This is a genomic window from Citrobacter sp. Ce006 (assembly GCF_030336535.1).
Classification (GTDB): Bacteria; Pseudomonadota; Gammaproteobacteria; order Enterobacterales; family Enterobacteriaceae; genus Citrobacter; species Citrobacter europaeus.
This window is the reverse complement of record NZ_JAOWDO010000065.1, coordinates 54,547-111,098: the sequence shown is the minus strand read 5'-3', so window position 1 is coordinate 111,098 and position 56,552 is coordinate 54,547. Positions and strand designations below refer to the sequence as shown.

General features: G+C 51.5%; 61 protein-coding genes, 3 tRNA genes and 1 pseudogene (2 of these 65 only partly in view). 45 read left to right on the top strand and 20 right to left on the bottom strand.

Annotated elements, in window-relative coordinates; genetic code table 11:
* The 3 genes in view from fliH to fliF are tightly spaced (each overlapping or abutting the next) and all read right to left on the bottom strand, a layout consistent with a single transcriptional unit that may run on beyond the window.
* On the bottom strand, positions 1 to 464 hold the 5' portion of the coding sequence (gene fliH / locus OGV94_RS07565) for a flagellar assembly protein FliH (RefSeq protein WP_043016784.1). The gene continues 244 nt to the left of window position 1, outside the view; 464 of the gene's 708 nt are visible here — the first part of the coding sequence; its start codon is at positions 462 to 464; its stop codon lies beyond the left edge, outside the window.
* Positions 457 to 1,455 (bottom strand): flagellar motor switch protein FliG, encoded by a 999-nt coding sequence (fliG, locus tag OGV94_RS07560; RefSeq protein WP_003030443.1) that lies wholly within the window; start codon positions 1,453 to 1,455, stop codon positions 457 to 459. Before fliG ends, fliH begins: the two co-directional genes overlap by 8 nt.
* Positions 1,448 to 3,130, bottom strand: coding sequence for a flagellar basal-body MS-ring/collar protein FliF (gene fliF, locus OGV94_RS07555; protein WP_047410437.1), 1,683 nt, complete (start codon positions 3,128 to 3,130; stop codon positions 1,448 to 1,450). The genes fliG and fliF overlap by 8 nt, the downstream gene beginning before the upstream one ends.
* A gap of 216 nt (positions 3,131 to 3,346) precedes the next feature.
* On the opposite strand from fliF, the gene fliE reads away from it, so the two are divergent.
* Positions 3,347 to 3,661: a flagellar hook-basal body complex protein FliE gene (fliE, locus tag OGV94_RS07550; RefSeq protein WP_043016782.1), complete on the top strand. Its 315-nt coding sequence runs from the start codon at positions 3,347 to 3,349 to the stop codon at positions 3,659 to 3,661.
* A 54-nt stretch (positions 3,662 to 3,715) separates the two neighbouring features.
* On the opposite strand, the gene yedF is transcribed toward fliE, so the two are convergent.
* Positions 3,716 to 3,949: a sulfurtransferase-like selenium metabolism protein YedF gene (gene yedF / locus OGV94_RS07545; protein ID WP_000790504.1), complete on the bottom strand. Its 234-nt coding sequence runs from the start codon at positions 3,947 to 3,949 to the stop codon at positions 3,716 to 3,718.
* Positions 3,946 to 5,172 carry a selenium metabolism membrane protein YedE/FdhT gene (yedE, locus tag OGV94_RS07540; protein WP_370867271.1) on the bottom strand — a complete coding sequence of 409 codons (1,227 nt, stop codon included), beginning with the start codon at positions 5,170 to 5,172 and terminating at the stop codon, positions 3,946 to 3,948. The genes yedF and yedE overlap by 4 nt, the downstream gene beginning before the upstream one ends.
* Positions 5,173 to 5,336: 164 nt before the next feature.
* Here yedE and yedD point away from each other — a divergent pair, with 164 nt between their 5' ends.
* Positions 5,337 to 5,750: a lipoprotein YedD gene (yedD, locus tag OGV94_RS07535; protein WP_043016780.1), complete on the top strand. Its 414-nt coding sequence runs from the start codon at positions 5,337 to 5,339 to the stop codon at positions 5,748 to 5,750.
* Between the two features lie 40 nt (positions 5,751 to 5,790).
* Here the strand turns inward: yedD and amyA are convergent, their stop codons facing one another.
* The 4 genes from amyA to fliD all read right to left on the bottom strand — a co-directional run bounded on the left by amyA (position 5,791) and on the right by fliD (position 9,544).
* Entirely contained in the window at positions 5,791 to 7,278 is a 1,488-nt protein-coding gene (gene amyA, locus OGV94_RS07530) for an alpha-amylase (RefSeq protein ID WP_221922752.1), read from the bottom strand.
* A 68-nt stretch (positions 7,279 to 7,346) separates the two neighbouring features.
* A complete protein-coding gene (fliT, locus tag OGV94_RS07525) occupies positions 7,347 to 7,718 on the bottom strand; it encodes a flagella biosynthesis regulatory protein FliT (RefSeq protein ID WP_003030458.1) in 372 nt (123 codons plus the stop codon).
* On the bottom strand, positions 7,718 to 8,125 hold the full coding sequence (fliS, locus tag OGV94_RS07520; protein WP_043016778.1) for a flagellar export chaperone FliS: 408 nt from the start codon (positions 8,123 to 8,125) through the stop codon (positions 7,718 to 7,720). Before fliS ends, fliT begins: the two co-directional genes overlap by 1 nt.
* Before the next feature lie 15 nt (positions 8,126 to 8,140).
* Positions 8,141 to 9,544, bottom strand: a complete 1,404-nt coding sequence (gene fliD / locus OGV94_RS07515) for a flagellar filament capping protein FliD (protein WP_043016777.1) — start codon at positions 9,542 to 9,544, stop codon at positions 8,141 to 8,143.
* A 255-nt stretch (positions 9,545 to 9,799) separates the two neighbouring features.
* Between fliD and OGV94_RS07510 the strand changes: the two genes are divergently transcribed.
* The 8 genes from OGV94_RS07510 to sdiA all read left to right on the top strand — a co-directional run bounded on the left by OGV94_RS07510 (position 9,800) and on the right by sdiA (position 17,288).
* A complete protein-coding gene (locus OGV94_RS07510; RefSeq protein WP_181231305.1) occupies positions 9,800 to 11,284 on the top strand; it encodes a FliC/FljB family flagellin in 1,485 nt (494 codons plus the stop codon).
* A gap of 162 nt (positions 11,285 to 11,446) precedes the next feature.
* Positions 11,447 to 12,166: an RNA polymerase sigma factor FliA gene (fliA, locus tag OGV94_RS07505; protein ID WP_016153479.1), complete on the top strand. Its 720-nt coding sequence runs from the start codon at positions 11,447 to 11,449 to the stop codon at positions 12,164 to 12,166.
* A 57-nt stretch (positions 12,167 to 12,223) separates the two neighbouring features.
* Positions 12,224 to 12,775, top strand: a complete 552-nt coding sequence (fliZ, locus tag OGV94_RS07500) for a flagella biosynthesis regulatory protein FliZ (protein WP_043016774.1) — start codon at positions 12,224 to 12,226, stop codon at positions 12,773 to 12,775.
* Between the two features lie 225 nt (positions 12,776 to 13,000).
* On the top strand, positions 13,001 to 13,801 hold the full coding sequence (gene tcyJ, locus OGV94_RS07495; protein WP_043016773.1) for a cystine ABC transporter substrate-binding protein: 801 nt from the start codon (positions 13,001 to 13,003) through the stop codon (positions 13,799 to 13,801).
* Between the two features lie 107 nt (positions 13,802 to 13,908).
* The gene (dcyD, locus tag OGV94_RS07490; RefSeq protein ID WP_032943823.1) at positions 13,909 to 14,895 is read left to right on the top strand and encodes a D-cysteine desulfhydrase; all 987 of its coding nucleotides are present in this window, start codon (positions 13,909 to 13,911) and stop codon (positions 14,893 to 14,895) included.
* 21 nt (positions 14,896 to 14,916) lie between these two features.
* Positions 14,917 to 15,585: a cystine ABC transporter permease gene (gene tcyL / locus OGV94_RS07485; RefSeq protein WP_003030474.1), complete on the top strand. Its 669-nt coding sequence runs from the start codon at positions 14,917 to 14,919 to the stop codon at positions 15,583 to 15,585.
* On the top strand, positions 15,582 to 16,334 hold the full coding sequence (tcyN, locus tag OGV94_RS07480) for an L-cystine ABC transporter ATP-binding protein TcyN (protein WP_003030477.1): 753 nt from the start codon (positions 15,582 to 15,584) through the stop codon (positions 16,332 to 16,334). Before tcyL ends, tcyN begins: the two co-directional genes overlap by 4 nt.
* 231 nt (positions 16,335 to 16,565) lie before the next feature.
* On the top strand, positions 16,566 to 17,288 hold the full coding sequence (gene sdiA, locus OGV94_RS07475) for a quorum-sensing transcriptional regulator SdiA (RefSeq protein WP_043016771.1): 723 nt from the start codon (positions 16,566 to 16,568) through the stop codon (positions 17,286 to 17,288).
* Between the two features lie 66 nt (positions 17,289 to 17,354).
* Here sdiA and OGV94_RS07470 read toward each other — a convergent pair whose 3' ends face one another.
* The 3 genes and pseudogenes from OGV94_RS07470 to OGV94_RS25200 form a co-directional block, all read right to left on the bottom strand.
* A complete protein-coding gene (locus tag OGV94_RS07470; protein ID WP_043016770.1) occupies positions 17,355 to 17,579 on the bottom strand; it encodes a DUF2594 family protein in 225 nt (74 codons plus the stop codon).
* On the bottom strand, positions 17,576 to 17,689 hold the full coding sequence (locus tag OGV94_RS07465) for a hypothetical protein (protein WP_227093317.1): 114 nt from the start codon (positions 17,687 to 17,689) through the stop codon (positions 17,576 to 17,578). Before OGV94_RS07465 ends, OGV94_RS07470 begins: the two co-directional genes overlap by 4 nt.
* Positions 17,662 to 17,724, bottom strand: a pseudogene (locus OGV94_RS25200) (hypothetical protein); the annotation flags it as partial. The pseudogene OGV94_RS25200 and the gene OGV94_RS07465, both read right to left, overlap by 28 nt.
* 314 nt (positions 17,725 to 18,038) lie before the next feature.
* On the opposite strand from OGV94_RS25200, the gene uvrY reads away from it, so the two are divergent.
* From uvrY to OGV94_RS07435, 6 genes are all read left to right on the top strand, one after another.
* The gene (gene uvrY / locus OGV94_RS07460; protein ID WP_003834023.1) at positions 18,039 to 18,695 is read left to right on the top strand and encodes a UvrY/SirA/GacA family response regulator transcription factor; all 657 of its coding nucleotides are present in this window, start codon (positions 18,039 to 18,041) and stop codon (positions 18,693 to 18,695) included.
* Positions 18,692 to 20,524, top strand: coding sequence for an excinuclease ABC subunit UvrC (gene uvrC, locus OGV94_RS07455; RefSeq protein WP_043016769.1), 1,833 nt, complete (start codon positions 18,692 to 18,694; stop codon positions 20,522 to 20,524). Before uvrY ends, uvrC begins: the two co-directional genes overlap by 4 nt.
* Before the next feature lie 55 nt (positions 20,525 to 20,579).
* Entirely contained in the window at positions 20,580 to 21,128 is a 549-nt protein-coding gene (gene pgsA / locus OGV94_RS07450; protein WP_043016768.1) for a CDP-diacylglycerol--glycerol-3-phosphate 3-phosphatidyltransferase, read from the top strand.
* A gap of 151 nt (positions 21,129 to 21,279) precedes the next feature.
* Positions 21,280 to 21,355: transfer RNA gene (locus tag OGV94_RS07445), tRNA-Gly, on the top strand.
* A gap of 51 nt (positions 21,356 to 21,406) precedes the next feature.
* A tRNA-Cys gene (locus OGV94_RS07440) sits at positions 21,407 to 21,480 on the top strand.
* Between the two features lie 12 nt (positions 21,481 to 21,492).
* Positions 21,493 to 21,579 (top strand) — tRNA-Leu (locus OGV94_RS07435).
* Between the two features lie 157 nt (positions 21,580 to 21,736).
* Here OGV94_RS07435 and OGV94_RS07430 read toward each other — a convergent pair.
* Positions 21,737 to 22,081, bottom strand: coding sequence for a hypothetical protein (locus OGV94_RS07430; protein ID WP_072033925.1), 345 nt, complete (start codon positions 22,079 to 22,081; stop codon positions 21,737 to 21,739).
* Between the two features lie 202 nt (positions 22,082 to 22,283).
* On the opposite strand from OGV94_RS07430, the gene OGV94_RS07425 reads away from it, so the two are divergent.
* The 6 genes from OGV94_RS07425 (at position 22,284) to OGV94_RS07400 (ending at position 26,295) form a co-directional block, all read left to right on the top strand.
* A complete protein-coding gene (locus OGV94_RS07425; RefSeq protein WP_080624999.1) occupies positions 22,284 to 22,973 on the top strand; it encodes a LolA-like protein in 690 nt (229 codons plus the stop codon).
* Positions 22,974 to 22,986: 13 nt separating this feature from the next.
* The gene (locus OGV94_RS07420) at positions 22,987 to 23,457 is read left to right on the top strand and encodes an SRPBCC family protein (RefSeq protein ID WP_043016765.1); all 471 of its coding nucleotides are present in this window, start codon (positions 22,987 to 22,989) and stop codon (positions 23,455 to 23,457) included.
* 209 nt (positions 23,458 to 23,666) lie between these two features.
* Positions 23,667 to 24,809 (top strand): transglutaminase-like domain-containing protein, encoded by a 1,143-nt coding sequence (locus OGV94_RS07415; RefSeq protein ID WP_075146007.1) that lies wholly within the window; start codon positions 23,667 to 23,669, stop codon positions 24,807 to 24,809.
* Entirely contained in the window at positions 24,787 to 25,143 is a 357-nt protein-coding gene (locus OGV94_RS07410; RefSeq protein WP_043016763.1) for a mercuric transporter MerT family protein, read from the top strand. Before OGV94_RS07415 ends, OGV94_RS07410 begins: the two co-directional genes overlap by 23 nt.
* On the top strand, positions 25,140 to 25,421 hold the full coding sequence (locus OGV94_RS07405) for a heavy-metal-associated domain-containing protein (RefSeq protein ID WP_043016762.1): 282 nt from the start codon (positions 25,140 to 25,142) through the stop codon (positions 25,419 to 25,421). The genes OGV94_RS07410 and OGV94_RS07405 overlap by 4 nt, the downstream gene beginning before the upstream one ends.
* 208 nt (positions 25,422 to 25,629) lie before the next feature.
* Positions 25,630 to 26,295, top strand: a complete 666-nt coding sequence (locus OGV94_RS07400; protein WP_003034581.1) for a YecA/YgfB family protein — start codon at positions 25,630 to 25,632, stop codon at positions 26,293 to 26,295.
* A 27-nt stretch (positions 26,296 to 26,322) separates the two neighbouring features.
* On the opposite strand, the gene tyrP is transcribed toward OGV94_RS07400, so the two are convergent.
* Entirely contained in the window at positions 26,323 to 27,534 is a 1,212-nt protein-coding gene (gene tyrP / locus OGV94_RS07395) for a tyrosine transporter TyrP (RefSeq protein WP_043016761.1), read from the bottom strand.
* A 225-nt stretch (positions 27,535 to 27,759) separates the two neighbouring features.
* Here tyrP and OGV94_RS07390 point away from each other — a divergent pair, with 225 nt between their 5' ends.
* Complete coding sequence (locus OGV94_RS07390) at positions 27,760 to 27,999, top strand: YecH family metal-binding protein (protein WP_043016760.1); 240 nt, start codon at positions 27,760 to 27,762, stop codon at positions 27,997 to 27,999.
* A gap of 45 nt (positions 28,000 to 28,044) precedes the next feature.
* Here OGV94_RS07390 and ftnA read toward each other — a convergent pair whose 3' ends face one another.
* Complete coding sequence (gene ftnA / locus OGV94_RS07385) at positions 28,045 to 28,542, bottom strand: non-heme ferritin (RefSeq protein ID WP_043016759.1); 498 nt, start codon at positions 28,540 to 28,542, stop codon at positions 28,045 to 28,047.
* 192 nt (positions 28,543 to 28,734) lie between these two features.
* Positions 28,735 to 29,070, bottom strand: coding sequence for a YecR family lipoprotein (gene yecR / locus OGV94_RS07380; RefSeq protein ID WP_047410479.1), 336 nt, complete (start codon positions 29,068 to 29,070; stop codon positions 28,735 to 28,737).
* A gap of 268 nt (positions 29,071 to 29,338) precedes the next feature.
* Here yecR and OGV94_RS07375 point away from each other — a divergent pair, with 268 nt between their 5' ends.
* Positions 29,339 to 29,977: an RpiB/LacA/LacB family sugar-phosphate isomerase gene (locus OGV94_RS07375; protein WP_043016757.1), complete on the top strand. Its 639-nt coding sequence runs from the start codon at positions 29,339 to 29,341 to the stop codon at positions 29,975 to 29,977.
* Between the two features lie 32 nt (positions 29,978 to 30,009).
* On the opposite strand, the gene OGV94_RS07370 is transcribed toward OGV94_RS07375, so the two are convergent.
* Positions 30,010 to 31,431 (bottom strand): MFS transporter, encoded by a 1,422-nt coding sequence (locus OGV94_RS07370; RefSeq protein WP_043016756.1) that lies wholly within the window; start codon positions 31,429 to 31,431, stop codon positions 30,010 to 30,012.
* 129 nt (positions 31,432 to 31,560) lie between these two features.
* Here OGV94_RS07370 and OGV94_RS07365 point away from each other — a divergent pair, with 129 nt between their 5' ends.
* Positions 31,561 to 31,812 (top strand): DUF2766 family protein, encoded by a 252-nt coding sequence (locus OGV94_RS07365; RefSeq protein ID WP_003034595.1) that lies wholly within the window; start codon positions 31,561 to 31,563, stop codon positions 31,810 to 31,812.
* A gap of 138 nt (positions 31,813 to 31,950) precedes the next feature.
* On the opposite strand, the gene OGV94_RS07360 is transcribed toward OGV94_RS07365, so the two are convergent.
* Positions 31,951 to 32,454 (bottom strand): non-heme ferritin-like protein, encoded by a 504-nt coding sequence (locus OGV94_RS07360; protein WP_043016755.1) that lies wholly within the window; start codon positions 32,452 to 32,454, stop codon positions 31,951 to 31,953.
* 554 nt (positions 32,455 to 33,008) lie between these two features.
* Between OGV94_RS07360 and OGV94_RS07355 the strand changes: the two genes are divergently transcribed.
* The 6 genes from OGV94_RS07355 (at position 33,009) to otsA (ending at position 39,877) form a co-directional block, all read left to right on the top strand.
* Entirely contained in the window at positions 33,009 to 33,566 is a 558-nt protein-coding gene (locus OGV94_RS07355; RefSeq protein ID WP_080625002.1) for a DJ-1/PfpI family protein, read from the top strand.
* Between the two features lie 315 nt (positions 33,567 to 33,881).
* Positions 33,882 to 34,871, top strand: coding sequence for an arabinose ABC transporter substrate-binding protein (locus tag OGV94_RS07350; protein WP_043016753.1), 990 nt, complete (start codon positions 33,882 to 33,884; stop codon positions 34,869 to 34,871).
* A 115-nt stretch (positions 34,872 to 34,986) separates the two neighbouring features.
* Positions 34,987 to 36,501: an arabinose ABC transporter ATP-binding protein AraG gene (araG, locus tag OGV94_RS07345; protein ID WP_087051726.1), complete on the top strand. Its 1,515-nt coding sequence runs from the start codon at positions 34,987 to 34,989 to the stop codon at positions 36,499 to 36,501.
* A gap of 14 nt (positions 36,502 to 36,515) precedes the next feature.
* Positions 36,516 to 37,502, top strand: a complete 987-nt coding sequence (gene araH / locus OGV94_RS07340) for an L-arabinose ABC transporter permease AraH (protein WP_003034609.1) — start codon at positions 36,516 to 36,518, stop codon at positions 37,500 to 37,502.
* A 175-nt stretch (positions 37,503 to 37,677) separates the two neighbouring features.
* Entirely contained in the window at positions 37,678 to 38,481 is an 804-nt protein-coding gene (gene otsB, locus OGV94_RS07335; RefSeq protein WP_043016751.1) for a trehalose-phosphatase, read from the top strand.
* Positions 38,456 to 39,877, top strand: coding sequence for an alpha,alpha-trehalose-phosphate synthase (otsA, locus tag OGV94_RS07330; RefSeq protein WP_043016750.1), 1,422 nt, complete (start codon positions 38,456 to 38,458; stop codon positions 39,875 to 39,877). Before otsB ends, otsA begins: the two co-directional genes overlap by 26 nt.
* A gap of 17 nt (positions 39,878 to 39,894) precedes the next feature.
* Here the strand turns inward: otsA and uspC are convergent, their stop codons facing one another.
* A complete protein-coding gene (gene uspC, locus OGV94_RS07325) occupies positions 39,895 to 40,323 on the bottom strand; it encodes a universal stress protein UspC (RefSeq protein ID WP_043016749.1) in 429 nt (142 codons plus the stop codon).
* A gap of 794 nt (positions 40,324 to 41,117) precedes the next feature.
* On the opposite strand from uspC, the gene flhD reads away from it, so the two are divergent.
* The 6 genes from flhD to cheW all read left to right on the top strand — a co-directional run bounded on the left by flhD (position 41,118) and on the right by cheW (position 46,567).
* Positions 41,118 to 41,459, top strand: coding sequence for a flagellar transcriptional regulator FlhD (gene flhD, locus OGV94_RS07320; RefSeq protein WP_003034622.1), 342 nt, complete (start codon positions 41,118 to 41,120; stop codon positions 41,457 to 41,459).
* Entirely contained in the window at positions 41,456 to 42,040 is a 585-nt protein-coding gene (flhC, locus tag OGV94_RS07315; RefSeq protein WP_008785071.1) for a flagellar transcriptional regulator FlhC, read from the top strand. Before flhD ends, flhC begins: the two co-directional genes overlap by 4 nt.
* A gap of 124 nt (positions 42,041 to 42,164) precedes the next feature.
* Positions 42,165 to 43,052: a flagellar motor stator protein MotA gene (gene motA / locus OGV94_RS07310; RefSeq protein WP_016153442.1), complete on the top strand. Its 888-nt coding sequence runs from the start codon at positions 42,165 to 42,167 to the stop codon at positions 43,050 to 43,052.
* On the top strand, positions 43,049 to 43,978 hold the full coding sequence (motB, locus tag OGV94_RS07305; RefSeq protein ID WP_016153441.1) for a flagellar motor protein MotB: 930 nt from the start codon (positions 43,049 to 43,051) through the stop codon (positions 43,976 to 43,978). The genes motA and motB overlap by 4 nt, the downstream gene beginning before the upstream one ends.
* Before the next feature lie 4 nt (positions 43,979 to 43,982).
* Positions 43,983 to 46,043, top strand: coding sequence for a chemotaxis protein CheA (cheA, locus tag OGV94_RS07300; RefSeq protein WP_286522987.1), 2,061 nt, complete (start codon positions 43,983 to 43,985; stop codon positions 46,041 to 46,043).
* A 20-nt stretch (positions 46,044 to 46,063) separates the two neighbouring features.
* Entirely contained in the window at positions 46,064 to 46,567 is a 504-nt protein-coding gene (gene cheW, locus OGV94_RS07295; RefSeq protein WP_003034638.1) for a chemotaxis protein CheW, read from the top strand.
* 78 nt (positions 46,568 to 46,645) lie between these two features.
* Here cheW and OGV94_RS07290 read toward each other — a convergent pair whose 3' ends face one another.
* On the bottom strand, positions 46,646 to 47,905 hold the full coding sequence (locus tag OGV94_RS07290; protein WP_043016747.1) for a dicarboxylate/amino acid:cation symporter: 1,260 nt from the start codon (positions 47,903 to 47,905) through the stop codon (positions 46,646 to 46,648).
* Positions 47,906 to 48,311: 406 nt separating this feature from the next.
* Between OGV94_RS07290 and tar the strand changes: the two genes are divergently transcribed.
* The 8 genes from tar to flhA all read left to right on the top strand — a co-directional run.
* Complete coding sequence (tar, locus tag OGV94_RS07285; RefSeq protein WP_043016746.1) at positions 48,312 to 49,967, top strand: methyl-accepting chemotaxis protein II; 1,656 nt, start codon at positions 48,312 to 48,314, stop codon at positions 49,965 to 49,967.
* Positions 49,968 to 50,010: 43 nt separating this feature from the next.
* A complete protein-coding gene (gene tap / locus OGV94_RS07280) occupies positions 50,011 to 51,612 on the top strand; it encodes a methyl-accepting chemotaxis protein IV (RefSeq protein WP_286522985.1) in 1,602 nt (533 codons plus the stop codon).
* Between the two features lie 19 nt (positions 51,613 to 51,631).
* Positions 51,632 to 52,504, top strand: a complete 873-nt coding sequence (gene cheR / locus OGV94_RS07275; protein ID WP_043016744.1) for a protein-glutamate O-methyltransferase CheR — start codon at positions 51,632 to 51,634, stop codon at positions 52,502 to 52,504.
* Positions 52,501 to 53,550 carry a protein-glutamate methylesterase/protein-glutamine glutaminase gene (locus tag OGV94_RS07270; protein WP_043016743.1) on the top strand — a complete coding sequence of 350 codons (1,050 nt, stop codon included), beginning with the start codon at positions 52,501 to 52,503 and terminating at the stop codon, positions 53,548 to 53,550. The genes cheR and OGV94_RS07270 overlap by 4 nt, the downstream gene beginning before the upstream one ends.
* An 18-nt stretch (positions 53,551 to 53,568) precedes the next feature.
* Positions 53,569 to 53,958, top strand: a complete 390-nt coding sequence (gene cheY / locus OGV94_RS07265) for a chemotaxis response regulator CheY (RefSeq protein ID WP_043016742.1) — start codon at positions 53,569 to 53,571, stop codon at positions 53,956 to 53,958.
* Positions 53,959 to 53,971: 13 nt separating this feature from the next.
* Positions 53,972 to 54,616: a protein phosphatase CheZ gene (gene cheZ / locus OGV94_RS07260; protein WP_029139578.1), complete on the top strand. Its 645-nt coding sequence runs from the start codon at positions 53,972 to 53,974 to the stop codon at positions 54,614 to 54,616.
* 157 nt (positions 54,617 to 54,773) lie between these two features.
* Positions 54,774 to 55,925: a flagellar biosynthesis protein FlhB gene (gene flhB, locus OGV94_RS07255; RefSeq protein WP_043016741.1), complete on the top strand. Its 1,152-nt coding sequence runs from the start codon at positions 54,774 to 54,776 to the stop codon at positions 55,923 to 55,925.
* Positions 55,918 to 56,552 carry the beginning of a flagellar biosynthesis protein FlhA gene (gene flhA / locus OGV94_RS07250; protein ID WP_213733674.1) on the top strand. The gene runs 1,444 nt beyond the window's last position, so only the first 635 of its 2,079 coding nucleotides appear in the window; its start codon is at positions 55,918 to 55,920; its stop codon lies off the right edge, out of view. The genes flhB and flhA overlap by 8 nt, the downstream gene beginning before the upstream one ends.

The window sequence follows — 56,552 nt, the reverse complement described above, 5'->3', positions numbered from 1 at the left end:
TGGATTTGCTTAATCAACGCCGCGTTATCCACGATTGGCGTCTGACCAATCACCTGACGCGCGGCTTCCAGCGCCATTTGCATCAGGCGTGAGGCGATAACGCTGTCCAGTGCGTCCAGCGTATTCTGAAATTCGCTCACCAACTGCTGCATGCGGGCATGAATCGGCGCATGCTGAGCGCGCGCCTGGCTCTGACCTTGCTCCAGTCCCTGGTTCAGACCTTCCTGATAACCTTGTTCGTGGCCCTTTTGTCGACCTTCCGCCAGGCCCGCGTTATAGCCTTGCTCATGGGCTTGCATTTGCAACTGTGCGAGCTGCTGCTCAAGCTGTTGCTCTGCAGAGAGTTCCGGCTCGTCGGACTCTTCTGACAGCGGCGTTTCGCTGTGGTCGGCCAGTATGAACTCCGCCATTGGTGGGGCGAGATCGTCCGGGGTCCAGACTTTCCATGGCAGTTCGTTAGACATAGGTATCCTCGCCGCTGCCTATCACCATCTCGCCGGTTTCCGCCAGACGACGCACAATAAGCAGAATGGCTTTCTGTTCGTTTTCCACTTGCGACAAACGCACCGGACCGCGGTTGGCGAGGTCGTCGCGCAGAATATCGGCAGCACGTTGCGACATGTTGCGCAGGAACTTCTCGCGCAGCGGCTGTTCGGCACCTTTCAGGGCAATCAGCAGCGATTCGGAATCCACTTCCTGCAGCAGGCGCTGGATGCTGCGATCGTCGACGTCCACCAGGTTTTCGAACAGGAACATCTCGTCGATAATTTTCTGTGCCAGTTCGCCGTCGAATTCGCGTACGGCGGTAATAACGGCTTCTTCCTGCTGGGTTTTCATCAGGTTGATAATTTCTGCCGCCGTTCTCACGCCGCCCATTTTGCTGCGCTTGAGGTTCTGGCCATCGAGCAGACCGTTGAGTACCTCGGTCAGTTCTGCCAGCGCGGCAGGCTGTACGCCACCGAATGTGGCGATACGCAGCATGACGTCATGACGTAAACGTTCGTCAAACAGCGCCAGAATATCGGCAGCCTGACCTCGTTTGAGGTGCACCAGAATGGTGGCGATAATCTGCGGATGCTCGTCGCGGATAAGGTCGGCGGCGCTTTGCGGCTCCATAAAGTTGAGCGTTTCAATGCCGCTGGTGGTATCGCGGGTTTCCAGAATATCTTCCAGCAGGCTGGAGGCACGTTCCTCGCCAAGCGCTTTCACCAGCACGGAGCGTAGATATTCGTTGGCGTTGATATTCAGTGCGGCAAACTGTTCTGCTTCTTGCTCAAACTCGGCCAGCACTTCCGTCAACTGTTTGTTGGAGATCTGGCGTACGTTCGCCATCGCTGTACTGAGCGCCTGAACTTCGCGCGTGGAAAGGTGCTTAAACACCTCCGCCGCGCGATCTTCGCCAATGGTCATCAGCAGGATGACGCTTTTATCGGTACCGGTAAGGGCATTACTCATGATCGTTACTCATCCACTGGCGAATGACCAGCGCCACGACGCGCGGATCGTTATCTGACATTTCACGAATACGCTGACTCATGACTTCTGCACCCAGACGCTGATTAGTTCGACGCTGCTGGGTTTGTTCGTCTTTGCTAAGTCGAACTTCAACCGCTTCTTCGGTTTCCTGACGGATACGCGTTTTCTCTTGAACGGCTTTTGCTTCTTCGCTGCGACGAACCAACTGCGGGCGAACAGCTTTTCGCCACAGGATCCAGGCGACTAACAGAACCAGTAACCAACGACCTGCGGACATTAACTGATCAATAAAGGACTGCTGTTTCCAGAACGGTAGCTCGCCAATGGAATCGTCGGTCGCCGTGAAGGGAGAGTTCACCACGTTCAGGGTATCGCCACGCTTGTCGGAGAAGCCCATCGCTTCGCGGGTCAGATCCTCAATCTGTTTCATCTGCTCGGCGGTTAACGGCAACGGTTTGCCGTCTGGCAAGGTTTTATAGTTGACGACTACTGCCACCGAGAGACGCTGTACATCGCCAACGTTCATTTTGGTGTGGCGAATGGTACGGTCGACTTCATAGTTGCTGGTTTCATTGCGCTGCGTACTGCGCGGGCCGGCATTATTGCTGTTATTCGCCGTTTGCGGGTTTTGCGTATTTTGCGCGTTTTGCTGATTAGCTGGTGGGTTGGCGATTGGCGCGGTATTTGCCGGAGCAGGCTGATTAGACAATGCGCCCGGGACGCCGCCTGGCGCTCCGCTACCAACCTGTTCGCTGACGTTCAACTGACGTGAACGCAGCACGGCCTGGGACTCATCACCGTTTGGACGATACTGCTCTTCGGTTTGCTCTTTGTTGGCAAAATCCAGCTGTGCGGTGACCTGCGCGTGTACATTACCGTTGCCGACAATCGGCGACAGGATCGATTCGATACGACGCTGAACGCGGCCCTCAACATCGCTGGCGTATTTCAGTTGCGCATCGTTAAGATCGCGGCTGCTGGTGTTCGACTGAGTTAACAGGTGACCCGCCTGGTCGACCAGCGTAACGTTGCCCGGAGGTAAGCCTGCAACAGCGCTGGAGACCAAATGCGTGACCGCACTGATCTGACCTTCATCGAGGGCGCGGCCCGGCTCGAGATTGACGGTGACGGAGGCTGAAGGCGCTTTTTGTTCACGCACAAACAGCGACGGTTTCGGCATTGCCAGATGCACGCGGGCGCGTTTTACCGGTCCCAGCGTTTCAATGGTACGGGCTAATTCACCTTCCAGCGCACGCTGGTAGTTGACCTGCTCGCTAAACTGGCTGATACCAAACTTTTCCTGATCCAGCAGTTCAAAGCCCACCGCACCGCCTTTCGGCAGGCCTTGTTGCGCCAGACGTAAGCGCAGTTCGTGGACTTTATCGGCAGGAACTTCAATGGCGCCGCTTCCCTCAGTAAAACGGTAGGGAACGTTCATCTGCGTCAGTTGGGTGACAATCGCGCCACCATCCTGATCGGAAAGATTGCTGAACAGCGTGCGGTAGTCAGGCGCTTTGGCCCACAGGACCATCGCCACGATGATAGCGACGGCAGCGGCTCCCGCCACAATCAGAGGAATTCTGGGATTCGCGCGCAGGCGGTTTAACCACTCGAGAGGTTTAAGCTGGGTTGCAGTCGATGCTGTCGCACTCATCTCGCACCTCGTGGCTTATCGTGGACGGCGTTTTTTGCAAAGTGGAACAAGACTCACTCCCGGGTCAGCAAACTCGAAAAATTGACGGTCTCATTATTTGCGGTTTCGAATTTTTCTATGCGTTAAAAACCGTGGTTTTTTATCGTTATTTAACGCCTTTATCTTATTGACTAACTGGTAATCTCAACTACGTAAAAAATCATCCAGGGGATCAGAATGTCGGCAATACAGGGGATTGAAGGGGTCATCAGCCAGCTACAGACCACGGCGATGTCAGCAAAAATGCAGGATTTGCAGCCACAACCGACCGTGAGTTTTGCCGGTCAACTGCATGCAGCGTTAGACAGGATCAGCGATGTGCAAACCGCATCCCGTGTGCAGGCTGAGAAATTTACCCTCGGTGAACCGGGTATTGCGCTGAATGATGTGATGACCGATATGCAAAAAGCGTCGGTATCGATGCAGATGGGTATTCAGGTGCGTAATAAACTGGTGTCGGCGTATCAGGAAGTGATGTCGATGCAGGTGTAGAGACTGCGTGCAGAGAATGTTTGCCGGATAAGCGCAGCGCCATCCGGCAACGAGTTATTTCTGAATCAAATAGCGGATCGTTGGGCCATCCTGCTGAATATCCAGCACCGTATAACCGTGATTACGCGCATCCAGTGGAATATTGTTGATTGACTGCGGGCAATCGCTCACCACTTCCAGAATTTCACCTTTCTTCAATTGCGGCATCGCTTCCAGCGTGGCTACAGCCGGGTACGGGCACGGTTCGCCGACCATATCGAGGCGATAATCAGGCACGATATTTTTCATACAGACTCCTTGGCAGGCGTCAGCCCTGCGCGACGGAAGAAACGTTTTTCCCAGCCGATAATCAGCATCAGCGCGGCAAATAACAGCAGATAGGTCACCAGCAGACCACCGAGCGGGCCGAAGGTGTTAAGCAGATTCACTTTGTCCCAGTTGGTGGCAAGCGCGGGAGCAAAATCATCCCAGTAGTAGGCCAGAATGGTCGAGCCAATTACGTTGCCCAGACCAACCCACCAGTAATGTACCTGACCTTCAACGGCGCGGTACATCCAGCCGGTTTCACACCCGCCCGCTAAAACAATACCGAAGCCGAAAAGCAAGCCGCCGATCACCGCATTTGGACCCGCCCACATGATTTTAGGCTCAACGCCAAGTTGCACGTAGCTAAAGATACCGATGGCGCTGACCGCCATCCCGAAGATGATCGCTTTTGCCATATGGGTACGACCGGAAATCCACAGGTCGCGGAAGGCGGAGGTGAAGCAGATCTGCGCCCGTTCAATCAGCAGACCAAACCCGACGCCAAACAGCATAGCCAGACCGAGCTTGGGTTTATCCATTGCGGTGAGTAGCGCCCAGCCGATCATGGCGATAAACACCAGCATGCCGAGGCGAAAACGGCGACGGGCCTGGTCCGGTTTTTGCGTCAACGGTGAAGCGGCGGAGACTTTCTGCATTTTGACCGGAATACGGAACATCGGCAGCAGGGTAAAGCGTGCGCCAAACCACGAGCCAATAGCCGTTGCCAGTGCGAAAAACCAGGCGTGTAGCGAGAACTGCGGAATGCCGGTGAAGAATGCGGCCAGGTTACAGCCCATTGCCAGTCGGGCACCGAAACCGGCGATCATCCCGCCGACTATCGCCTGCATAATGCGCACCCGACTGCGCGGCATGCGTAATTTGACGTTGTTTGCCCACAGCGCGGCAGCAAAACAGCCACCAAACATGCCGAGGATCATCATCCCGTCAATGCGGGTCAGGGGCGAGCCTTCGAGATGGATCAGTTTGTAGTATCCCCACTCTTCGGCATGCACGCCAAACAGTTGCAGGATTTGACCACCCCAGCGCGTGAATTCGCCGGTCACGGCCCAGAAGGTTCCCGTAATGCCGAAATAATAAGTAGAGAGAATACCCGCTGCGATGACCGCAGGGGCGGGGGCCCAAAATTTAATTAACCAGGCCTGTTTGAAGTGTTGCCATGACATGCGTTTTGCCTCTGAACTCAGAAGGTATGTAACAAGAAGTGTGGATACTACACCGATCAGAATTTTTGACTATGAGTAATAAGAGGTAATACCGTCTGGATCAATCTTTCTCAACGCAGCCGAAAGGCTGGCGGCATCAGGCCTTTAATGCCACAATCCCATTTTCTTCGCATGCAGGATGAATGATGAAAAAATTAGCAATCGTTGGTGTATTTCTGGCGCTTACCGGATGCGCCGAAGTAGAAAATTATAACGACGTGGTGAAAACGCCAGCGCCAGCCGGTCTGGAAGGATACTGGCAGTCAAAAGGTCCGCAACGCAGCCTGGTCAGCCCGGAAGCGATTGCCAGCCTGGTGGTAACAAAAGAGGGCGATACGCTGGATTGTCGCCAGTGGCAGCGGGTCATTGCCCTGCCGGGGAAACTGACGATGATTTCAGGCGATCTCACCAACGTGACGGTGAAACGCGAGCTGTATGAGATTGAGCGGGAAGGCAATACGCTGGAATATGACGGTATGACGCTGCAGCGGGTCGATCGCCCGACGCAGGAATGTGCTGACGCGTTAAAGAAAACGCCGCTGGCCACGCCACTGCCATAAGTTATACGCCCCGGTAGCCAACGGCCACCGGGGTTAAGTTTTACAACACGTCCTCAATTACCCACACGCTGACGCTACCGCCGTTACAGAAAAACGTTGCTTCACCGTTTTCATCGGTGACCACGCTTTCTTCGCGATTTCCCAGATAGTCACGCCAGGTTTTATTGCCGTAATTCGCGCCGAGATTGATGGTCTTTTCGCCATCATCGCCGTTAGACAGGACCACCACACAGCCGGGATCTTCTTCCGTTCCGCTGCGGCTAAAAGCAATACAGTTAGGATGATCGAAAAAGAGCGTCTGTACCCCGTGCGCGAAGCGTTGGCGCGCGAGGATCAGTTCATCAAGCTGCTCGATGATCGGCATGTCGATAGGATAGGTTTCGCCATCTCCGCCAGTGTCTTCGTAATGCGCTCCGTAGAGGTCAGGATAAAACACCGACGGCACGCCGTTTTCTCGTAACAGGATCAACGCATAGGCCAGCGGCTTAAACCACGGCTCGACAGGGGCTTCGAGTGCCTGTAAGGGCTGAGTGTCGTGGTTGGCCACCAGCGTTACGGCATGAAAGGGATCGGCCTCCACTAACGTGTCGGTGAAAATCTGGCTCATGTCGTAATCACGACCCTGACGGGAGGCTTCGTGGAATTTCATCTGCAAAGGGGCATCGAACAACATGGTTTTCCCCTCCACCTGATTAATGTAGGTTTGTAGCTTATCGACCTCGTGGGACCAGTATTCCGCGACGATAAACAGTGGCCTGGGAGCGACTTCCTGTACGTGCTCGATCCACTCTTTATAAAACCATGCCGGAATATGTTTCACGGCATCTAAGCGAAAACCGTCGCACTGGGTTTGCTCCATTACCCAGCGAGCCCAGTATTTGATCTCCTCGGTAACCGCGTGATTACGGAAATCGATGTTCTCTCCCATCAGATAATCAAAATTACCCAACTCATCATCAACCTGATCGTTCCAGCCTTCCCCGGTGTAGTCGTTAACGATTTTAAAAATGCCGTCTTCGGTTGGATTTTCGATATGGTCAATGCCGCTGAAACATTTAAAGTCCCAAATGAATTGCGAGTACTGGCCTGCGCGGGCAGGGAAGGTGTAACGCGTCCAGCCTTCGCATTCTACTATCTCATCGTCTATTTGCGTGCGATCGTCGGCGTTAACCCGCTGAACGCGGATATTCTCTTTCTCATCCGCGCCCATTTTGTGGTTGACCACCACGTCGAGCAGGACGGCAATATCATTGTGTTTTAGCGCGTCTATCGCCGCCAGCAGCTGGTTTTTATCGCCGTATTTGGTGGCGACGGTTCCCTTTTGGTCGAATTCGCCCAGATCAAACAAATCGTAGGAGTCGTAGCCAACGGAGTAGCCGCCGGATGCGCCTTTATAGGCGGGAGGTAACCACACCATATTGATGCCGATGTCATTGAGTCCGCCTGCGCGTTCGGCAAGTTCGGGCCAGAGTTGACCGCCCTCAGGGTAATACCAGTGAAAATACTGCAATAACGTGGGATTTTTCATCTTCCGTGCTCCAGAAGTCGTTTGGCCGACCTCTGGAGTATGGAAGATAATTCAGACGAGACGGGAAATTATTGTGGGGCAGTGGGGGCGTCGGGGACTAACAGCATGCCGGAAAGACGACCATAGGCGTTATTCAGCGTCTTTTGGCGCGTCGACTGACCGATGAGATTGCTGAGTTCATCCAGGCGCTGCTGCAACAATGTTTTGAGCAGTTGTTCGTTATCCAGCGTCTGTTTAATGTACCCGGCCACTAAGTCCTGAATACTTCGCGTAATGCCTGGTGGAGTTTGCTCTTCCATGACCACTTCAATACTTTGCAGATAGGTAACTTCCTGTTCCAGTAAAAGGTCCCATTCACCACGCTGCGCCAGTTCCAGCAGCGAGTGACTGAGTAGCGCGATGCGCTGCCAACGGTTGATAAACTCCACGGCTGAGGTCATTAACGAGACTCCTGGGACGACGCGTTCGGTGAGATCTGTTTCCAGGCATCCGCAATGTTGCCGAGTAACCCTTCGACTTCTTCAATGGCTTGACAATCATTATTCAGATTAGCGTGCAGTAAGCGGCGAACCATATAGTCATACAATGAAGAGAGATGGGTGGCGAGTTCTCCCCCTTTTTCGTGGTCCAGGCCGGCTTTCAGGCCATTATCAATAATATTGATGGCTTTACTTAACGCTTCACCTTTGGCGACGATATCACCTTGCTGCATAAACAGGCGAGCGCGCACCAGGGCGCTGTTGGCGCCATCAAACAACATTTCAATCAGCTGATGTGGATTGGCGCTCATTACGGCGCTTTCCACGCTGACCTGTGCATAGGCTTTGGTACCGCTCGCGGTATACATGCTTACCTCGTGTTATCAGGAATTATTCATCGCTGAAAATTGTTGCCCCAAATACGTACTGGTGCTGTTCAGCTTACTCATCATGGAATCCAGTTGGGTAAACTGGGCTTTATAACGAGCAACGACTTCATCAATACTGTTGCTGACAGTCAGATACTGTTTAGTCAGCAGCTTCAGGTTGGCGTTAATATTGTCTTGCGCATTATCGATAATGCCGTCATCGGCCAGATAGCTTTTTACTTCGGTGGCAATCTTAGTGGTAATACCGGTCTCTTTGCCATCGCCAACCAGCAGCTCGCGAGTGGCAGCGGTATTATCTTTCAGTGCCTTAGCCAGCTTTTCTTCATCGATTTTTAATTTCCCGGTACCACCGTCCTGCGTAATACCAATCTCAGACATGGTTTTAAACGGGGATTCGCTGCCGCTGTTAGCAAATGGCGCACGAATGCCGTTTTGAATGGTACGGAGAACGCTATCGCCCAGCAACGCGCCGTTATCGGCGCTGGCCGCTTCACCCGGTTCAACTTCTTTATATTTCGTCAGCGTGCCAAAGGTATCCACCAGTGAGTTATAGGCTTCTACCCAGGCCTTGATCGCCGTGGTGGCCTTTTCATCACTTTTTGTTACCGTGATAGACGCATCTTTTACTTCTTTGGTCAGCTGGAGCGTGATGCCCTGCGGAGCGTCAGTTACGGTATTGCTTTGACGTTCAATATCAATGCCGTTGACGGTCAATTGCGCATTTTGCGCCCCGACCAGCTGTTTCATTTTCCCGCTGCCGGCTTTGCTGTCATAGGACAGTAAATCGCTCAGTTTTGCGTCGTTGGACACCGAGATGGTCATTTCACTTTCAGTGCCGCTTTCTGCGGTTAACACCAACTGGTAGTCGTCTTCTTTAACCTTCACCAGACTTGCGGAAATACCGCTGTCGGCATCATTTATGGCATCGCGAATATCTTCCAGTGAGGTTTCGCCTTTGCCTAATTTGATTTCCAGTGGCTCTTTACGGCCCGGTTGCGAAATCGTAATCGTACGTTCATCGACGCTGGTATCGCCCAACTGTTCTTTAGTCGAGGTAATTTTCGCCGTAGTCGATAATGACTGTGCCTGCGCCAGTTGAGTGACGCTGACGGTGTATTTACCTGGAGCAGCGCCCGCGGTGGTGCTGACTTTTAAATCTTCTGTGCTGCTGGTGGCAGTGGTGCTTTTAAACAGATCGGCATTGTTCAGTGCGGTATTCGCAGTCTGAAATTTTTCTAATGCACTTTTTAGCGTGCCATACGCGGTCAGACGCGAGGTGTTAGCGCTCTGCTGCTGGGTAATTGGCGTTAAACGCTTTTTCTCAGCAGTGGTTAAGTTTGTCAGCAATGTATCCAGCGGTAAGTTCGAACCAACGCCCAGTGATGTAAATGAAGGCATGCCTAATTCCTTGTGATTGCAAACAGTAGTTAACCGCTTTATCGGCAATCTGCGCGCAAAGTTTAATAATAGTTTTGCAAAAATAATGCGCGGAATAGTGGTGCATATAGAGGGTATTTCAGCGGCTAAGAAAAAAAACGACGGAAAGTAAAAATTTTCTAAAGTTCGAAATTAAGGTGCCGATACAAGGGTTACGGTGAGAAACCGTGGGCAACAGCCCAATAACATCAAGTTGTAATTGATAAGGAAAAGATCATGGCACAAGTCATCAATACAAACAGCCTGTCGCTGTTGACCCAGAATAACCTGAACAAATCTCAGTCTTCCCTGAGCTCCGCTATCGAGCGTCTGTCCTCTGGTCTGCGTATCAACAGCGCGAAAGATGATGCTGCTGGTCAGGCGATTGCTAACCGCTTCACCTCTAACATCAAAGGTCTGACTCAGGCGTCCCGTAACGCCAACGATGGTATCTCCATCGCGCAGACCACTGAAGGTTCTCTGTCTGAAATCAACAACAACCTGCAGCGTGTTCGTGAGCTGGCGGTTCAGTCTTCTACTGGTACCAACTCCCAGTCTGACCTCGACTCTATCCAGGCTGAAATCACTCAGCGTCTGAACGAAATCGACCGCGTATCTGGTCAGACCCAGTTCAACGGCGTGAAAGTGCTGGCGAAAGACAACACCCTGACCATCCAGGTCGGTGCCAACGATGGCGAAACCATCGATATCAACCTGAAAGAAATCAACTCCAAAACTCTGGGTCTGGACAGCCTGAGTGTGCAGGATGCTTACACCACTAAAGCAACTGCTGTTGGTACTCCTGATACCTATAAAGATGGTACAGATACTTTAGTCACACCTAATGCTGCTGCTATCACTGCAGCTGCAGGTGGTACTGGTGGTGCTGCAACTGTTGAATTTAAAGACGGTAACTATTATGTAAACATTACTGGTACCACTGGTGGTGCTGATGGCATGTACAAGGCCACTGTAGCTGGTACTGCCGTTACCATTGGTGCAATCGATAACACAATTACCAAAGCTGAAACCACAACAATTACCAAGAACCAGGTTGTGGATGTTGCTGGTACTAAACCAGACACTACTGCAGCAGCAACTGCTTTAGTTGGTGCTGGTGTTGCGGGTGCTACCGCGGGTAACACCACGCTGGTTAAGATGTCTTTTGAAGACAAAAACGGCAAAGTTATTGATGGCGGGTATGCACTGGAAAACAACGGCAAATACTACGCTGCTGATTACGATGCAAAAACCGGTAAAATCACTGCTAAAACAGTTGATTACACTGATGACAAAGGCGTGGGCCAGAAAGCCGCTGTCCAATTCGGTGGTGTGAACGGCAAAACTGAAGTGGCAACTGTTGACGGCAAACAGTACCTGGCCTCCAGCGTGAAAGGTCACGATTTCAAATCTGGTGCAGCGCTGAACGAAGTCGCTACCGCGAAAACAGATAGCCCGCTGGCGAAAATCGACGCGGCGCTGGCTCAGGTTGCTGACCTGCGTTCCGACCTGGGTGCGGTACAGAACCGTTTCAACTCTACCATTACCAACCTGGGTAACACCGTAAACAACCTGTCTGAAGCCCGTAGCCGTATCGAAGATGCTGACTACGCGACCGAAGTGTCCAACATGTCTCGTGCAAACATTCTGCAACAGGCAGGTACTTCTGTACTGGCACAGGCTAACCAGACCACGCAGAACGTTCTGTCTCTGCTGCGTTAATTTACGCTTACTGCGCAAACCCCGCTCCGGCGGGGTTTTTTATAATTAGCTTTACCCGTAACCCCTAAATAACCCCCCATTTCACCCACTATTCACCCGATTAAAACCCCTGCAGAAACGGATAATCATGCCGATAACTCATTTAACGCAGGGCTGTTTATCGTGAATTCACTGTATACCGCTGAAGGTGTAATGGATAAACACTCGCTGTGGCAGCGTTATGTACCGTTGGTGCGTCACGAAGCATTGCGCCTTCAGGTGCGTTTGCCGGCGAGCGTAGAACTGGATGACCTGCTACAAGCGGGCGGCATCGGGTTATTGAATGCAGTTGACCGATATGACGCTTTGCAAGGAACGGCATTTACCACTTACGCAGTGCAGCGTATTCGTGGAGCGATGCTGGACGAACTACGTAGCCGGGACTGGGTACCGCGTAGCGTTCGGCGCAATGCTCGCGAAGTGGCACAGGCGATGGGACAACTGGAGCAGGAATTAGGGCGTAACGCGACTGAAACCGAAGTGGCGGAGCGTCTGGCTATTCCTGTGCAAGAGTATCGTCAGATGTTGCTTGATACCAATAACAGCCAGCTCTTCTCTTATGACGAGTGGCGGGAAGAGCATGGCGATAGTATTGAGCTGGTGACGGAAGAACATCAGCAGGAAAACCCGTTACAACAGCTACTTGAGGGTAACCTCCGCCAGCGCGTGATGGACGCGATCGAGGCGTTGCCGGAGCGCGAAAAGCTGGTGTTAACGCTGTACTACCAGGAAGAGCTGAATCTGAAAGAGATTGGCGCGGTACTGGAAGTCGGGGAATCACGGGTCAGCCAGTTGCACAGTCAGGCCATCAAACGTCTACGCACCAAGCTGGGTAAGCTATAGGGGTACATTATTACCCCTGAACAATGCCGCATTACGAATTGACTACCAGGAGTTCTCATGACGGTGCAGCAATCAAAAAGACGGCCTCTAAGCCGCTACCTCAAAGATTTCAAACACAGCCAGACGCATTGCGCCCATTGCTTTAAGCTGCTCGACCGGATCACGTTGGTTCGCCGCGGGCAAATTGTGAATAAAATCGCCATCGCCCGACTGGACACTTTGCTGAATGAAGCTGAGTGGGAACAGGAAAAAAAAGAGTGGGTGGCACTGTGTCGTTTTTGCGGTGATTTGCACTGCAAAGAGCAGAGCGACTTTTTTGACATTATCGGTTTTAAACAATTTTTATTCGAACAGACCGAAATGAGCCACGGCACGGTACGTGAATACGTTGTCCGCCTGCGCCGCCTCGGAAATCATCTGACCGAACAAAATATCTCTCACGACCTGCTGCAGGAAGGGTTCCTCGACGAAAACCTTGCCCCGTGGCTGCCGGAAACCAGCACCAACAATTACCGCATCGCCTTGCGTAAGTATGAGCAGTTCAAAGCCCATACCCATATAGGACATATGCAGAAATCCTCCTGGACAGCCAGTTCTGATATATATTAAAAACGAATAAGGTGTAACAGAGTGATGTTTGTGGATCACGACAAGCGCTCTACACTACGCTCATAAACACGTCATCCTTCAAGTTGCCTCTGTGTTGGCTGCGCTCATTCACCCCAGTCACTTACTTTAGTAAGCTCCTGGGGACTTACTCGCTTGCCGCCTTGATGCAACTAGAATGATTTTGTGTATAAATAGCAGTCACTAATGACAATATTCGGGGTAACTATGAAATTAGCACTTCTGGGACGTCAGGCTCTGATGGGTGTAATGGCTGTTGCACTTGTCGCCGGAATGAGCGTAAAGACTTATGCGGATGAAGGTCTGTTAAATAAAGTTAAAGAGCGCGGCACGCTGCTGGTGGGCCTGGAAGGGACCTATCCCCCGTTTAGTTTTCAGGGCGATGACGGCAAGCTGACCGGTTTTGAAGTGGAATTTGCCGAGGAGCTGGCTAAACATCTGGGTGTGAAAGCCTCGCTCAAACCGACCAAATGGGACGGTATGCTGGCCTCTCTTGATTCCAAACGCATTGACGTGGTCATCAACCAGGTGACCATCTCTGACGAACGGAAGAAAAAATACGATTTCTCTACCCCGTATACTGTGTCTGGTATTCAGGCGCTGGTGAAGAAAGGCAATGAAGGCGTTATTAAGACTGCTGCCGATCTGAAAGGTAAAAAAGTCGGCGTTGGTCTGGGTACCAACTATGAAGAGTGGCTGCGTCAGAACGTGCAGGGCGTGGATATTCGTACCTATGATGATGATCCGACCAAATACCAGGATCTGCGCGTAGGCCGTATCGATGCCATTCTGGTTGACCGCCTGGCCGCACTGGACCTGGTGAAAAAAACCAAGGATACGCTGGCCGTTACCGGTGAAGCATTCTCCCGCCAGGAGTCCGGCGTGGCGCTGCGCAAAGGCAATGAAGATCTGCTGAAAGCGGTTGATGCTGCCATTGCCGAAATGCAAAAAGACGGTACGCTGAAAGCGCTGTCTGAAAAATGGTTTGGAGCGGATGTGACGAAATAATCGTCATCCGATGAAAAAAGGCGCCTTTAACAGCGCCTTTTTTTATTTCATTACGCCTGAACGTGCATAATAAAAAGAACATCACAACAACGAATACCGGAGGCTGTATGCCGCTGCATAACTTAACGCGCTTTCCACGTCTGGAATTTATTGGCGCGCCAACACCGCTCGAATATCTTCCACGCTTTTCCGACTACCTCGGGCGCGATATTTTCATCAAACGCGATGACGTCACGCCGATGGCCATGGGCGGCAATAAGCTGCGTAAGCTGGAATTTCTCGCCGCAGACGCGTTGCGTGAAGGCGCTGATACGCTGATAACCGCCGGTGCGATTCAGTCTAACCACGTTCGCCAGACGGCGGCGGTAGCGGCTAAGCTCGGTCTGCACTGTGTGGCGCTGCTGGAAAATCCGATTGGCACCACTGCGGAAAACTATCTCACCAATGGCAACCGTCTGCTGCTGGATCTGTTTAATACGCAAATTGAAATGTGCGATGCGCTGACCGATCCGAATGCACAACTGCAGGAGTTGGCGACGCGTATTGAAGCGCAAGGGTTCCGCCCGTATGTGATCCCGGTTGGGGGCTCTAACGCGCTGGGCGCACTGGGTTATGTGGAAAGTGCGCTGGAAATAGCCCAACAGTGTGAAGGCGCTGTCGCGCTCTCTTCCGTAGTGGTTGCCTCGGGCAGTGCGGGAACGCATGCCGGACTGGCCGTCGGTCTGGAACAATTGATGCCAGACGTCGAACTTATCGGCGTGACTGTCTCGCGCAGCGTGGCGGATCAAAAACCCAAAGTTGTTACGCTGCAGCAGGATATTGCCCGAGAACTGGAACTGACGGCCTCCGCGGATATCCTGCTATGGGACGATTATTTTGCGCCGGGCTACGGTACGCCAAACGAAGAGGGCATGGAGGCGGTAAAACTGCTGGCACGGCTGGAAGGTATCTTGTTGGATCCGGTGTATACCGGCAAGGCGATGGCAGGTCTGATTGACGGCATCAGCCAGAAACGCTTCAAAGATGAAGGGCCAATTCTCTTTATTCATACTGGTGGGGCGCCTGCGCTGTTTGCCTACCATCCTCACGTGTAACGACCAGGTAGAAAAACGCTAATGCATGAAAGTATCCAACTGGTGATTGATTCTCTGCCGTACCTGCTCAAAGGTGCGGTTTTTACGCTGCAACTGAGCATCGGCGGGATGTTCTTTGGCCTCGTGCTGGGGTTTATCCTGGCGCTGATGCGTCTGTCGCCGCTGTTGCCTGTGCGCTGGCTGGCGCGCTTTTATATCTCAATCTTTCGCGGAACGCCGTTGATTGCCCAACTGTTCATGATCTATTACGGTCTGCCGCAGTTTGGTATTGAGCTGGATCCCATCCCGGCGGCGATGATTGGCTTGTCGCTTAATACGGCAGCCTACGCTGCGGAAACCCTGCGTGCGGCAATCTCTTCCATCGACAAAGGGCAGTGGGAGGCGGGCGCCAGTATTGGCATGACGAGATGGCAAACCATGCGCCGGGCGATCCTGCCGCAGGCCGCGCGGGTTGCGCTCCCGCCGCTGAGCAACAGCTTTATTAGCCTGGTGAAGGACACCTCTCTGGCTGCCACTATTCAGGTACCGGAACTGTTCCGCCAGGCGCAGCTGATTACCTCGCGTACTCTGGAAGTGTTCACAATGTATCTGGCGGCCTCGTTGATTTACTGGGTGATGGCGACGGTGCTTTCCGCACTGCAAAACTATTTTGAAGAACAACTGAACCGCCAGGAGAGAGAGCCGAAATGAGTGCTATCGAAGTCAGAAACCTGGTCAAAAAATTCCATGGGCAAACGGTGTTACATGGGATCGATCTCGACGTTAAACCCGGTGAGGTCGTGGCGATTATCGGGCCGAGCGGTTCCGGCAAAACCACGCTGTTGCGTAGCATTAATTTGCTGGAGCAACCGGAGGCGGGCACCATTAAAGTGGGTGAGATTACCATTGATACCGCACGTTCGTTAACTCAGCAAAAAGGCCTGATTCGTCAGTTGCGCCAGCACGTGGGGTTTGTGTTTCAGAACTTTAATTTGTTCCCACATCGTACGGTGCTGGAAAACATTATTGAAGGCCCGGTGATTGTTAAAGGCGAGCCGAAAGCCGAAGCGACAGCACGTGCGCGCGAACTGCTGGCGAAGGTTGGCCTGGCAGGTAAAGAAACCAGCTATCCGCGGCGCTTGTCCGGTGGGCAGCAGCAGCGCGTGGCTATTGCCCGGGCGCTGGCGATGCGACCCGAGGTTATTCTTTTTGATGAGCCGACCTCTGCGCTCGATCCTGAACTTGTTGGCGAGGTACTTAATACCATCCGTCAACTGGCGCAGGAAAAACGCACCATGGTGATTGTGACGCATGAAATGAGCTTTGCCCGCGATGTGGCCGACCGGGCGATATTTATGGATCAAGGCAGGATCGTGGAGCAGGGCCCCGCTAAATCCCTGTTCACGCATCCGCAACAGCCACGAACCCGTCAGTTTCTTGAAAAGTTTCTGATGCAATAAATTGTGCATACAGTACTCACCGATAATGTTTTTGGGTGAGTACTGCTCGCATAACTATTTATAAATATTGCTTTATTATCAACCCCCGATTCTGTTACTTCCTCTCGCCGTTGAGCAACGCTCAAGTAATTGTTCCTTTGTCCGATAATTTGCATATATAAAATACATTTATGTGTTAGCTTGTTTCATATGTTTGGATGATTATCAATCTCAGGGGCAATACCACTTAGTATGCAGGATCATGATTTCTTCACCTGGCGACGGAGCATGCTGTTACGCTTTCAGGAAATGGCGACGGCAGAGGATGTCTATAATGAATTACAGCAACAGACGCAGCACTTAGAGTTCGATTTTTACGCGCTCTGTGTTCGTCATCCCGTACCTTTTACCCGGCCCAAAACATCACTTCACACGACGTATCCCAAAGCCTGGGTGGCGCATTATCAGTCCGAGAATTATTTCGCGATTGATCCGGTGCTGAAGCCTGAAAACTTCAGTCAGGGGCATTTACCCTGGAACGACACCTTATTTCGCGATGCGCAGCCCCTGTGGGATGCCGCGCGCAATCATGGTTTACGTAAAGGGATGACGCAATGCTTAATGTTACCTAATCGAGCGTTGGGGTTTTTATCGGTGTCACGTGCAAGTATCCGCAATAGTCGCTTTGCGAATGATGAAGTGGAGCTCAGGATGCAGCTCTTGGTGCGGGAAAGTTTATCCGTTCTGACGCGACTGGAAGATGACATGGTCATGGCGCCAGAGATGCGCTTTAGCAAGCGGGAAAAAGAAATATTGAAATGGACCGCTGAGGGCAAAACATCTTCAGAAATAGCAATAATTCTCTCGATTTCTGAAAATACCGTTAACTTTCACCAGAAGAATATGCAAAAGAAATTCAATGCGCCAAACAAAACGCAGATTGCCTGTTACGCCGCTGCGACCGGGCTTATCTGAATAAATTATCGTTCTGAGTGTCAGACGCAGAACCGGCTGATAGCGATGCTTTCAGCCGGTTTCTTATTACTGGCGGTAGGCCTGTTTAATTTGCTTAACAGTGCTGGAAAATACCGCAGCCTGTGATTGATCTTCAATCTGTGCGATCTGTTTTTCCATTTTAAGAATCACGCGTCCTGCATCAGCTTGACCCATTGCCTGCAGCATCAGCGTTAACATGGCTTTCAGGCAGGTGACTTCATTGGCCAGTTCCTGGTTATTCTCAGCAGTGGAAAAGTCAGGCGTACTCATTTATTTTCCTCGTTATGTTTCAATGAAAAAGTGCGATGTGAAATCTTAAGGCGGCGGAGTATACCATAAGCGAGGCTAAAAATATCATCGGTTGTTTTTTGCGCAAACAAAAGTGGGTGACATTAAAATAAACAACATGTTGCACTGCATATATTTTCTCCACTTGATGTTTATTTCGAGTATTTTCTTCGTTAATTATTGTTACAACTTTAACTGCCTGGTTCGTATTCAGCGAAGGAATATGATTTTTTTGTCACTATTATGAAACAGCTATGCAGATATAACCGTGGCCGAAGGTTGCCAGTACTGAATGTTTCCACCCGTCGTACAATCTAATTTCCAAAAACGAGAGCAAAATCGAAAGTCGGGCGTTTTTTACATTTCAAAGTTGAGATAAAACCCGTTAACATAGGACCGATTAACTATCGGTAGCGTTATCCCTATTCTGGAGATATTCCTTTGATCAACGTTTTTCTTGTTGATGACCACGAACTGGTGCGCGCAGGGATACGACGCATTCTTGAAGATATAAAAGGCATTAAAGTTGTCGGCGAGGCGTGCTGCGGTGAAGATGCGGTAAAATGGTGCCGCTCAAATTCCGTTGACGTCGTGCTGATGGACATGAATATGCCCGGTATTGGTGGCCTTGAGGCAACGCGAAAAATTGCGCGTTCAACGGCTGACATTAAAGTGATCATGCTGACGGTCCATACCGAAAACCCGTTGCCTGCTAAAGTCATGCAGGCAGGAGCTGCGGGGTATCTCAGCAAGGGAGCCGCCCCCCAGGAAGTTGTGAGTGCGATTCGTTCGGTTTTTTCCGGCCAACGTTATATTGCCTCCGATATCGCTCAGCAAATGGCGCTCAGCCAGATTGAGCCTGAGAAAACGGAAACCCCGTTTGCCAGTTTGTCTGAACGTGAGTTGCAGATTATGCTGATGATCACCAAAGGTCAGAAGGTCAATGAGATCTCAGAACAGCTGAATCTTAGTCCTAAAACGGTGAACAGCTATCGCTATCGAATGTTCAGTAAATTAAACATTCACGGCGATGTTGAGCTGACTCATCTGGCAATTCGCCATGGCCTGTGTAATGCGGAGACATTAACAAGCCAGTGACCGATCAGTTTGATGCCAAAGCGTTCCTGAAAACCGTGACCAGTCAGCCCGGCGTGTATCGTATGTATGATATCGCCGGGACGGTCATCTACGTCGGGAAAGCGAAAGACCTGAAAAAAAGGCTTTCCAGCTACTTCCGTAGCAACCTCGCGTCGCGTAAGACCGAAGCGCTGGTCGCGCAAATACAGCAGATTGATGTCACGGTAACGCACACCGAAACCGAAGCGTTACTGCTTGAGCACAACTACATCAAGCTGTATCAGCCGCGCTACAATGTTTTGCTGCGCGACGATAAATCCTATCCTTTTATTTTCCTCAGCGGCGATACCCATCCTCGCCTGGCGATGCATCGTGGGGCTAAGCATGCCAAAGGCGAGTACTTTGGACCGTTCCCTAACGGTTATGCTGTACGTGAGACGCTGGCGCTGCTGCAGAAAATCTTCCCTATACGTCAGTGCGAAAACAGTGTTTATCGCAATCGCTCGCGTCCTTGTCTGCAATATCAGATTGGTCGCTGCCTCGGTCCGTGTGTCGCGGGTCTGGTGAGTGAAGAAGAGTATGCGCAGCAGGTTGATTACGTTCGTCTGTTCCTGTCCGGGAAAGACGATCAGGTATTAACGCAACTGATCGCCCGGATGGAAAAGGCCAGCCAAAATCTCGAATTTGAAGAGGCTGCCCGCATCCGTGATCAAATTCAGGCCGTACGCCGCGTGACTGAAAAACAGTTTGTCTCAAATACCGGAGACGATCTGGACGTCATCGGCGTGGCGTTTGACGCTGGCATGGCCTGTGTGCACGTTCTGTTCATTCGCCAGGGGAAAGTGTTAGGCAGTCGCAGCTATTTCCCGAAAGTACCGAGTGGAACAGAACTCGGCGAGGTCGTCGAAACCTTCGTCGGACAGTTCTATTTGCAGGGAAGCCAGATGCGCACCTTACCCGGTGAGATCCTGCTCGATTTTAATCTTAGCGATAAAACCCTGCTGGCGGATTCTTTGTCTGAGCTGGCCGGGCGGAAGGTTAACGTTCAGACGAAACCGCGAGGCGATCGCGCTCGTTATCTGAAGCTGGCGCGAACCAACGCGGCGGTGGCGTTAACCACGAAGCTTTCCCAGCAGTCGACCATTACCCAACGTCTGACGGCGCTGGCATCGGTACTTAAGCTACCGGCAGTAAAACGCATGGAATGTTTTGATATCAGCCACACGATGGGCGAGCAGACGGTAGCCTCCTGCGTGGTATTCGATGCCAATGGCCCGCTGCGTGCAGAATATCGCCGCTATAACATCACCGGCATTACGCCGGGTGACGATTATGCGGCCATGAATCAGGTTCTGCGTCGGCGTTACGGTAAGGCGATTGAAGAAAGTAAGATTCCGGACGTCATATTGATCGACGGCGGTAAAGGTCAGTTAGGGCAGGCGAAAGCCGTTTTTGCGGAGCTGGATGTTCCCTGGGACAAACAGCACCCACTCTTGTTGGGGGTGGCAAAAGGGGCCGATCGTAAAGCAGGACTGGAAACGCTGTTCTTTGAGCCGGAAGGTGAGGGCTTTAGCCTGCCGCCTGATTCGCCTGCATTGCACGTTATCCAGCATATCCGCGATGAATCTCACGATCATGCGATTAGCGGGCACCGTAAAAAACGGGCGAAGGTGAAAAGTACCAGTACGCTTGAGACCATTGAAGGCGTTGGTCCAAAGCGTCGGCAGATGTTGTTGAAATATATGGGCGGTTTGCAAGGTCTTCGTAACGCGAGTATCGAAGAAATTGCAAAAGTGCCGGGTATTTCGCAAGCTCTGGCAGAAAAGATCTTCTACTCGTTGAAACATTAGGCCCTCTGTAGCAACATAGGGGTAATTTCACTGACAACAGATAGTTATCCGTCATATGCAATTTAATATCCCTACGTTGCTCACGCTGTTTCGCGTCATCCTGATCCCATTCTTTGTATTGGCTTTTTATCTGCCATTCACCTGGGCTCCCTTCGTTTGTGCGCTGATCTTCTGTATTGCGGCGGTCACCGACTGGTTTGACGGTTTTCTGGCACGTCGCTGGAACCAAAGCACCCGTTTTGGTGCCTTCCTCGATCCGGTTGCTGATAAAGTGCTGGTGGCTATCGCGATGGTGTTGGTGACCGAACACTATCACAGCTGGTGGGTGACGCTGCCTGCCGCCACGATGATTGCGCGTGAAATAATTATCTCTGCGCTGCGTGAATGGATGGCCGAGCTGGGTAAACGCAGCAGTGTGGCAGTGTCCTGGATCGGTAAAGTGAAAACTACTTCGCAAATGGCCGCGCTCGCATGGTTGCTGTGGCGTCCAAATATCTGGGTAGAGTACGCCGGGATCGCACTTTTCTTCGTCGCCGCGATACTGACTTTGTGGTCAATGTTCCAGTATTTGAGCGCTGCATGGGGAGATTTGCTTGAACAGTGATCGTTTCGGCGCAAATTTCAGCAAACGATCGTCAGTGGTGAAAAATATCGTTGACTCATTGCGTCAGGTAAGTAGAATGCAACGCATCGAACGGCAGCACTGATTGCCAGACGATAACAAAATCAAGTGATTAACAAACTTACTTGGTGATGCGGGAATAGCTCAGTTGGTAGAGCACGACCTTGCCAAGGTCGGGGTCGCGAGTTCGAGTCTCGTTTCCCGCTCCAAATTAAAGACATCGGCAATAGCGGATGTCGGCTGTAAAGCCAGAAGATTTCGGCGCGTTAGCAAAGCGGTTATGTAGCGGATTGCAAATCCGTCTAGTCCGGTTCGACTCCGGAACGCGCCTCCAATTTCTTCCCGAGCCCGGATGGTGGAATCGGTAGACACAAGGGATTTAAAATCCCTCGGCGTTCGCGCTGTGTGGGTTCAAGTCCCACTCCGGGTACCATGGGAAAGAACAGAATAATCAAAGCAATAAGCAGTGTCGTGAAACCACCTACGGGTGGTTTTTTTGTGCCTGTTTTTTACGAACCACCGTTACCTTGCGTCAAGTCACCCGCCAGATACGTAAATTGTCCTCTACACACTCACTATTGCCAGTCATTCTATCGACGAATCGGTGCGTTAAACATAAAGCTCCCTCGGGCAGGGTTGTTAATAAACCCATCGCGGGCGGGATTATAGTTGTGGTCCTGGAAACTATTCATCAGGATGGGATCGCCAAAGCTATCCTGTATCGCCAAATGTCTGTGGATTCGGTTTCGTGCCCTGAGCGTGAAAGCGAAATCATCCGTTCCGCCAATGATGATGACGCCATTACCGGCTCGGAGTGCCGCGCTTAACTCTTGCTCTCTGACGGCCTGGTTTTGTAACGCGCTGGCTGTGGCAGACGATGACGCCAGCAGCAGTAATATGAGCACGGTGCATGAAAATACCGATGGCAGTTTCATGATTAATACCTGTTAAATGTATGGCTATTAAAGTATAGCTTTATGGTGTCATCTCAACTGAAAAGAAAACCAACTTTAAACCTGCTGCCCATATTGATTCAGAGGGGCCGGGAGAGTAGTGCCGCGCAGTTAAGAACTATAATAAAAACAGTCGACAGGTGATGGCTTCTGTTTACAGATAGTACAGATACAGGGGGCGGTCATGCGCGTCTCATTTTCTCCGCTAGTTGCGTTCACCGCTTTGCTCGTTTTTAGCTGCACAGTATGCCCGGCGGAAAAGAGAGGGGCATTTTTGCCGGATGTTGGGACCGCGGATCCAATTGCGTTTGCACAGCAGTCATTTAATAACATGGCCTCTTATCAGGTGATGATGCGATCCTCATCTGCACAGGGTGAGAATAAAATCATTCGCTACAGCTATCAGAAACCCGGCTATGTACGAATGGATTTTACCCAGCCGCATTCAGGCGCGGTGCTTATCTTTAATCCTGTCAGCGGTAAAGTGACGTTATGGCCATTGGGTGTGGGTACGTTGCCCATTTTGCACCTGTCGCCCACCAATTTATTGATCCAGGATGAGCGCGGTCATCGGGTGGATCGCTCTGATATTGGCGTGTTGTTGGGCAATATTCGCTATCTGCAACGTGGGGGAACAACGACGGTTGTCGCTAAGGAGCGCCTTGCGGGGCGGGAGACGACGCTCGTGTCCGTGGTTGGACAGGGAAGACTGGCCGTTGATGGCGTTCACCGTTACGACGTCTGGCTGGATAATTACCACGGACTCCCTGCCAAAGTGATCAGCTATGCCCCAGATGGGCAGCGATTAGAAACCGTTCTTCTGGAAGCGATGGTTATCAACATCCATTTTCCCACTCATTTCTTTACGCCTTGAGGGAGCCTTTATTGTGGCTGAGTATCAGTTTTCCACCGTCTGGCGGGTTGAGGCCTCAATCCAGGAGGTATGGGATATTTTTTCCCATCCGGACCAGTGGCCGGAATGGTGGGGAAGTCTGGAACGCATCGTTGAGCTAAAGAAAGGCGATCTTCAGGGGATTGGGGCGCTGCATCGTTATACCTGGAAAGGGGCGCTTCCTTATCGCTTAACCTTTGACATCAACGTATTGAACATTCTGCCTTGCTCTCTGCTTGAAGGACAAGCCAGCGGCGCGGTGGAAGGGCGAGGCGTGTGGTCTTTTTCTGCAAGTGGTGCAGAAACTATCGTCAGGTATGACTGGAATGTGCGTACCACGATCCGTTGGATGAATTATCTTGCCCCGCTGGCAGCACCTGTATTTCGCTGGAATCACAATACGGTCATGCGCGAGGGGGCAAGAGGGTTAGCCCGCAAACTGGCTACGCATGTGTATATATACTGAACTCCTTCCCACTGCTGTACTTTTTTGCCTGTAAATGGCTTAATAGCGACCTTGTAGTTTCTCATTTCATTCACAGTTAACAGGTCTGTTATTGATGAATAGCCTCCATCGACTCGCCTTATTATGCCAGCCTCTGTCTGCTGTGATGATCGCATGCGGTTTTTACCTTCTTAGCCGTAGCCCAACTCTTACAACATGGACAGACAGCAATGCAACGTCGACAGTTTCTCAAAAATAGCGTTCTCCTTTCCGCCGCCGGTTTAGTCGGTCCTGCCGTCATTAGTCAGACGGTCCGTGCCGCTGAGCCATCCGTTGCGCCAGTCGCTCGTCGACGTTTTGTCTTATCTCAAACGTATAAACTCAATCCTCCTAAGGGATCGAGCGGCGTAGTGAAACTGTGGATCCCGCTGCCGGTAGATACCGCATTTCAACAAATGACGGCGCTCGCCTTTAGCGGAAACTTTAAGCGAGCATACGTCACTACCAATAATACCTATGGCGCGAAAACGCTGTTTGCCACCTGGCCTGACTCGCAGGGCGAATTGTTGATTAACGTTGATATCGACATTGAAACCGCCGACTGGGAACCGCTGAAGCAGGATGCGCTGAAAACCTGGCAGGCACCCGAACAGATTATTTACCCGCTGGATGTAAAACCGTATCTGTTGCCAACAGCACATACCCCAGTTGATGGGCTTGTTCTGGAAACTGCGCGTAAAATCACCGGTAATGAGCAGGATCCGCTGAAAAAAGCGCGCCTGATTTACGAATGGGTCAGCAGCCATATGGAGCGCGATAACGACGTCATTGGCTGCGGCACGGGGGATGTGGCGGAGATCTTAAAAAGCGGTAAGCTCAAAGGAAAATGCACCGACATGAGCTCCGTTTTTGTGGCTCTGGCGCGGGCCAGCGGTATTCCGGCGCGCGAACTGTTTGGCATCCGTCTGGGCAAAGCCAATAAACTCGAACGTTACTCGAAAAGCGCTTTTGGCAAAGCAGACGGTGCAGGCGTCGCCGATGTGAGCGGTGGACAACATTGCCGAGCCGAATTCTATCTTGCTGGTTACGGTTGGTTACCGTGCGATCCCGCTGACGTGACCAAAATGCGTCTGGCAGAGAAAAAATCGCATCAGGACGCCGATGTCCAGGCGGTAAATACTTACCTGTTTGGTAACTGGGAAATGAACTGGGTTGGATTCAACTACGGGCGTGATTTCGAGTTGTATCCGGCAACGGAGCAGGGAGCCATGAACAACTTTGGCTATCCTTACGCTGAAGTCGATGGCGACCCGATCAATTTCTATGATCCTAAAGCGTTCTCCTACAGCTATGTCGCCACAGAACAACGCTAAAGGGGCGGGACTCACCCTGTTGACGGCCGCTGCGGCTGCCGTCACCGCGGGCTTGTGCTGTATTGGACCGCTGCTCTACCTGCTGTTTGGTATTTCTGCGGCAAGCTTTGCTGTTTTCACCCGGTTTGAGTTTTTGCGAATGCCTTTGATGCTGCTGTCCCTGGGCTTATTGCTGCGGGTCTTCTGGCGGCTCTATTTTTCCAAACGGTTGTGGTGCTCCGGATGGCTAACGCTGAAGCAGGCGCGCATTCTCTACTGGTGCGCACTGGCGTTGATTTTGCCAGTGTTATTTTACCCAACGCTCGTCGCCTGGTTTTATGAGGTATTTGAATGAAGATCTTCACGTTAGTTGTATGTTTGCTGCTGCCGGTGTGGGCTCAGGCGACCAATCAAAAAGTGGTGCTGGATATACAAAATATGACCTGCTCGCTATGCGTTATTTCAGTCAATCAGGCGCTGCGTGAAACCGACGGCGTGATAAAAGCAAAATCCTCCCTAAAAACCCGGCAGGCAGAAGCGATCGTGCCAGAAGGTTTCCCAACCGATACTTTACTAAATGCTGTAGCGAAAACGGGCTATACCGCAACGCTCAACCGCATTGAGCAACAGTAAACCACCTGCGGGTGGTTTTATTGTGTTTTCCCGGTATGATGCCCGGCGGCTTAGTGTTCTCTTTTGTGCGTTAACTACCGGAATTCCCCTCGTTTCCTGTTAACCTGAACAGGCGGCAACTGATGCCGCATATGCCCATTTGTATCTGTTATCCCTCCAGCCATGTAGGATGATCACAGGCAAGATTTTTTGACTAAGGAAAAGCGTTATGAAAACGGGACCATTAAACGAGAGCGAACTGGAATGGCTGGATGATGTATTGACTAAGTACAATACGGACAAGGCTATTCTGGATGTATCAGAACTGGATGGTTTACTGACGGCGGTGCTGAGTTCTCCGTATGAAATTGAACCGGAGCAGTGGCTGGTCGCTATTTGGGGCGGCGCGCAGTATGTTCCTCGCTGGTCCTCCGAAAAAGAAATGACGCGTTTCATGAACCTGGCGTTTCAACATATGGCGGATACGGCCGACCGTCTGGATGAATATCCTGAGCAGTTTGAGCCGCTGTTTGGTTTACGTGAAATTGACGAACATGAACTGACTATCGTTGAAGAGTGGTGCTTCGGCTATATGCGCGGCGTTGCTTTGTCAGACTGGTCCGCGTTACCAGACACGTTAAAACCTGCGCTTGAGGCTATTGCGCTGCACGGTACGGAAGAGAACTTTGCGGTGGTTGAGAAGCTGACGCCAGAAGCGTTTGAAGAGAGCGTGGATGCCATTCGCCTGGCGGCGCTGGATCTGCATGCTTACTGGATGGCGCATCCCCAGGAAACGCCGGTCAAGGTACCGGTAAAAGTGGATGCCAAAGTAGGGCGTAATGACCCTTGTCCGTGTGGTAGCGGCAAGAAATATAAGCAGTGCTGTTTGCATTAACAGAAAGGGGCGAAAGCCCCTTTTGTTTTAACCCACTTCCGGTAGTAGTCCTGCAGCAATAGAAAACTGTACTGCTATCACCACAATGCCGCACAAAAATACCAGCGCCAGCGCCGGAGCTCCGCCCGCCACACGGTAGGTAGCCTGCGGATTTTGTTTTCTGCTCTGCCAGACCAGCATCGAGGGAATGAGCAGCGCCAGCACCGCCAGGGCAACGCCTGCATACCCCAGCGCCATGACGAAACCACGCGGATAGAACAGTGCAAATGCCAGCGGTGGCAGGAAGGTCACCACGCCAGTTTGTACTCTTCCCGCAGCGGTATTACGGCGTTGGAAGAGGTCGGCCAGGTAGTCAAATAATCCCAGCGCCACGCCGAGGAAAGAGGTCGCCAAAGCGAGGTCGGCAAACAGATGCACCGCCAGCTCGACGTGCGGCGAAGCCACGACTTCACGCAATGCCTGCAATAAACCGTTTAAGCCAGCGTGGTTGGCTAATAGCCCCATGAACGTGGACGAGTTAATACTGCCAAGCGTGGCCAGTTGCCAGAAGATATAAGCGACCAGCGGAATGGCGCTACCGGTGATAAACACCCAACGCAGTTTACGGATGTTGCCATTCATATAGCTGACGATACTAGGGACGCTACCGTGAAAACCGAACGAAGTGAAGATAACCGGGATTGCGGACAATGCCAGTCCCTGCTGAAGCGGTAGCGTAAGCAGGTTTACTTTATGGATATGCGGCATCAACAGAGCCAGCATCGCCACCAGGAAGATTATCTTGGCGCTGAATAACAAACGGTTGAACAGATCGACCAGCGAGGTTCCTACGCAAACCACACCACCGGCAACAAAGGTGAACAGCAGCACGCCTGTTGTCGGTGATAGAGTTGTTCCGGTCCAGTCGCTGATGCTGGAAGCCAGCAATTCACCCGCGCCACTGATATACGCCGCCGTCAGCGCGTACATTAAAAACATCATGCTAAAACCCGTTACCCATTGTCCGTAACGACCAAGATAACGTTTTGCCAGCGTACCCAGCCCGGTATCAGCCGGTACGTGTTGATACACTTCAAGCAGCAACAGCGCGGTGTAGCACATCAACGCCCAAAGACTCACTAACAACACCAGCGTGACGCTAAACCCCACGCCTGCCGCAGCCAGCGGCATTGCCAACATACCGGCACCAATCGTGGTTCCCGCCACGATAAAAATACTACCCAGGGTTCTGTTTTTCACGCTTTCCTCTGTCCCAGAGATAATCAACGGTTATATCTGCGGCGCAGGTTAAGGCAAAACGCTATTTTCGTCAAATCACCGTTACAATGTATGTACATTAATCTTTACGATATTTCGCGCCTTAAGATGTATGACAAATGACATTTATCTGCGACTAAACCTGCGTTAGCGCAAAGCAGCGCCGTGCGGTTCACATTAGGCTACGGACTTTATTGAGGAGGTAGTATGGAATCTATTCACGGTCACGAAGTGCTCAACATGATGATTGAATCTGGCGAGCAGTATTCGAATGCCAGCCTTGAGGCGGCGATTACGGCACGGTTTGGCGAGCAGGCGCGTTTTCACACCTGTTCCGCTGCGGATATGACGGCAGCAGAGCTGGTGGCGTTTTTAGCGGCGAAGGGAAAGTTTATTGCACAAGAAGACGGCTTCTCTACGCACGAAAGCAAGATCTGCCGTCACTAATTGTCACGGGTAATGATGGCGGGTTGCCTTCATTACCCAGAGACATTAATTCTGTGTATCAAGCGTAGCCAGTTCTTTATCGATGAAATAAAGACCTTCGCCACTTTTCCCTGCCAGTGATAACTTATCAATAACAGATTTAAATAATTTCTCTTCTTCATGCTGCTCGGCAACATACCATTGCAGGAAATTAAACGTCGGGTAATCCTGGTGAGTCATTGCCGCGTGTGCCAGCTCATTAATTTTCTGGGTGATCAGTTGCTCGTGTTCGTAAGTGACACGGAACAATTCGTCCAGAGACGCATATTCAGCAAAAGGGGAAGAGACGGTATTAATACACGGCAAGCTGCCGGTATCGGTCAGGTAGTCAAACAGACGCTGCATATGCGTCATCTCTTCCTGGGCGTGACGGCGCAAAAACGCAGCGGCACCTTCGAAGCTGTGATAGCTGCACCACGCGCTCATCTGTTGGTAGAGCAGAGAAGAATATAATTCAAGGTTCATCTGCTCATTCAGTTGGTCGATCATTTCTGTTTTCAGCATGGTTCTGCTCCACAAACGTTATTATATATTGACGTGGCGCCACTATAATTTGTTATTTAATTATTTGCAAAAGGTAAAATAATAAATTTATTTATTAAAAATGCGAATGGGAATAAAACGCATTAACGCTACTGGTCGGAGAATAAATAACGAGAAGGCAGAAGACCAGCAATAATGTGCTGGTCGAAAATATTAATAATTAAAGGAAGTGGATGGTGATACCGCTGCGCCGTGACACTGCCAGGCGAGGGTTATTTTGGTATTTAAACACAAAGAACCGGCGTACAGGCTACAGGTTGACACCGGCTGACCAAACGCCATTGCGCTGGCATAACCCAGGCGCTGACACTCTTTGGTGGCTGTCCCCTGGGTAACGTAGTCATCGGTACGCGCCGACTGTAACATGGCCTGGTTGTAGGTCAGGCGAACCACGCCGGTGATGGCGCTGGCTTCGCTGACCTGCGCCTGTTTAGTTATAGTGCATCCTGTCAGCACGAGCGGCAAAAGGGCAAGGATAAAGGTCTTCATGTGATCGCTCTGAAAGTTCGGAGATAGGCTATCATGGCATACGTGTTGACGTATCAATGGCTTGAATAACCTGAAAATCACCTGCGATTAATCGCAACGACGTCAATTTCTTGAGGCCATTCTCAGCTTTCGAAGGAAAAATGTGAGCACTTCATTATTTTATAAAACAAAATTTCATTAAATTTGAAAGTGAGTTTGCAAAATAGTAATGTGGCCTGAATGTTATGACTTTCTGCGGGTCCCCGCAGCGCATTCAGGAGATTACAGAATGAAAATTGCATTGATGATGGAAAACAGCCAGGCAAGCAAAAACGCCATCATTCATAACGAGCTTAAAGCCGTCGCGGATGAGAAAGGTTTTCCAGTGTACAACGTCGGGATGAGCGACGAAAATGACCATCATCTGACCTACATCCATTTAGGGATTATGGCCAGCATCCTGCTCAATTCCAAAGCCGTGGATTTTGTTGTCACGGGTTGCGGTACGGGTCAGGGGGCAATGATGTCGCTGAATATTCATCCGGGCGTGGTGTGTGGTTACTGTCTTGATCCGGCTGACGCGTTCTTATTCTCTCAGATCAACAACGGTAACGCGCTTTCTCTGGCATTCGCCAAAGGTTTTGGTTGGGGCGCTGAGTTAAATGTGCGCTATATGTTTGAAAAAGCGTTCACTGGTCGTAACGGCGAAGGTTATCCGCCTGAGCGTAAAGAGCCACAGGTGCGTAACGCCGGTATTCTGAACCAGGTGAAAGCGGCGGTGGTAAAAGAAAACTATCTGGATACGCTACGCGCTATCGATCCTGAGCTGGTGAAAACCGCCGTATCGGGTCCGCGCTTCCAGCAGTGTTTCTTTGACAACTGCCAGGACAAAGCGATCGAAGCGTTTGTTCGCGAGATAATTGGCTAAACCTGTTGGCCCGGCGGTGTTCACCTGTCGGGCTATCTGTTCTTATCAGACACCGCGCTTCCAGCATCACGGGCAAGTCGCAGCGTATCCACCATTCCGACCAGGCAAATAATGGCAATAGCGACAAAGGCCAGCCGGAAACTGATTCCTGGAATATTCCCCAATGTCAGCCACTTACTCACCTCATCGCCGATACGTATCCCGATAGCGGCCAATGAAATGCCTAAGCCTACCGCTAATTGTGTTGCCGTACTGAACAACGTATTGGCGTAGCTCATTTGTGACGCGGGAACATCCGCAAAAGCAAGCGTGCTGACGCCGGTAAACTGAATTGAGCGGAATACGCCGCCCAGATACAACACCAGCAAAATAACCCACACGGGAGTCTGTGGCGTAATTAATGCGCAGGCCAGCAGCGCCAGGACGTTAAGCGCACCATTGATTAACAGCAGTCTCTTAAAGCCGAGCCAGCGTATTAACGGCGTAGTGGCAGGTTTTATCGTCAGATTGCCCACAAAAACCGCCAGTACCAGCGAGCCTGCATGAAAAGCATTCATGCCAAAACCGACCTGGAACATTAACGGCAGCAGAAATGGCACCGCGCTGATAGAAGCGCGAAACAGCGACCCGCCGTACATGGTGACGCGAAAAGTTGGGACGCTCATGGCATCAAGACGAATCATCGGCCAGGTAGCACGACGAAAATGATGCAGGGCAAAAAGGAAGGTCACCGTCCCTAGCGCCAGAAGCCCGGCGGTTAGCCAGCCCTGCGGCTGCCGGGTTCCCAGTAACTCCATGGCATACACCAGACTTACCATCGCAACAGAGGTCGCGATAAAACCCGCTATATCAAACGGACGACGCTCGTCGTCATGAATATCCGGGATAAACCTTAGCGCCAGCGCGATCGCCAGTATTCCCAGCGGTACGTTAATAAAGAATATCCAACGCCAGTTGGCATAGCTGGTAATGAATCCCCCAAGGGGAGGCCCAATGATCGGTGCGACTAATGCGGGCCAGGTCAGGGTGGCAATAGCGGTGATCAACTGATGTTTAGGCGTGGTGCGCAGTACCGCAAGACGGCCAACAGGAACCATTAATGCGCCACCGACGCCCTGCAAGATTCGCATGGCGACAAAACCCTCAAGGCTTTCGGACAAACCGCATAAAACCGACGCGAGGGTGAAAATCGCCAGCGCCAGGGTAAACACCTTTCTTGCACCGAAGCGATCCGCAATCCAGCCGCTGGCGGGGATAAGCACCGCAAGGGTTATCAGGTAGGCGCTGATGCCAATGTTCAGGTCTACCGCCTGCACACCAAAGCTTTTAGCCATATCAGGCAGGGCGGTGGCAATCACCGTGCCGTCAATAAATTCCATAAAGAAAGCCCCGGCAACAAGTAATGCCGCCGGTGAAAGACCGCGTTTGTTCTCGACCGCTAACTGTTCACTCATGTTGTGCTTGCCATCTCAAAAGAAACTGACTGGAACTATTTTTATTTCCAACGCATTCGTTATGCGTGGGCGGCTATCGTTTCGAGCGCTGAATGGGTACTATGACGACCTTTCAATAAGGAGCTCACCATGTCCCAAACACTGAATGCCGATCAGGAACTGCTCTCGGACGTTGTTGCCTGTCAACTGGTAATCAAGCAAATTCTGGATGTTCTTGATGTTATTGCCCCAGTAGAAGTTCGGGAAAAAATGTCCAGCCAGCTGAAAAGCATCGATTTTTCCAGCCATCCTGCAGGTGCCGATCCGGTCACTATGCGCGCAATACAAAAAGCGGTTGCCTTGATCGAGCTGAAATTCACGCCGCAGAATGAATCCCACTAAAATAAACCGTTGTTTCAGGTTTTAGAAAGGTTTTTTTGCGCCTCGCAGAATGGAGGCGCGTGCATAGGGAAAATCAGAGGTTGGCCGGATAAGGCGCATCACATTACTATCCGGCATTAACGCTTTGAAAACTGAAGATTAGTGATGCTGGTAATTCACGACGTTGAGCAAGTGCTTATCGGTTTGCGCCATGCACAGCCCCGCGCGTTTGGCGCTGCGGACTTCGTCAAGTATCGTCTGTAACAGCACGCCATCCTGCTGCTGCTCTTTTTCCAGGTCGTGAAGAAAATCGATGGTTGGCGCATCGTTTAACGCTTCTGCTTCATTGGTTAAACGTGAGAGCCTACTCGAGCGCTGTTGATATTCATCCAGCGTTTTCTGAAACAATTCTTCAAGGGAAGTCAGTTCATCACCCGGAACATCAATGGCCTTGACGATGGGGTTAGCCCCGGCACTTTTCATAAAATTGAACATCCGCATCATTTGAGTCACGTTACCTTGTGCCTGAGTGCGAAGAAACGTGGCGGTACCTGTCAGGCTATGCTCGTAGCACCATTCGCTCAGATGCAGGTAAAGATTCGATGCGTAGAACTCGAGGTTCATTTGCGTGTTGAGTTTATGAACAATTCCAACTGCAGCCATATCAATATCCTTATTTCCAGAAAGGGGAATGTACGTTACTAACGCCAGTACAGCGGGCTGCCGCTGCACTTCACCTCTACGTACAATTAAAACTGTTAGCAGAATAAATCCGTTCCGCCGGTCCTTTAGTGATCACGAATTATATTCGCTCCCGATCGAGATTCAGCATAACGCTTGCTATGACATAAGAAAATCCTTAAATCCGTGTATTTATGTTTTTTTACATATTGTCATAACAGTACTTGTGCTTCTGCCGTTTTGGCATATAGGTGATATGAATATAACGAATTGATATTTATGCCATTAAACACACTCTTCAATAATGAAATGGTGTTTTAAATCACAAAATTAATTTCCACAATAAGGTATTGTCTGGCACCTGATGATTATCTGCTCATGTTGTGAAGCAATTTCACGATTGGGCTGAATCTGTACTAATTATCTGATGACTAATTTTTTGCGCCAGATCAGTTTTAATCAAATTAAGAAAATTAACGGCCTGAACTATTCGTCATTAATTGTGTTGTGAATTTGGATAACGCGAGGAGTTACATATGAAGAAGGTTGCGGTGCTGCTGGCACCTGGTTTTGAAGAGGCGGAGGCGATTGTTACCATTGATATTCTGCGTCGTCTGAATATCGAAGTCGAAACGCTGGCCTGTGCAGAGTCACGTGCAGTGGTGAGTTATCATGACGTACCGATGGTGACAGATAGCACGCTGGCCGCGCGCCAGGCATATCTCTACGACGCCATCGTGCTGCCCGGCGGGCCGCAGGGCAGCGTTAATCTTGCTGCCAGTGAGATGGTCATCCAGTTTGTCGCCCGACATGATCAGGCGGGGAAACTCATTTGTCCGGTGTGTTCTGCGGCTGCGCGCGTGCTGGGCGGCAACGGCCTGCTGAAAGGACGTCGCTACGTGTGCTCGGGAGATCTGTGGCAAAACGTTACGGATGGGGAATATATTGATGCGCCGGTAGTTGAAGATGGCAATCTGATTAGCGGTAAAGGGCTGGGGCATATTTTTGATTTTGCATTAACACTTTCGGCACGTCTGCTGGGAGATGACATTCCGGTCCGCGATCACGCTGACCATATTTATTATCGATGGTAATCATTTTCCCGAATGCTTCGGTATTCGGGAACAAGGATTCGTTGGCTGACGTTATGGATTAATCTGCTATTTCTCTTTTTTCCCGTCGACAAAATCGCGATTTTTTATGTCATTTCCCGCTGAATTTATGTACGCAATTACTGTAATTCTGTGGTGTGATGCCGCTCTCTTATGGAGAATCAATTTCCCGCTAAAAATACTCTCAGCACTGGCATTGATCTTATCAATAAAAGGTAATGCCTTGTTTTACGTCCGAATTACAAAAAATCGTCTGATTTTACCCTACATAAAAGAACGTTAAAGCTGGAGTTAACCATGCACAAATTCACTAAAGCGCTGGCTGCCATCGGTCTGGCTGCCATTATGTCACAATCCGCTATCGCTGAATCCATGAAGCTCGGTTTCCTGGTCAAACAGCCGGAAGAACCGTGGTTCCAGACTGAATGGAAATTTGCCGATAAAGCCGGTAAAGACCTTGGTTTTGAGGTGATTAAAATTGCCGTCCCGGATGGAGAGAAAACCCTCAATGCCATCGACAGCCTGGCTGCAAGTGGAGCAAAAGGGTTTGTGATTTGTACGCCGGACCCCAAACTCGGGCCTGCCATTATGGCTAAGGCGCGAGGCTACGATATGAAAGTCATTGCCGTCGATGACCAGTTTGCCAACGCCAAAGGTAAGCCGATGGATACCGTGCCGCTGGTGATGATGGCTGCAACCAAAATTGGTGAGCGCCAGGGCCAGGAGCTGTATAAGGAGATGCAAAAGCGCGGTTGGGATGTGAAATCCAGCGCTGTAATGGCCATTACCGCCAACGAACTTGATACCGCGCGTCGCCGTACGTCAGGTTCAATGGAAGCGCTTAAAGCCGCAGGCTTCCCGGAAAAACAGATCTACCAGGTTCCAACAAAATCAAATGATATCCCCGGTGCATTCGATGCCGCTAACTCCATGCTGGTTCAACATCCTGAAGTCAAACACTGGCTGATTGTCGGCATGAACGACAACACCGTGCTGGGCGGCGTACGTGCGACTGAAGGGCAGGGCTTCAAAGCGCCAAACGTAATTGGTATCGGTATTAATGGCGTTGATGCCGTGAGTGAACTGTCCAAAGGCGAAGCGACCGGGTTCTACGGCTCACTGCTGCCAAGCCCGGACGTTCACGGCTACAAATCAAGTGAAATGCTTTACAACTGGGTAACGAAAGGTGCAGAGCCACCGGCGTTTACTGAAGTGACGGATGTGGTGCTGATTACCCGCGATAACTTCAAAGAAGAGCTGGCGAAGAAAGGCTTAGGCGGTAAGTAACATAAATGCCGGATGCGACGTCAAAGCGTCTTATCCGGCCTACGAATCGCGTCCTCAGAAGGCCGGATGAGGCAAAGCCGCCATCCGGCTTAAAGATCTGACTCACGGAGACGTTATGCAACAGTCTACCCCGTATCTCTCATTCCGCGGCATTGGCAAAACATTCCCGGGCGTTAAAGCGCTTACGGATATCAGTTTCGACTGTTACGCCGGTCAGGTGCATGCGCTGATGGGCGAAAATGGCGCCGGAAAATCAACACTCTTAAAAATTCTCAGCGGTAACTATGCGCCAACGACGGGATCTTTGACGATCCGCGGACAGGAAGTTTCGTTTGCAGACACCACGGCCGCGCTCAACGCCGGTGTCGCCATTATTTACCAGGAGCTGCATCTCGTCCCGGAAATGACCGTTGCCGAGAATATTTATTTAGGCCAGTTGCCGCACAAAGGCGGGATTGTAAATCGCTCGCTGCTGAACTATGAAGCGGGGCTACAGCTTAAGCATCTGGGCATGGATATCGATCCCGACACGCCATTGAAATATCTCTCCATCGGTCAATGGCAGATGGTGGAGATAGCAAAAGCGCTGGCGCGTAATGCCAAAATTATCGCGTTTGATGAACCGACCAGCTCCCTGTCTGCACGCGAAATTGAGAATCTGTTTCGCGTCATCCGTGAGCTGCGCAACGAAGGACGCATCATCCTGTACGTATCGCACCGTATGGAGGAAATTTTTGCTCTCAGCGATGCCATCACCGTGTTTAAAGATGGGCATTACGTCACAACGTTCACGGATATGCAGCAGGTCGATCACGATGCGTTGGTGCAGGCGATGGTTGGACGCGACCTCGGTGATATTTATGGATGGAAATCCAGACCGTATGGCGCAGAGCGGCTGCGTTTGCATGAGGTCAAAGCTCCCGGTGTGCGTACGCCGATCAGTTTATCGGTACGCAGCGGTGAAATTGTCGGATTGTTTGGCCTGGTAGGCGCCGGGCGTAGCGAATTGATGAAAGGACTGTTTGGCGGCACACGCATCACGGCAGGCCAGGTGTTTATTGATGAGCAGCCTATTGATATTCGTAAACCGAGCCATGCCATTGAAGCGGGAATGATGCTGTGCCCGGAGGACCGCAAAGCGGAAGGGATCATTCCGGTCCATTCGGTGCGTAACAACATCAACATTAGCGCCCGTCGTAAACATGTTCTGGGCGGATGCGTGATCAACAACGGCTGGGAAGAGACCAATGCCGATCACCATATTCGCTCACTCAATATTAAAACGCCGGGCGCGGAGCAGCTGATTATGAACCTCTCCGGCGGTAATCAGCAGAAGGCTATCCTTGGCCGTTGGTTATCGGAAGAGATGAAGGTGATTTTGCTGGACGAACCTACACGCGGCATTGATGTAGGCGCCAAGCATGAAATTTATAACGTGATTTATGCCCTCGCAGCGCGAGGCGTGGCCGTGCTGTTTGCTTCCAGTGACCTGCCAGAAGTGCTCGGTGTCGCCGATCGTATCGTGGTGATGAGAGAGGGCGAAATTGCCGGTGAGTTGCTTCATGAACAGGCGGATGAGCGCCAGGCCTTGAGCCTTGCTATGCCTAAAGTCAGCCAGGCTGTAGCCTGAATAAGGAGAGAATGATGTCTTCCGTTTCTACATCGGGTTCTGGCGCAGCAAAATCGGCGCTAAATCTTGGTCGCATTTGGGATCAGTATGGGATGCTGGTGGTGTTCGCCGTGCTGTTCCTGGTTTGTTCCCTCTTTGTGCCAAACTTTGCCACTTTCATCAATATGAAAGGGCTGGGGCTGGCGGTATCGATGTCGGGTATGGTCGCGTGTGGGATGCTGTTTTGCCTGGCATCCGGTGACTTCGACCTGTCCGTTGCGTCCGTGATTGCCTGCGCCGGGGTCACGACTGCCGTGGTCATTAACATGACTGAAAGCCTGTGGATTGGCGTGGCTGCCGGGCTGCTGCTCGGTATTCTCTGTGGTCTGGTTAATGGGTTTGTGATTGCGCGTTTAAAAATTAACGCCCTGATCACCACCCTTGCGACGATGCAGATTGTACGTGGTCTGGCCTATATTATTTCCGACGGTAAGGCGGTGGGGATTGAAGATGAGCGCTTCTTTACCCTCGGCTACGCGAACTGGTTTGGTCTGCCGGCACCTATCTGGATCACGGTTGTCTGTTTTATCGTCTTCGGTTTACTGCTGAATAAAACTACGTTTGGTCGCAACACGCTGGCTATTGGGGGCAATGAAGAGGCGGCACGTCTGGCTGGGGTTCCGGTCGTTCGTACCAAGATTATTATCTTTATTTTGTCTGGGCTGGTATCCGCCATTGCCGGGATCATCCTCGCATCACGTATGACCAGCGGCCAACCAATGACCTCAATCGGCTATGAGCTGATCGTGATTTCCGCCTGCGTGTTAGGGGGCGTTTCGCTCAAAGGCGGCATCGGAAAAATCTCATATGTAGTGGCCGGGGTGTTAATTCTGGGAACGGTTGAGAATGCGATGAACCTGCTGAACATCTCTCCGTTCGCCCAGTATGTCGTACGTGGTCTAATCCTGCTGGCGGCGGTGATCTTCGACCGTTACAAGCAAAAAGCGAAGCGTACCGTTTGATGATTTAAACCCCAACTTTTTAGTCTAGCTTTAGCTCATCGCCAGCCGCTACCCGGCTGGCGATTGTTTTTGCAAATGGCGAGCATGGTCACACTGTCTATACTTATATCCGTCGTACATCATATATACGGCGCGATCCGCGCGGCGTACAGACCATGATGAGGAGGATAACCGGGTGACAGCATCACTGATCATACCCCCTGAACAATCTGCAAACTGTGCTTATTTTTTTGATCTCGATGGGACATTGGCTGAGATCAAACCTTTTCCAGACCAGGTCGTCGTCCCTAAGACAATCCTGCAGTTATTACATCAGCTGGCTACACGTAATGCGGGGGCGCTGGCATTGATTTCAGGGCGCTCGATGGCTGAGCTTGATGCGCTTACCACTCCCTTACGTTTTCCGCTCGCCGGAGTGCATGGGGCAGAGCGCCGTGATATCAATGGCCAAACTCATATAGTGCGCCTGGCTGAGGCAATAGAGCGCGAAGCAGGAGAGTTATTACAAACCGCGCTGGCGACGATGCCGGGTACAACGCTTGAAGCAAAAGGAATGGCTTTCGCGCTGCATTACCGCCAGGCCCCGGAACATGAAGCGGCGCTAATTAATCTGGCTGAGCGTATCACGCACAGATGGCCGCAACTGGCTTTACAGCATGGAAAATGCGTTGTGGAGATAAAACCAAAGGGGACCAATAAAGGCGATGCAATTGCCGCATTTATGCAGGAAGCCCCTTTTGCCGGTCGGATCCCCGTTTTTTTCGGAGACGATCTGACGGACGAAACCGGGTTTGGCGTGGTTAATCGCGCTGGCGGGATTTCCGTGAAGGTGGGGAACGGAGCGACGCAGGCGACATGGCGTCTGGATGGCGTGAGTGATGTCTGGCACTGGCTGGAACAAAATAACTCTTCGCAGCAAGAATCGAAAGCAACGAATAACAGAAGAGGTGGCTATGAGTCGTTTAGTCGTAGTATCTAATCGTATCGCCTCACCAGATGACAAAGGGAGCGCAGGTGGGCTTGCTGTCGGCGTGCTGGGCGCGTTGAAGGCTGCTGGTGGCCTGTGGTTTGGCTGGAGTGGCGATACGGGTAATGAGGACAAACCATTAAAAAAAGTCACGCGTGGCAATATTACCTGGGCTTCGTTTAATTTGAGTGAGCAGGACTACGAAGAGTATTACTGCCAGTTTTCAAATGCTGTTCTATGGCCTGCGTTTCATTATCGTCTGGACCTGGTACAGTTTCAGCGTCCTGCATGGGAAGGCTATCAGCGGGTGAATGCCTTACTGGTAGATAAACTGCTGCCGCTGCTTAGCGATGACGACATCATCTGGATTCATGATTACCATCTGCTGCCGTTTGCCAGCGAACTGCGTAAACGCGGTGTGAATAACCGTATCGGCTTTTTCCTGCATATTCCATTTCCGACGCCGGAAATTTTTAATGCGCTACCTCCACATCAGGCGCTACTTGAGCAGATGTGCGATTTTGATTTGCTCGGTTTCCAGACCGAAAACGACCGTCAGGCTTTTCTGGATTGCCTGGCAGCCCAGACGCAGGTATCCACGCAGAGCGATAATCACCACCGGGCATGGGGAAAAGCGTTTTGCACCCAGGTGTATCCTATTGGTATTGAGCCAGATGAGATCGCCCGGCAGGCCTCCGGACCTTTGCCGCCGAAGCTGGCGCAACTGAAAGCGGAACTCAAAAATGTGCAGAATATATTTTCAGTTGAGCGTCTGGATTACTCTAAAGGGTTGCCAGAGCGATTTCAGGCCTATGAGGCTCTGCTGGAACACTATCCGCAGCACCACGGTAAAATTCGCTATACGCAGATAGCGCCAACGTCGCGTGAAGAGGTACAGGCCTACCAGGATATTCGTCACCAACTGGAGACTGAAGCGGGGAGGATTAACGGTAAATATGGCCAACTGGGCTGGACGCCGCTCTATTATCTGAATCAGTACTTTGATCGTAAATTGCTGATGAAGATCTTCCGCTACTCTGATGTAGGACTGGTGACCCCGCTGCGCGATGGTATGAACCTGGTGGCGAAAGAGTTCGTGGCCGCGCAGGATCCTGCCAACCCTGGCGTGCTGGTGTTATCACAATTTGCCGGGGCCGCAAACGAGCTAACTGCCGCCCTTATTGTTAATCCTTACGATCGCGATGAAGTCGCTGGCGCATTAAACCAGGCGCTGACGATGCCGCTTGCCGAGCGTATCTCTCGCCACGCTGAGATGCTCGAGACTATCATTAAAAACGATATCGACAACTGGCAGGCGATGTTCATTTGCGATCTGGAAAAAGTCATCCCGCGCCAGAGTAAACAGCCATTGCCAGACAACGTTTCATCCTGCTCTAAGCTGGCGTAACGCTCAGAAAGTGAAGATCAATCTCCAGCCAGTGGAACCAACAGAACATCCACCTGGCTGGCACCGATCACGCTTTTCGCTGAGCAGGACGCGCGTGAAAAGAAACTGTGGTTATGGTTGCCATAAATGACCAGATCGACCGCGTGCTTCCGGCATACGTCCAGAATATGTTCATTCAGGGCCCCATAGGTAATAAAGGTATGCTCAATGGGGTACTGCGCGTCTTTGCTGAGCTTGTCGATAAAATCCTGAGTCTCTTCTTGCATCACTTCTCGCAGGTCTTCAAGCATAGGCGCTGCAAACTGATTATACAGTTCTGGGTCTGAGACCAGGGTTATCAGGCTAATACGGGCATTAACAGGACGAGCGATTGATACCGCCCTGGCTAACAACTGCTGGCTTTCTGGTGTCGCGGCAACGGCCACAAGAATGTGTGTATAGCTCATAACTCGCTCCTTTTTTTCAAGAATTATGAGAGGATTTTTCAGCATTACTTAGCTTACTCCATACTGCAACGTTTCCATTCCGGATAGTGTGAATGTCATCATGGTTATTCATTAATTATTCTTATAAATAGAATAATTGCTTCATATAACTTCTAAATACGTTCAGCTTCCTTAAGTAAAACTCACTGCTAATGAAAACAATGTGTTAATAAAAAATAAACATATTTTAACATTTGAGCGGTTATCACAGCCTGTTATTAATTAATCACCCTTAATATTTAACTCTTTGTTTATAAAGCGTTTAATCAAAATGATGTTTTACATTAAATATGTGATCAAGCTCGCTATTTCACGACGTGATATTAACGTTCGTGAACAAAATACTATTCGCTTTTAATGCAAGAATATTCGTACGCCAGGAATTGAAATGGAGAATATGGGGTTAAAAAATATGCAAAGTAAAAGCTGTGCTGATGGATTTATGTTAAGTGTTTAGCTGGTTTATGTGATCTGCGTCACATATTCTTCAAATTCGCAGCATAGCTACGTTGTATGTGTAACTTGTGGCGGGTAGAGTTGCGTCGAATTAGGAAAAATCTTAGACAATTGTAAGAATTGATGTGAGCTTGTAAGGAACGCGGCCTTCTGAAAAGGGAATGTTTAGACAACGCGTAAGTGCCGTCACGCTGCTATGTATTTGACCTTTTGCTTTTTTTTTACCGGGCCTTCCCGGCGACATCACGGGGTGCGGTTTCACCGCATGAAAACAATGTTGGTTATTATGGATGCAAATAATGCATACATCCGAGTTGCTGAAACACATTTATGACATCAATCTGTCATATTTATTGCTTGCACAACGTTTGATCGTTCAGGACAAAGCATCTGCGATGTTTCGCCTTGGTATCAGCGAAGAGATGGCGGACACGTTGGCAACATTAACACTTCCTCAAATGGTCAAACTGGCTGAAACAAACCAACTGGTATGTCATTTCCGCTTCGACGATCACCAGACGGTTACTCGCCTGACGCAAGACTCCCGCGTTGACGATCTTCAGCAAATTCATACCGGTATCATGCTTTCAACGCGGCTGTTAAGCGACATCGATGATGCAGCGCGCAAGAAAAGGGCTTGATGATGAGCGAAAAAAGCATTGTTCAGGAAGCGCGTGATATCCAGCTAGCGATGGAATTAATCACATTGGGCGCCCGTTTGCAAATGCTGGAAAGCGAAACGCAATTAAGCCGTGGCCGACTTATCAAGTTGTACAAAGAATTACGCGGTAGTCCTCCGCCAAAAGGGATGCTGCCTTTTTCCACCGACTGGTTTATGACGTGGGAACAAAACATTCATGCTTCGATGTTTTGCAACGCCTGGCAATTCCTGCTCAAAACCGGTTTGTGCAGCGGCGTGGATGCCGTAATCAAAGCGTATCGTTTATACCTTGAGCAGTGTCCGCAGCCGGAAGAGGGGCCGCTGCTGGCGCTAACTCGCGCATGGACGCTGGTACGTTTTGTCGACAGCGGATTGCTGGAGTTATCCCAATGCAATTGCTGCGGTGGGAATTTTATCACCCACGCACACCAACCCGCAGGTAGCTTTGCCTGCAGTTTATGCCAACCGCCATCACGGGCCGTAAAAAGACGTAAACTTTCCCAGAATGCTGCCGATATTATTCCACAACTGCTGGATGAACAGATCGAACAGGCTGTTTAACTGATACGGTGTGGACAAACACTCCAGCAGCGGTAAGCGATTACCGCTGCTTTTTTTTGTCCTGACCTTAAGTTAACTGCCCGACTGCGCATCCTGTCATAGTCAATTGCGAAAGGATGATGTCGTGCTTATCTTATTAGGTTACCTGGTTGTTATTGGTACAGTTTTCGGCGGGTATATGATGACCGGCGGACACCTTGGGGCACTCTATCAACCGGCTGAGCTGGTGATTATCGGTGGCGCGGGTATTGGGGCATTCATCGTCGGCAATAACGGAAAAGCCATTAAGGGGACGATGAAAGCGATCCCGATGCTTTTTCGTCGTTCAAAATATACCAAAGCGATGTATATGGATCTGCTGGCGCTGCTGTATCGCCTGATGGCCAAGTCACGTCAGCAGGGCATGTTCTCGCTTGAACGCGACATTGAAAACCCTAAAGAGAGTGAAATCTTCGCCAGCTATCCGCGCATTCTTGCGGATGCCGTAATGCTTGATTTCATTGTCGATTATCTGCGTTTGATCATCAGCGGCAACATGAACACGTTTGAAATTGAAGCGCTGATGGACGAAGAAATTGAGACTCACGAAAGTGAGGCCGAAGTCCCGGCTAACAGTCTGGCGATGGTGGGTGATTCATTACCGGCGTTCGGGATCGTGGCGGCGGTCATGGGGGTTGTTCATGCGCTGGCTTCTGCCGATCGTCCGGCGGCTGAACTGGGTTCGCTGATTGCTCATGCGATGGTAGGGACATTCCTCGGTATTTTACTGGCCTATGGATTTATTTCTCCGCTTGCCAGCGTTCTGCGGCAGAAAAGCGCTGAAACCACCAAAATGATGCAGTGTGTGAAGATAACACTGCTCTCCAATTTGAATGGTTACGCGCCGCCAATTGCCGTCGAATTTGGTCGTAAGACTCTGTATTCCAGCGAACGTCCATCGTTTATCGAGCTGGAAGAGCATGTGCGTGCGGTAAGAAATCCAACTGCGCAGCAGACGACCGAGGACGCATGAAAAATCAGGCCCATCCCATTATCGTTGTAAAGCGACGCAAACATAAAGGTCACGGTGGTGGGGCGCATGGTTCGTGGAAAATCGCCTACGCCGATTTTATGACCGCGATGATGGCCTTCTTTCTGGTGATGTGGCTCATTTCCATCTCCAGCCCTAAAGAATTGATCCAGATTGCCGAATATTTCCGTACGCCGCTGGCTACCGCGGTGACTGGGGGAAATCGAATTTCGAATAGCCAAAGTCCAATTCCAGGCGGTGGGGACGACTACACCCAGCAGCAGGGAGAAGTGAACAAGCAGCCGAATATCGACGATCTGAGAAAACGCATGGAACAAAGCCGGTTGAGCAAACTTCGCGGCGATCTCGATCAGTTGATTGAATCTGACCCTAAACTGCGTGCGCTGCGCCCGCACTTGAAAATTGATTTAGTGCAGGAAGGACTACGGATACAGATTATCGACAGTCAGAACCGCCCGATGTTTAAAACAGGTAGCGCTGAGGTTGAGCCGTATATGCGCGACATCCTGCGAGCCATCGCGCCAGTGCTTAACGGCATTCCTAACCGAATCAGCCTTTCCGGCCATACGGATGATTACCCTTACGCCAATGGTGAAAAAGGGTATAGCAACTGGGAGTTGTCTGCCGATCGCGCTAACGCGTCGCGTCGCGAACTGGTTAGCGGCGGTCTGGATGATGGAAAAGTATTACGAGTGGTCGGTATGGCCGCCACGATGCGTCTGAGCGATCGCGGTCCCGAAGACGCAATCAACCGCCGTATTAGCCTGCTGGTTCTTAATAAGCAGGCGGAAGAGGCCATTTTGCATGAAAACGCTGAAAGCCAGAATGAGCCGGTAAGTGTCTTACAACAGCCAGCGGAACTTCCGCCGGCAAGCGTTCCCACATCGCCACCAGCCAATCCGAGGTGATAGCGTGAGCATGGATATAAGCGATTTTTATCAAACATTTTTTGATGAAGCTGACGAACTGTTGGCTGATATGGAGCAACACCTGCTTGATTTGGTTCCTGAAGCCCCGGATTCCGAACAGCTGAATGCGATTTTTCGTGCCGCGCACTCGATAAAAGGCGGGGCGGGCACCTTCGGCTTTACCATTTTGCAGGAAACGACCCATCTGATGGAAAACCTGTTGGATGAAGCGCGGCGTGGCGAAATGCAGCTCAATGCCGACATTATCAACCTGTTTTTGGAAACGAAAGATATTATGCAGGAACAGCTCGACGCCTATAAAAACTCAGAGGAGCCGGATGCCGCTAGCTTTGAGTACATTTGTAATGCGTTACGACAGTTAGCGCTCGAAGCGAAAGGTGAAACCGCACCGGCAGTCGTCAACACCGCAAAATTGAGCGTTGTTGACAGCGCTGCAATGCAGGAAGAGGCGGTTGCCATTTCTGAATCCGCCAGTGAGGAGAGCAAGAAACGCATTATTCTCTCGCGCCTGAAAGCCAGTGAAGTCGATTTACTGGAAGAGGAACTGGGGAATCTGGCGACCTTAACCGATGTGGTGAAAGGAAGCGACACGCTGTCGGCAACGCTTGATGGCAATCTCGCAGAAGATGACATCATTGCAGTGCTTTGTTTTGTGATTGAAGCTGACCAGATTGAATTTGAAACCGTCAGCGCAGCGCCCGTAACCGTTGAAACTGAAGCCGAGGCCGAGGCCGAAGCCGAAGCGGTAGCCGTTGTCGCGAAGCCGCAGCCGGCCGCCGTTGCGCCAGTGGTGAAAGCCTCCGCCAGTGAAGCGCCACACGGACGCGCGGAACGTGACAAACCCGCCCGCGCCAGCGAGTCGACCAGCATCCGCGTAGCGGTTGAGAAGGTCGATCAGCTCATTAACCTGGTTGGTGAGTTGGTGATCACCCAATCAATGTTGGCACAACGCTCAAACGAACTGGATCCTGTTAATCACGGCGATCTCATCACCAGTATGGGTCAGTTACAACGTAACGCCCGCGACTTACAAGAGTCGGTGATGTCGATTCGTATGATGCCAATGGAGTATGTGTTCAGCCGCTTCCCACGTCTGGTGCGCGATCTGGCCGGTAAGCTGGGTAAACAGGTCGAACTGACGCAGGTCGGTAGCTCAACCGAACTCGACAAGAGCCTGATTGAACGCATCATCGATCCGTTGACGCACCTGGTGCGTAACAGCCTTGACCACGGCATTGAACTGCCGGAAAAACGCATGGAAGCGGGGAAAAGCCCAGTCGGTAATCTGACGCTTTCCGCAGAGCACCAGGGCGGGAATATCTGTATTGAAGTTACCGATGATGGCGCTGGTCTGAACCGCGAACGCATCCTCGCCAAAGCGATTTCCCAGGGGATGCCGATCCACGAAAACATGAGCGATGACGAAGTGGGTATGCTGATCTTCGCGCCAGGCTTTTCGACCGCCGAACAGGTGACGGATGTCTCCGGACGCGGCGTGGGTATGGATGTAGTGAAGCGAAATATCCAGGAGATGGGCGGCCATGTTGAGATCCAGTCCAGACAGGGACAAGGAACAACGATTCGAATTCTGCTGCCGCTGACGCTGGCGATCCTCGACGGGATGTCGGTGCGGGTAGCGGATGAAGTCTTTATTCTGCCGCTGAATGCCGTTATGGAATCACTGCAACCGCGTGAAGAAGATCTGCATCCGCTGGCCGGAGGAGAGCGCGTTCTGGAAGTGCGCGGCGAGTATTTACCGCTGGTTGAGTTGTGGAAAGTCTTCGAAGTTGAAGGCGCAAAAACTGAAGCGACTCAAGGGATTGTGGTGATTTTACAGAGTGCAGGGCGTCGCTACGCGCTGCTGGTCGATCAGTTAATTGGCCAACACCAGGTGGTGGTCAAAAACCTGGAAAGTAACTACCGCAAAGTGCCAGGCATTTCTGCAGCAACGATCCTCGGCGACGGCAGCGTCGCGCTGATTGTCGATGTCTCTGCATTGCAGGGGTTGAACCGCGAACAACGTGTGGCGATCACAGCCGCCTGATTGAGTGAGAAGGGAATAATATGACCGGTATGAGTAATGTAACTAAACTGGCCGGCGAACCGTCAGGTCAGGAATTCCTCGTGTTTACGCTGGGGGATGAAGAGTACGGTATCGATATCCTGAAAGTGCAGGAAATCCGCGGCTATGATCAGGTGACGCGCATTGCTAACACGCCTGCGTTTATCAAAGGCGTTACGAACCTGCGCGGTGTGATTGTGCCGATTGTTGACCTGCGCGTGAAGTTTAGCCAGAGCGATGTGGATTACAACGAAAACACCGTGGTGATTGTGCTGAACCTGGGTCAGCGCGTAGTCGGGATTGTAGTAGATGGCGTCTCGGATGTGCTGTCGCTGACGACGGATCAAATCCGTCCGGCGCCGGAGTTTGCGGTAACGCTGTCGACGGAATACCTGACGGGACTGGGGGCGTTGGGTGACCGGATGCTGATTCTGGTCAACATTGAGAAGCTGCTGAACAGCGAAGAAATGGCGCTGCTGGATATTGCCGCTTCCCACGTCGCATAATCTTTAAACATGTTATCCGGCCTACAATGCTCGCTGTTGTAGGCCGGATAAGCGTAACGCATCCGGCAGATTTCCCTCTTATGCTTCCCGCTCAACCAGGTCCGGCTCTTCTTCCAGTAAACCTTCATCCTGTGCCAGCATCGCCGTTGCAATCCCGTTTCCTAATACGTTGATCGCAGAACGTCCCATATCCAGGAAGTGGTCAATCCCCATTAGTAGCAGGATCCCGGCGACCGGAATGTTAAAGCTCGGAATGGTTGCCGCCAGCACCACCAGCGCTGAACGTGGCACGCCGGCAATCCCTTTGGACGCCAGCATCAGCGTCAGCATCAGGACGGTGATTTGGGCAAAGGAGAGGTGAATATTATAGGCCTGCGCGATAAACATAGAGGCAAATGAACAGTAGACCATCGAGCCGACCAGGTTAAACGAATAACCGATAGGCAGCACGAAAGACACGATGTTGGGTGAGCAACCAAATTTGGTTAATTGCTCCAGCGTCTTCGGATAAGCGGCTTCAGAGCTGCTGGTGGTGAATGCGACCAGGACCGGATCCTTCAGCATGCTCAGCAGGCGAAATACCTCTTTTTTCAGCATCACATAACCCACCGCCAGCAACGCCATGCAGGTCAGCAAAATAGCCACATAGTAGCCGCCGATGAACGATGCATAGTTGAGCAGGATCCCCAGACCCTGGGTAGAGATAACGGAGGAAATGGCGGCAAAAATAGCCAGCGGTGCGACGTACATCACATAGCCAGTCACCTTCAGCATAATGTGGGAGACCACATCCAGCGCTGCAACCAGCGGGGCGTTGAATTTCTCACCAAGCGATGCTCCGCCAATACCGAAGAACATCGAGAACACCACAATTTGCAGGATCTCATTATTGGCCATCGCCTCGGCGATGCTGGTTGGAATGGTATGCGTCAGAAAACCTTTCAGGCTCATGCCGCCCACGGCCAGGCCGGTATCTGCGGCCTCCAGCGGGATCGCCAGGTTCAGTCCGCTGCCGGGTTGTTCAAGAGAAACCACAAACAGACCGACCAGGATAGACAGTATGGAAGAGCTGATAAACCAAATCATTGCTTTCCCGCCCACGCGCCCGATGGTGGACGTTTCTCCCAGGCGCATAATTCCGACGGTCAGGGTACTGAATACTAAAGGCGCGATGACCATTTTAATCAGGCGCAAAAAGATGTCGGTGAGAAGCGTAATATTATCGGCCCAGGCGGTCACAACGCCGGGGGAGGCATAAGAGTGGATCACCGCACCCGACAGGATCCCCGCCAGCATGAAGATCACGATAAACAACGTGAGTTTGTTTGCATTTGCCACTAAAAAGCCCTCAGTAAGGATTTAACATTTATTGATCGGTTACTCATTTTTTATACTTATTAAGTGGTAACGAAGTATTCATCATATAAATTGAATTAAAGCGCCAGTCGATACAACTTTTTTTAATTTTTTATCCATTTTGTTGTGGTATTTACGATGAGTATGTGTGATCTCAATCACACATAATTGAGTGTTTCGGCCATTCTGAGCATGCTGACCGATGAAAATAAATGTTATTCACATGATAATTATGGTGTTTTTATGTGAATGACTTGTGGTTGCCGTACACCCGTTTTGCCGTCCTCCCGCCAGGCTGCACGCCCCTTGAGGATTTCCTTTTCGCAAACGTAAAGTTATCTCAGCGACTGCCGATAACGTTGATAACTCGTTTTCAGGAAGGTGCCTTATGTTTAACCGTATCCGCGTTGTCACAATGCTGATGATGGTGCTGGGGGTTTTCGCACTGCTACAGCTTGTTTCCGGTGGTCTGTTGTTTTCCTCATTGCAGCAGAATCAGCAAAGTTTTGTTATCTCTAACGATCTACGACAGCAGCAAAGTGAACTCACCTCAACATGGGATCTGATGCTGCAAACACGAATCAATTTAAGCCGTTCTTCTGCACGTATGATGATGGATGCGTCAAACCAGCAAAGCAGCGCGAAAAACGATCTGCTGAAGAATGCCAAAGCATCGCTGGCGCAGGCTGAAACGCATTACGCAAAATTTAAAAACATGACACCGTTGCCGGAGATGGTAGAGGCCAGCGGCAACGTTGAGGAGAAATATCAGCAATACCATGCGGCCTTAGCAGAGCTGGTTCAGTTTCTGGAAAATGGCAATATGGACGCCTATTTCGCGCAACCTACCCAGGGAATGCAAAACGCGCTCGGCGAGGCGTTGGGCAAATACGCCAGCGTTAGCGAAAAGCTTTACGTTCAGGCATTTGATCAAAGCGCCCGGGATTACCATTTCGCCCAATGGCAGCTTGGCGTGCTGGCTGTCGTGCTGGTGCTGATTCTGGTAGTGGTGTGGTACGGCATCCGCCATACCCTGCTTAATCCTCTGTCTCGGGTCATTGCCCATATTCGCGAAATCGCCAGCGGTAACCTGACCGCCACCCTGGCCGTTAGTGGCCGTAACGAAATCGGCGAGTTGGCCAGTACCGTTGATCATATGCAGCGTTCGCTGACGGAAACCGTCACCCTGGTGCGTGAAGGCTCTGATGCGATTTATTCCGGTACCAGCGAAATTGCCAGCGGGAACACTGACCTTTCATCTCGTACGGAACAGCAGGCGTCTGCGCTGGAAGAAACCGCAGCCAGCATGGAACAGTTGACCGCAACCGTTAAGCAAAATGCGGACAACGCGCGTCAGGCCTCGCAACTGGCGAAAAGCGCCTCCGACACTGCACAACATGGCGGCAAAGTGGTTGATAGCGTGGTGAATACCATGCACGAAATCGCCGATAGCTCGAAGAAAATCGCCGATATCATCAGTGTCATCGATGGCATTGCCTTTCAGACCAATATTCTCGCACTGAACGCAGCGGTTGAAGCCGCACGCGCCGGTGAGCAAGGCCGTGGCTTTGCTGTGGTTGCGGGCGAAGTGCGTAATCTGGCAAGCCGCAGTGCGCAGGCGGCGAAAGAGATTAAAGCGTTGATTGAAGATTCTGTTTCCCGAGTGGATACCGGTTCAGTTCTGGTAGAAAGCGCAGGTGAAACAATGAACGACATCGTCAATGCCGTGACGCGGGTGACCGACATTATGGGCGAGATTGCCTCGGCCTCCGATGAGCAAAGTCGGGGGATTGATCAGGTTGCGCTCGCGGTCTCCGAAATGGATCGCGTTACGCAGCAGAACGCCTCGTTGGTCCAGGAATCGGCTGCCGCTGCCGCTGCACTGGAAGAACAGGCCAGCCGTCTGACGCAGTCGGTGTCGACCTTCCGTCTGGCGTCACGTCCGGCGTCGACAAAACCACGCGATACTCGATTACCTGCAGCGTCGAGCGCGTCCTATCCGCGCCAGAGCATTGAACAAGATACGAATTGGGAAACATTTTGACTGGTAGTTAAACCGCGGCCAGTGCCGCCCGATGGGAGCGTTGATGTTTAATCGTATTCGAATTTCGACCACGCTGTTTTTGATTTTAATCCTCTGCGGTGTTTTGCAGATTGGCAGTAATGGCTTGTCCTTCTGGGCATTTCGGGACGGTTTTCAGAACCTGAATCAGGTCGAACGGAGTAATCAGCAACGCGCTGCGCTGGCCCAAACCCGCGCTGTGTTATTACAGGCCAGTACGGCCCTTAATAAGGCAGGGACGCTGACCGCCCTGAGCTATCCGCCAGAGGACATCAAAACGCTGATGACCCTCGCGCGCGATAGCCTGGCGCAGTCTGAATTGATGTTTAAACGCTTTATGGCGACGTCGGATCCGACGGAACAAGGCAAGGCGCTGTTTGGCGCAACGGAGAATAGTTTCAGTCAGTGGCACAGCGCGCTCGCGCATCAGGCCACCTGGCTTGAAAACAATCAGTTGTCAGATTTTCTGACCGCGCCAGTGCAGGCGGCTCAAGATGCTTTTGATGCGAATGTGAATGCCTGGCAGAGCAACATCGACAGCGTGTTGCAAACGGCAGGCGATCAGAGCCAGCGAAATTACCATATGTCGGGGGTGATTTTTGCCACCATGGTGGTACTGGCGGCACTGCTCACCAGCGGTGCGTTGTACTGGTCGCGCAAGATGATTGTTCAGCCACTGGCGATTGTTGGCAGTCATTTCGACAGCATTGCTGCAGGTAATCTGGCCAGGCCAGTAGCGGTTTATGGGCGCAATGAGATCTCGGCTATTTTTGCCAGCCTGAAGAAGATGCAGCAGGCGTTACGTGAAACGGTCAGTGAGGTACGCCAGGGCAGCTCAGCCATGCATAGTGGCATTTCAGAAATCGCGATGGGCAATAACGATTTATCTTCGCGAACTGAACAGCAGGCGGCCGCGTTGGCGCAAACGGCAGCCAGCATGGAACAACTCACCGCCACCGTCGGGCAGAATGCGGATAACGCGCGCCAGGCGTCAGGAATTGCCAAAAGTGCGGCCGACACCGCGCATAAAGGCGGTGAACAGACGTCCCGGGTGGCCAGCACCATGCATGAGATTTCCGCCAGCTCGCAGAAAATTGGCGACATCATCGGCGTGATTGACAGCATTGCCTTCCAGACCAATATCCTGGCGCTGAATGCCGCGGTAGAGGCTGCCCGCGCAGGTGAACAGGGGCGCGGTTTTGCCGTTGTCGCGGGTGAAGTGCGCAATCTGGCAAGCCGTAGCGCGCAGGCGGCGAAAGAAATTAAAGGACTCATTGAAGAGTCTGTTACCCGAGTGCATCAGGGCTCGCAGCTGGTTGATATGGCTGCACGCACCATGACGGAAATTGTCAGCTCGGTTACCCGGGTTAACGACATCATGGGCGAGATTGCCTCTGCTTCTGATGAACAGCGCAGAGGCATTGAGCAGGTGGCGCAGGCCGTCAGCCAGATGGATTCAGTGACGCAGCAAAACGCCGGGCTGGTGGAAGAAGCCGCATCCGCCACCGGACAACTCGCCACACAGGCCGATAATCTTTCCGCCTGCGTCGCATTTTTCAAGCTTGAAGAGCAAACCGTAACAAAACAAGAGTTGGCGCAGCCGCAGGTTGTGCCCGTTGTATCCTGAATGTGATTGAGAAGGCGCTATGACATCATCTCTGCCCACCGGGCAAACGTCATTATTGTTACAGATGACACAGCGCCTCGCGCTGTCTGACGCGCATTTTCGTCGGATATGTCAATTAATCTACCAGCGTGCGGGGATCGTACTGGCCGACCATAAGCGGGACATGGTTTATAACCGCCTGGTCCGTCGTTTACGTACCCTGGGACTGGATGACTTTGGTCGCTATCTCAGCATGCTGGAAGCTAACCAGAACAGTGCTGAGTGGCAGGCTTTTATTAACTCCCTGACCACCAACCTGACCGCGTTTTTTCGCGAAGGGCATCATTTTCCGGTGCTGTCAGATCATGCTCGTCGGCGCAACGGTGAATACCGGGTCTGGAGCGCAGCGGCGTCAACCGGTGAAGAGCCGTATAGCATTGCGATTACGCTCGCCGATACCCTGGGTATGGCACCGGGCCGCTGGCGTGTTTTTGCCAGCGACATTGATACCGAAGTGCTGGAAAAGGCCAGAAGCGGCATTTACCGTCTTGATGAGCTGAAGACGCTGTCACCCCAGCAGTTGCAGCGTTATTTCATGCGTGGCACCGGGCCGCATGAAGGTCTGGTACGCGTTCGGCAGGAACTGGCGGGGCATGTTGAATTTTCCAGCGTGAATTTACTGGATAAGCAGTACAACGTGCCTGGACCCTTCGATGCCATATTTTGTCGTAACGTGATGATATATTTCGATAAAACGACGCAGCAGGATATTTTGCACCGTTTTGTTCCACTTCTAAAACCAGATGGGCTGCTGTTTGCAGGTCATTCAGAAAACTTTAGCAACCTCGTGCGCGAGTTTAGCCTGCGTGGACAGACCGTGTATGCGCATGCGCCAGGTAAGGATAAAGCATGAGTAAAATCAGGGTGTTGTCGGTTGATGATTCTGCATTGATGCGTCAAATCATGACCGAAATTATTAACAGCCACAGTGATATGGAAATGGTAGCAACGGCGCCTGATCCGTTGGTCGCGCGGGATTTAATCAAAAAATACAATCCTGACGTCCTGACGCTGGATGTGGAAATGCCACGCATGGATGGCCTCGACTTTCTTGAAAAGTTGATGCGTCTGCGTCCGATGCCGGTGGTTATGGTCTCTTCACTCACGGGTAAAGGTTCAGAGGTCACGCTGCGGGCGCTGGAGCTGGGGGCGATTGATTTTGTCACCAAACCACAGTTGGGGATCCGTGAAGGGATGTTGGCCTACAGCGAAATGATCGCTGAGAAGATCCGCACCGCGTCGCGGGCAAAACTGGCGGCCCATAAGCCTATGGCGGCACCGGCGACCTTGAAAGCGGGGCCGTTACTCAGTTCGGAAAAACTGCTGGTGATTGGCGCGTCAACCGGAGGAACAGAGGCAATTCGCCATGTACTCCAGCCATTGCCGCTTTCAAGTCCCGGTATTCTTATTACCCAGCATATGCCGCCAGGGTTTACCCGTTCATTCGCCGAACGTCTGAACAAACTGTGTCAGATAACCGTGAAAGAGGCAGAAGATGGGGAGCGTGTGCTTCCGGGGCATGCGTATATCGCCCCAGGTGACAAGCATATGGAACTGGCGCGCAGCGGGGCGAACTACCAGATCAAAATTCATGATGGTCCGCCGGTTAACCGGCATCGGCCATCAGTGGATGTGCTGTTCCATTCGGTGGCAAAACACGCGGGGCGTAATGCCGTGGGAGTGATCCTGACAGGTATGGGCAACGATGGTGCCGCCGGAATGTTAGCGATGAACCAGGCGGGTGCCTGGACCATTGCGCAAAACGAAGCAAGTTGTGTGGTGTTCGGCATGCCGCGCGAGGCCATCAATATGGGTGGCGTAAGCGAAGTGGTCGATCTTAGCCAGGTAAGCCAGCAAATGCTGGCGAAAATCAGTGCCGGACAGGCAATACGTATTTGAATCAGGAGTTTATTTTTTATGGCGGATAAAGAGCTTAAGTTTTTGGTTGTGGATGACTTTTCCACCATGCGTCGCATTGTACGTAACCTGCTCAAAGAGCTGGGTTTCAACAATGTTGAAGAAGCTGAAGACGGTGTGGACGCGCTGAATAAGCTGCAGGCTGGGGGATTTGGTTTTGTCATTTCCGACTGGAACATGCCGAACATGGATGGCCTCGAGCTGCTGAAAACCATTCGTGCAGATGGCGCAATGTCCGCCTTACCGGTGCTGATGGTGACGGCGGAAGCGAAGAAAGAGAACATCATTGCGGCAGCACAGGCAGGCGCCAGTGGCTATGTCGTGAAACCGTTCACGGCGGCAACGCTGGAAGAGAAACTCAATAAGATCTTTGAGAAACTGGGCATGTGAGGGTGTGACAATGATGATGCAACCACAAATTAAACCTGCTGACGAACACTCTGCAGGGGACATCATCGCGCGCATCGGTAGTTTGACCCGAATGCTGCGCGACAGCCTGCGTGAACTGGGGCTGGATCAGGCCATTGCCGAAGCGGCGGAAGCGATTCCCGATGCCCGCGATCGTCTCGATTACGTTGTGCAGATGACCGCACAGGCGGCAGAGCGCGCGCTGAACAGCGTGGAGGCTTCGCAGCCGCATCAGGACGCGATGGAAAAAGGGGCCAAAGACCTGACCAAACGCTGGGATGAATGGTTCGAAAATCCGATCGAGCTATCCGACGCCCGTGAACTGGTCACCGATACCCGCCAGTTCCTTGGCGATGTGCCAGGACATACCAGTTTTACTAACGCTCAACTGCTGGACATCATGATGGCGCAGGATTTCCAGGATCTCACCGGTCAGGTCATCAAACGCATGATGGATGTTATCCAGGAGATTGAACGTCAGTTGCTGATGGTTCTGTTGGAAAACATCCCGGAGCAGGGTGCTCGTCCAAAACGTGAAAACGAAAGCTTGCTTAACGGCCCGCAGGTTGATACCTCAAAAGCCGGCGTGGTGGCAAGTCAGGATCAGGTTGACGACCTGCTGGACAGCCTCGGTTTCTGATGAGTATTTGCCGGATGTGGGGCGTGACCTCTCATCCGGCTTACGCGCAATTCTGCTTAAAGCCATAAATCCCGTCTTTTTTACCGCTTACTCTTCCCATTGCTGGATGGACGTTCTGGCATCATTCTCGCCTATATCTCTATCCAGGGTCTGATGCGTGGCAGAAGAAAGCGACGACGACAAAACAGAAGCCCCCACACCCCACCGACTTGAAAAAGCACGGGAAGAAGGGCAGATCCCCCGATCCAAAGAGCTGACCTCGCTGCTTATTTTGCTGGTGGGTGTGTGCATTATCTGGATTGGCGGGGAGTCGCTCGCCCGCAGGCTGGCCGGCATGCTGTCTGCCGGATTACGTTTTGACCACAGTATGGTCAACGACCCTAATCTGATCCTCAGCCAAATCATCCTGCTGATTAAAGACGCGATGATTGCGCTGTTACCGTTGATTACCGGCGTTGTTCTGGTGGCATTAATCTCCCCGGTGATGCTCGGCGGCTTGATCTTCAGCGGTAAATCTCTGCAGCCCAAGTTCTCTAAGCTGAATCCGCTGCCGGGCATTAAACGCATGTTCTCCGCGCAAACCGGGGCAGAACTGCTTAAAGCGATACTGAAGTCCACGCTGGTAGGCAGCGTGGCTGGGTTTTATCTCTGGCATAACTGGCCAGCGATGATGCGACTGATGGCGGAATCTCCGATTACGGCGATGGGCAACGCCCTGGATTTAGTGGGTATGTGCGCGCTGTTGGTGGTGCTGGGCGTCATTCCGATGGTGGGGTTCGACGTCTTTTTCCAGATTTACAGCCACCTGAAAAAACTGCGTATGTCGCGTCAGGATATCCGGGACGAATTTAAGCAAAGCGAAGGTGACCCGCACGTTAAGGGAAAAATACGTCAAATGCAGCGTGCGGCCGCACAGCGTCGCATGATGGCGGATGTGCCGAAAGCGGACGTTATTGTTACTAACCCCACGCACTATTCGGTGGCGTTGAAGTATGACGAGAACAAAATGAGCGCGCCGAAAGTTGTCGCCAAAGGCGCGGGGCTGGTGGCGCTGCGCATTCGTGAGATTGGTGCCGAGCATCGTGTCCCTACGTTAGAAGCGCCGCCGTTGGCGCGTGCGTTATATCGCCATGCTGAGATTGGTCAGCAAATACCGGGTCAATTATATGCCGCCGTTGCCGAAGTACTGGCATGGGTATGGCAGCTAAAACGCTGGCGTCTCGCCGGCGGCAAGCGTCCACCACAACCTGAAAACCTTCCGGTGCCTGAAGCACTGGATTTTTTGAACGAGAAGACTACTGATGGCTAATCTGGTCGCGATGCTGCGTCTGCCCAGCAACCTGAAATCCACGCAATGGCAAATCCTTGCCGGACCGATCCTCATCCTGCTGATCTTGTCGATGATGGTGCTGCCGCTGCCGGCTTTCGTCCTCGATTTGCTGTTCACATTTAACATCGCGCTGTCGATCATGGTGCTGCTGGTGGCGATGTTCACCCAGCGTACGCTGGAGTTTGCCGCATTCCCGACGATTTTGCTGTTTACCACATTATTACGCCTCGCCCTGAACGTCGCGTCGACGCGTATCATTTTAATGGAAGGTCATACCGGCGCGGCGGCGGCGGGGAAGGTGGTTGAAGCCTTTGGTCACTTCCTGGTGGGGGGTAACTTTGCGATCGGTATCGTGGTCTTCGTTATTCTCGTCATCATTAACTTTATGGTAATCACCAAAGGAGCAGGGCGAATCGCTGAGGTTGGCGCGCGTTTTGTGCTGGATGGTATGCCCGGCAAGCAGATGGCGATTGATGCGGATTTGAATGCCGGTCTGATTGGCGAGGATGAAGCCAAAAAACGGCGCTCGGAAGTGACCCAGGAAGCGGATTTCTACGGCTCTATGGACGGTGCGAGTAAATTCGTACGTGGAGATGCCATCGCCGG

Coding starts and splice junctions, on each gene's coding strand:
- fliG (WP_003030443.1), bottom strand. CDS start 1,455: ATGAGTAATGCCCTTACCGGTACCGATAAAAGCGTCATCCTGCTGATG.
- fliF (WP_047410437.1), bottom strand. CDS start 3,130: ATGAGTGCGACAGCATCGACTGCAACCCAGCTTAAACCTCTCGAGTGG.
- fliE (WP_043016782.1), top strand. CDS start 3,347: ATGTCGGCAATACAGGGGATTGAAGGGGTCATCAGCCAGCTACAGACC.
- yedF (WP_000790504.1), bottom strand. CDS start 3,949: ATGAAAAATATCGTGCCTGATTATCGCCTCGATATGGTCGGCGAACCG.
- yedD (WP_043016780.1), top strand. CDS start 5,337: ATGAAAAAATTAGCAATCGTTGGTGTATTTCTGGCGCTTACCGGATGC.
- amyA (WP_221922752.1), bottom strand. CDS start 7,278: ATGAAAAATCCCACGTTATTGCAGTATTTTCACTGGTATTACCCTGAG.
- fliT (WP_003030458.1), bottom strand. CDS start 7,718: ATGACCTCAGCCGTGGAGTTTATCAACCGTTGGCAGCGCATCGCGCTA.
- fliS (WP_043016778.1), bottom strand. CDS start 8,125: ATGTATACCGCGAGCGGTACCAAAGCCTATGCACAGGTCAGCGTGGAA.
- fliD (WP_043016777.1), bottom strand. CDS start 9,544: ATGCCTTCATTTACATCACTGGGCGTTGGTTCGAACTTACCGCTGGAT.
- OGV94_RS07510 (WP_181231305.1), top strand. CDS start 9,800: ATGGCACAAGTCATCAATACAAACAGCCTGTCGCTGTTGACCCAGAAT.
- fliZ (WP_043016774.1), top strand. CDS start 12,224: ATGACGGTGCAGCAATCAAAAAGACGGCCTCTAAGCCGCTACCTCAAA.
- tcyJ (WP_043016773.1), top strand. CDS start 13,001: ATGAAATTAGCACTTCTGGGACGTCAGGCTCTGATGGGTGTAATGGCT.
- dcyD (WP_032943823.1), top strand. CDS start 13,909: ATGCCGCTGCATAACTTAACGCGCTTTCCACGTCTGGAATTTATTGGC.
- tcyL (WP_003030474.1), top strand. CDS start 14,917: ATGCATGAAAGTATCCAACTGGTGATTGATTCTCTGCCGTACCTGCTC.
- tcyN (WP_003030477.1), top strand. CDS start 15,582: ATGAGTGCTATCGAAGTCAGAAACCTGGTCAAAAAATTCCATGGGCAA.
- sdiA (WP_043016771.1), top strand. CDS start 16,566: ATGCAGGATCATGATTTCTTCACCTGGCGACGGAGCATGCTGTTACGC.
- OGV94_RS07470 (WP_043016770.1), bottom strand. CDS start 17,579: ATGAGTACGCCTGACTTTTCCACTGCTGAGAATAACCAGGAACTGGCC.
- pgsA (WP_043016768.1), top strand. CDS start 20,580: ATGCAATTTAATATCCCTACGTTGCTCACGCTGTTTCGCGTCATCCTG.
- OGV94_RS07430 (WP_072033925.1), bottom strand. CDS start 22,081: ATGAAACTGCCATCGGTATTTTCATGCACCGTGCTCATATTACTGCTG.
- OGV94_RS07425 (WP_080624999.1), top strand. CDS start 22,284: ATGCGCGTCTCATTTTCTCCGCTAGTTGCGTTCACCGCTTTGCTCGTT.
- OGV94_RS07415 (WP_075146007.1), top strand. CDS start 23,667: ATGCAACGTCGACAGTTTCTCAAAAATAGCGTTCTCCTTTCCGCCGCC.
- OGV94_RS07410 (WP_043016763.1), top strand. CDS start 24,787: ATGTCGCCACAGAACAACGCTAAAGGGGCGGGACTCACCCTGTTGACG.
- OGV94_RS07405 (WP_043016762.1), top strand. CDS start 25,140: ATGAAGATCTTCACGTTAGTTGTATGTTTGCTGCTGCCGGTGTGGGCT.
- OGV94_RS07400 (WP_003034581.1), top strand. CDS start 25,630: ATGAAAACGGGACCATTAAACGAGAGCGAACTGGAATGGCTGGATGAT.
- OGV94_RS07390 (WP_043016760.1), top strand. CDS start 27,760: ATGGAATCTATTCACGGTCACGAAGTGCTCAACATGATGATTGAATCT.
- ftnA (WP_043016759.1), bottom strand. CDS start 28,542: ATGCTGAAAACAGAAATGATCGACCAACTGAATGAGCAGATGAACCTT.
- yecR (WP_047410479.1), bottom strand. CDS start 29,070: ATGAAGACCTTTATCCTTGCCCTTTTGCCGCTCGTGCTGACAGGATGC.
- OGV94_RS07375 (WP_043016757.1), top strand. CDS start 29,339: ATGAAAATTGCATTGATGATGGAAAACAGCCAGGCAAGCAAAAACGCC.
- OGV94_RS07370 (WP_043016756.1), bottom strand. CDS start 31,431: ATGAGTGAACAGTTAGCGGTCGAGAACAAACGCGGTCTTTCACCGGCG.
- OGV94_RS07365 (WP_003034595.1), top strand. CDS start 31,561: ATGTCCCAAACACTGAATGCCGATCAGGAACTGCTCTCGGACGTTGTT.
- OGV94_RS07360 (WP_043016755.1), bottom strand. CDS start 32,454: ATGGCTGCAGTTGGAATTGTTCATAAACTCAACACGCAAATGAACCTC.
- OGV94_RS07355 (WP_080625002.1), top strand. CDS start 33,009: ATGAAGAAGGTTGCGGTGCTGCTGGCACCTGGTTTTGAAGAGGCGGAG.
- OGV94_RS07350 (WP_043016753.1), top strand. CDS start 33,882: ATGCACAAATTCACTAAAGCGCTGGCTGCCATCGGTCTGGCTGCCATT.
- araG (WP_087051726.1), top strand. CDS start 34,987: ATGCAACAGTCTACCCCGTATCTCTCATTCCGCGGCATTGGCAAAACA.
- araH (WP_003034609.1), top strand. CDS start 36,516: ATGTCTTCCGTTTCTACATCGGGTTCTGGCGCAGCAAAATCGGCGCTA.
- otsA (WP_043016750.1), top strand. CDS start 38,456: ATGAGTCGTTTAGTCGTAGTATCTAATCGTATCGCCTCACCAGATGAC.
- uspC (WP_043016749.1), bottom strand. CDS start 40,323: ATGAGCTATACACACATTCTTGTGGCCGTTGCCGCGACACCAGAAAGC.
- flhD (WP_003034622.1), top strand. CDS start 41,118: ATGCATACATCCGAGTTGCTGAAACACATTTATGACATCAATCTGTCA.
- motB (WP_016153441.1), top strand. CDS start 43,049: ATGAAAAATCAGGCCCATCCCATTATCGTTGTAAAGCGACGCAAACAT.
- cheW (WP_003034638.1), top strand. CDS start 46,064: ATGACCGGTATGAGTAATGTAACTAAACTGGCCGGCGAACCGTCAGGT.
- tar (WP_043016746.1), top strand. CDS start 48,312: ATGTTTAACCGTATCCGCGTTGTCACAATGCTGATGATGGTGCTGGGG.
- tap (WP_286522985.1), top strand. CDS start 50,011: ATGTTTAATCGTATTCGAATTTCGACCACGCTGTTTTTGATTTTAATC.
- cheR (WP_043016744.1), top strand. CDS start 51,632: ATGACATCATCTCTGCCCACCGGGCAAACGTCATTATTGTTACAGATG.
- OGV94_RS07270 (WP_043016743.1), top strand. CDS start 52,501: ATGAGTAAAATCAGGGTGTTGTCGGTTGATGATTCTGCATTGATGCGT.
- cheY (WP_043016742.1), top strand. CDS start 53,569: ATGGCGGATAAAGAGCTTAAGTTTTTGGTTGTGGATGACTTTTCCACC.
- cheZ (WP_029139578.1), top strand. CDS start 53,972: ATGATGCAACCACAAATTAAACCTGCTGACGAACACTCTGCAGGGGAC.